Genomic DNA, 55,953 nt, shown 5'->3' on the forward strand with positions numbered 1-55,953 from the left:
GTCCGGGCCCTGGGCCCCGGACCGTCAGCTGCGGGCGCGGTCCAGCGCCGCCGCCACCACGGGGCCGATCCGGTCCAGGGACTCCTCCCGCATCATCCGGTAGTGGTGATCGGGGACGCCGTGCACCACCAGGGCGCCGTCCACGAAGGAGAGCCAGGCGTCCGCCACATGCAGTGGATCGCGCCGGTAGCCGGGGATCTCCTCCACGGCCCGGAAGAGCAGCATGTCGCCCTGGAACCGGTCGGGCGCGAACTTCCGCATCAGCTCCTGGTCGTTGAGCAGGATGTCGAGCAGCGGGAAGCTGGTCTCCCCCTCCAGCAGCCGGGCCGGCAGCCCGGTCTCCCGGCAGAGGTCGGCCACCAGGTCGGCGGTGCCGTCCGCCCCGTCGGGGTGCGCCTCCAGCCAGCCCGGGGCGAAGATGTCGCCGCCGCCGATGTCGTCGAGCAGCACCCCCAGCCACTGGCGCTTGCTGAGCTCGGGCGCCTCGGGCAGGGCCTGGGCGTTGTCGGGGTAGGCGTCCACCACGGCCAGCGTGGCGACCTCCTCGCCGCGCGCCTGGAGCCGGGTGGCCATGGCGTGGGCGATCAGCCCGCCGAAGGACCAGCCGAGCAGATGGTAGGGACCGGTCGGCTGGACGGTCCGGATCTGCTCCAGATAGTCGGCGGCCATCTCCTCGACGCTCGCCGGGAGGACGTCCGGTTCGGTGAGACCGCGCGCCTGGAGCGCGTACACCGGCTGGTCAGGGGCGAGATGGCGGAGCAGTCCGGTGTACGACCAGCCGAGACCGCCGCCGGGGTGGACGCAGAACAGCGGCGGGCGCGTCCCCTCGCCGCGCAGCGGCAGCAGGATGTCCAGCGGCTGCTGACGGTGCGGGTCGGCGGGGCCCGCGGCGTCCAGGCGGGCCACCAGCCGGGCGACGGTCGGCGCCTCGAAGAGGTCGCGCATCGACAGCTCGGTGGCCAGCGCGGCGCGGGCCTGGCTGGCCAGCTTGGAGGCGAGCAGCGAATGGCCGCCGAGCAGGAAGAAGTCGTCGTCGACGGTGACGCCGTCGACGCCCAGGACCTCGCCGAAGAGCGCGCACAGCGTCTCCTCGCGCGGGGTGCGGGGCGCCCGCCCGCCCGGGCCGGACTCGATGGAGGGCGCGGGCAGCGCGGCGCGGTTCAGCTTGCCGTTGGCGTCCAGGGGCAGGGCGTCGAGGACCACGAACGCGCTCGGCACCATGTGCTCGGGCAGCACCTCGCCCAGCGCCTCGCGGACCGCGGCGACCTCCGGCGGGGTGTCCCCGGCGGCCGTCACATAGCCCACCAGCCGCTGGTCGCCGGGCCGGTCGGCGCGGACCGCCGCGGCGGCCTCGGCCACCTCGGGGAGCGCCCGCAGCGCCGCCTCGACCTCGCCCAGCTCGACGCGGAAGCCGCGCAGCTGGACCTGGCCGTCGGTGCGGCCCACGTACTCGACATCGCCGTCCGGCCGCAGCCGGGCCAGGTCGCCGGTGCGGTACATCCGGGTGCCGGGCGGGCCGTAGGGGTCGGCGACGAAGCGTTCGGCGGTCAGGGCGGCCCGGCCCAGATAGCCGCGGGCCAGCTGCGCCCCGGACACGTACAGTTCGCCGGTGACCCCGGCCGGGCAGGGCTTCAGCGCGGTGTCCAGGACGTACATCCGGGTGTTCCACACCGGCCGGCCGATCGGCACCGGGCCCTCGCCGCCGGGCGCGGAGGGGTGGTGGGCGATCTGGATGGTGGTCTCGGTGGGCCCGTAGAGGTTGTTCAGCGGCACGCCGGGGAACCGCTCGTGGAACCGCTCGGCGGTCTCGCGCGGCAGCGCCTCACCGCCGCTGGAGGCCCGCCGCAGGATGCCCGCGCACGCCTCGGCGGCGCCCGGCTCGGCGAGGAACGCCTGGAGCATCGACGGCACGAACTGGAGCACGGTGATGCCCGCCTCGCGCACCGTGCGCGCCAGGTACGCCGGGTCCTTGTGGCCGCCGGGCCTGGCCACCACCAGCGTGGCGCCGCTGAGCAGCGGGAGGAAGAACTCGCAGACGGAGGCGTCGAACCCGGCCGGGGTCTTCTGGAGCATCCGGTCCCCCGGGGCGAGGCCGTACGCGCCCCGCATCCACTCCATGCTGTTGGCCACGGCCCGGTGGGGCACCAGGACGCCCTTGGGGCGGCCGGTGGAGCCCGAGGTGTAGATGATGTACGCGGGGTGCTCGGGGTCGATCGCCACCGCCGGGGCGGAGCCGCCCGCGGCGTCACCGGTGCCCGTGAGGTCGCCCGTGAGGTCGCCCGTGAGTTCGCCCGTGAGGTCGCCCGTGAGGTCCACGACGTCCAGCAGCAGCCGCCCCACGCCATGGCGCGCGGGCAGCGCACCGGCGCTGTCGGCGCGGGTGACCACGAGCGCGGGGCCCGCGTCGTCGAGCATGTACGCCAGCCGCTCGGCCGGGTAGTCCAGGTCCAGGGGCAGATACGCGGCCCCCGTCTTCAGCACCGCGATCAGCGCGATGACCAGCTCCGCGGAGCGGGGCAGGGCCACGCCGACGGTGCGCTCGGGCCCGGCGCCGCGCGCGATGAGCACCCGGGCCAGCCGGTTGGCCGCCCGGTCCAGCTCCGCGTAGCTGAGCACGGTGTCGTCGTCATCGCAGACCAGGGCCTGGGCGTCGGGGGTGCGGGCGGCCTGGGCGGCCAGCAGCTCCGGGAGGGTGGTGCCGGAGGTGGGGTGCGCCGTGTCGCCCGGCGCGCCCAGGACCCGCCGGCGCTCCTCGGCCGACAGCAGCTCCAGCGAGCCGACGGTGCGCTCCATGTCGGAGGTGTCGGAGAGGGTGCGCAGCAGGCCGAGATAGCGCTCCCGGTGGGCGATGAGGGCGTCTTCGGTGTAGAGGTTGGAGTTGGCGTTGAGGTCGATCCGGATACCGGTGCCGTCGGACCGGTCGTATCCCATGATCGAGAGGTCCTCGACGGTGCCGTTGGAGAGGTTGTGCCCCTTGACCCGGTGACCGGCGAAGTGGAAGTCGTAGTCGTACGTCATGATGTTGACGTGCGGGCCGAGCAAACCGTTTCCGCCGTCCGGGAGTCGCAGATCCCGGGCCAGGTCGATACGGCGGTAGCGCTGATGGCGAAGAGCCTGCCTGACTTCCCGTGAGATCTGCCGGACCAGGTCCCGTATTCGCATATCGGCGCGCACCTGGATGCGCAGCGGCACCACATTGGCGAACATCCCGGGAATGGCACGGGAAGTGGCATCGGTACGGCCGGATACGGGCAGCGTCAGAATGATGTCCGATTTACCGGTCAATCGGTGCAGATAGAGCGCGGTCGCCGCGATGATCATAGCGGACCAGTGGGTGGCGTATTTACGCGCGGCGGCCCGCAGCTCGACCGCTTCCGCCTCGGTCAGGTAGGCGGTCTGGCGGAGGACGGTGGAAAGTTCCCTGGTGGGATGGGTGGAAAGCCGCGCCGGGCGCGGGGAATCACCGAAGTGTTCCAGCCAGTACGCGCGGTCTTTGGCGAAATCCGGTGAGGCCCGGTATTCCGCGTCCTGGTCGAGCATCGCCCGCAGGGAGCCGAAGACCGTTTCCCCCTCGGCCGGGTCGGTCCCCTCCACCAGCGCGGTGTACACCTCGGCGGTCCGCCGTCCCAGCAGGGCGGCCGAACCGGCGTCCGAGACGATGTGGTGGGTGCCCTGGTACCAGAGGAACCGCTCGGCCTCCACCTTGATCAGGGCGAACGAGAACGCCGGGTGGTCGCCCAGCTTGAGTGCCCCGGTGGCCAGGTCGTTCTTCATCCACCGCTCGGCCGCGGCCCAGGGGTCGTCCTCGGCGGTGAGGTCCAGCTTCGGGAGCTCCCAGTCGGTCACCGGGTCGAGGGCCTGCCAGGGCTCCCCGTCGTCCTCGCCGACCCGGACGTTGTAGGGCTCGGCCTCCGCCACGGCCCTGCGCAGGGCCCGCTCGAATAGCTCGGTGTCTATCGGTCCTTGTATCTCCAGGTACTCACCGACCCGGAAGGTGGTGCTCTCCGGCGGCTCCAGCTGCTCTATGAACCAGATTTCACTCTGGCCGGTCGAGAGCGGCTGACGGGCGGCCGGTACGGCGGGCTGCACATTTCCCCCACTGAGAATGGGACCACGGTCGAAAATGTGCCCGCCGACCGGGAGTAGTTTTCCGCACGGTCGCAGGCACCACCCGTGACCCTATGAGACGGAATTGCACTCAGTGCGGGGGTCAAGAGACCGTTCGGTGGCGAGACTGTGAAAATCGCCGAGCCCTAGGTGTTTACCTGGAGTAGCCGCGACGGCTCAACGTCATGAGCGCGTGCATGAGCATGCGCCCTACGGTCGCAAGTGTCCAGAGGATGTCGGGAGTTCACCGAGAGGCAACCCAATGCGCGGACGCCGGGTGAGGCGCCCGCGCCGGGGTGTGGAGGCCGTGGCGGGAATCGAACCCACGTAACTCGATTTGCAGTCGAGCCCCTCAACCACTCGGGCACACGGCCGATGTCGTGCTGTGTTCTCGACGATAGGCACGGGGTGGGGTGGGCACAACGGAGCGGTGGGGGCTGCCATACGACTGACACACTGCGTTCATGGCCGGCGGGGCACGCCTCCGCCGGGCCCGTTCACCGCGACGTCCGCCGGGCCCGTTCACCGCGACGTCCGCCGCTCACCGCGTGGGCGGGCGGCCCGCCCTCACTGTGTGGGGCGCTGTGCCAGGAAGTCCTCGACCACCTGGCGGAAGAGGTCCGGCTCGTCGACCCACGGATAGTGGCCCACCCCGGGCAGCGACCGCGCCCGGCCGTCCGGGAAGGACTGGGCCACCAGCTCCCCCGCCCGCATCCCGGTCACCGCGTCCCGGTCGCCGGTGATCGCCAGCACCGGGGACGGCACCTCGCGCAGCCGGGCCAGCACCGCGCGCCGCCCCGCCTCGTCGACGCCCTGCCAGAAGCCCGCCCGGGCCACCCGCCCCAGCTGCTCGCCCTCGCTCTCGGCGTGCGCCCGCTGGGGCTCCTCCCAGCGGCCGTACGCCATGGGGGCGGCCTGGAGCAGCAGCCTGCGCATCTCGGGGAGGTCGGTGGTGTCGGGCAGCAGCTGCACCGCCGTGTACGCCTCCTCCCACCAGGGCTCGTCGGCGCGGGACTCGAAGATCTCCCGGGCGTCCTCGGGGAGTTCGCCCTGAAGCCGGGCGCCCGGGCTGACCACGATCAGCCGGCTGAGCCGCTCGGGGTGGGCGGCCGCGTACGCCTGGGCGGTGGCGGCGGCCGCGTCATGGGCGAGCAGCGGGAAGCGGACGAGGTCCAGATGGCGGCGGAGCGCCTCGAGGTCCTCGGCGAGCCCGGGGAAGGCGTAGCCGATGGGGTCGACGGCCGGCGGCGAGTCCCCGGTGCCGCGGCTGTCGGGGATGAGGAGGGTGTGGTGGGCGTCCAGCCCGCCGAGGTCGCCCAGATACGCGGCGTCCCGCCCCGGCCCGCCCGCCAGGCAGATCAGCGGTGGACCCGCCGAGCCGTCCCGGGCCTCCAGGACGCGGTAGGCCAGCTCGGTTCCGTCGTACGAGGTGTAGTGCGGCATGGGGTCAGCTTGCCCCAGCTTCGTCATCTTGACCGTGCTTGACCGGGTGTCCTCGCGCACCGGGTGTCCTGGCGCACCTGGGGTGGCGGCGGGCCGCGTGACGCAAAAGCGCCGGTAGGGGCGATCTTGTGCGTCCCCAAATCCCGCTTATGGTTCCGGTCCCGGGCTCCGTATGATGCGAGTGTGTTCGATTCCCGGCACATCAAGACGTTCCACGAGGTGGTCCGCTCCGGCTCCTACTCCGGGGCCGCCCGTGCCCTCGGCTACACCCAGCCGGCCATCACCCAGCAGATGAAGGCGCTCGAACGGGCCGTGGGCAGCCCGCTGTTCATCCGGGTCGGCCGGGGGATGCGGCTCACCGAGGCGGGGGAGACCCTCGCCCGGCACGCCGACACCATTCTGACCAGCATCTCCACCGCCCAGCAGCAGATGAGCGCCATCACCCGGCTGCGCTCGGGCCGGGTGCGGGTCTGCGCCTTCCCCAGCGCCAACGCGACCCTCATCCCCGAGACCATGGCCCGGCTCGCCGCCGCCCATCCGGGGGTGCGGGTGGAGCTGCTGGAGGGCGAGCCGCCGGACTCGCTGGGGCGGGTGGTGCGCGGGGAGTGCGACATCACCCTCGCCTTCACCTATCCGGGGCTGCGCGAGGAGACGCCCGCCGAGCTGGTGGAGATCCCGCTGCTGGAGGACCAGCTGACGGTGCTGTTGCCGACCGGCCATCCGCTGGCCCGGCGGCGGGCGGTCAAGCTGGCCGAGCTGAGCGAGGAGCGCTGGATCGCCGGATGTCTGCGGTGCCGCGCCAACTTCCTGCACGAATGCGCCGAGCAGGGCTTCGCCCCGGACATCGCCTACACCACCGACGACAATCTGGTGGTGCAGAGCATGGTCGCGGCCGGGCTCGGCGTGGCGATGATGCCGGGCCTGGTGCTGTCGTTCCTCTGCCACCAGAAGGTCACCGGGCGCGCCCTGGACCCCGCCTCGCGCCGCCATGTCTCGGCGTACGTCCTCCGCGAGCACCTGGGGATACCGGCCACCGCGCGGGTGCTGGAGGAGCTGAAGACGGTGGCCGGGAACCGGGTCGGCTGTTGACCCCTCATCTGACCCCCCACCCATAAGCGGAGCTTGGGGACGGCTCAACAACCTGTCGTTGGACGTGATGGTGCGGGCGGCAGGACGCTGCCGCCATGACCACCCCGACCGCGTATCCGTCCTCCCGTCTTCTCACGGCACGCCTCGGCGCGTTCGTCGGCGACGTCCGCGAGGCCGTCGGCCGGGGCCTGGCGCCCGATGTGACCGCCTATCTGGTGGGTGAGCGGCTCGCGCCCCACCTCGGCGCGGACGATCTGCTCACCCCCGAGCAGCGCGCGGGCGACCCCGACCGCTACCGCCAGCACATCCTGCACGCCGAGCCCGACGGCAGCTTCTCGATCGTCGCGCTGGTGTGGCTGCCCGGCCAGCGCACGGCGATCCATGACCATGTGTCCTGGTGTGTGACCGGCGTCCACGAGGGCGAGGAGCACGAGCGGCGCTACCGCCTCGTCCCGGACGGCCCGGGTTCGCGGCTGATCGCGGTGGAGGACGTGGTCAACCCGCGCGGCGCGGTGTGCGGATTCGCGCCGCCAGGAGATATCCACAGGGTGTGGAACGCCTGCGGGACGAAGGCGATCTCGATCCATGTCTACGGGGCGGACATCGCCCGCCTGGGCAGCAGCGTCCGGCGGGTCTACGACCTCCCTACGGCGGACGACCAGCTTCCGAAGGCGAACGGCCACCTCTCGACGGCGGAGGACCACCTCTCGACGGCGAACGGCCACCTCCCGACGGCGGACGGCCAGTGACGCTCACCGCCGCGCCCGGCCGGGCGCGGCAGGCTGCCGGATGGCGGCCGCCCGCCCCGGCGTACGGGCTCGGGCTGGCCGTGGCCGGGGTCGCGACCGCCTGGGGCGTCCACCGGCTGCTCCCGGCCGTCCCCCTGCTGACCGCCTCCGTGGTGCTGGGCATCGTCGCCGCGCATCTGCCGGGGGCGCGCGGCCTGGTCCGGGGCGTCTGCCGGGCCGGGCTCTCGCTCGCCGGGAAGCGGCTGATGCGCCTGGGCATCGTGCTGCTCGGCCTCAAGCTCAGCCTGAACGATGTGCTGGGCCTGGGCTGGGCCACCGTGGCGATGGTCCTGGGCGTGGTCGCGGCCACCTTCTGCGGCACCTGGTGGCTCGGCCGCCGGATGGGGCTGCGTGGTGACCAGCCACTGCTGATCGCCACCGGCTACTCGATCTGCGGGGCGTCCGCGATCGGCGCGGTGAGCGAGGTGTCGGACAGCGATGAGCGCGATGTGGCCACCTCCGTGGCGCTGGTGACGCTGTGCGGCACGCTCGCCATCGCCGTCCTGCCGCTGCTCCAGCACCCCCTGGGACTCGGCGACGAGGCGTTCGGCCGGTGGGTGGGGGCCAGCGTGCACGACGTGGGCCAGGTGGTGGCCACCGCGCAGACCGCGGGGCCGTCGGCGCTGGGCGACGCGGTGCTGGTCAAGCTGGTGCGGGTGGCGCTGCTCGCCCCGCTGGTCGCGGCGCTCGCGACATCCGTACGGGCGCGGGGGCGCGTGAAGAAGGCGGAGGGCCGGGCGGCGCGGGGCGAGGAGGCGGAGCGGCGGCGGCCGCCGCTGGTGCCGCTCTTCGTCCTCGGCTTCCTCGCCATGACGGCCCTCCGCAGTACGGACCTCCTGTCCACCACCGTGCTGGACAGCGCCGCCACGGCCCAGGAACTCCTCCTCGCCGCCGCGCTCTTCGGCCTGGGCAGCGCCGTCCACCTGCCCTCCCTCACCCGCACCGGCGCCCGGGTCGCCGCGCTGGGGCTGTGCGCGTGGGTGGTGATCGCGGGCGCGTCGTACGGGGGCGTCCTGCTCACCACGTAAGGCCCGGGGCGCGACCACGGGTGTCCTCGGCGCCTAGCTGACCGCACCAGGACGCCTCGGTACCGGGCAAACCTTGACTGACGCGGCACTAGGTCCAGCGGCCGAGCGCCACTCCGTCCCGCGACAGGTGTGACGTCCCGGAACGCCACTTACCCTGACGCCATGACCCCTCGTGACCCCCTCGATGTCGGTGCCGCCGACGCCGCCGTCACGGACGGCGCCCTGCCACCCCAGGCGGCCGCAGCCTCCGCCGCCCACTCCGAACCGGCAGCCGGTGACCTGGACCTGGCGGGCGACGGCGACGCCGGCGGCACCGTACTGGGGAGGCGCTACCGCGCCCTCACCCTCGGCATCGTCAGCGTCGTATCCCTCATCGCCTTCGAGGCGAGCGCGGTCAACACCGCGATGCCGGTCGCGGCCCGTGCGCTGGACGGGGTCGAGCTCTACGCGTACGCCTTCTCCGCCTACTTCACCGCGAGCCTGTTCGCGATGGCCCTGTCGGGGGAGTGGTGCGACCGCAAGGGGCCGCTGGCGCCGCTGTTCGCCGGGATCGCGGCGTTCGCCGCCGGGCTGCTGGTGGCCGGTTCGGCACAGCGGATGTGGATGTTCGTGGGCGGCCGGGCGGTGCAGGGCATAGGCGGCGGGCTGGTGATCGTCGCGCTGTACGTGGTGGTGGGCCGCGCCTATCCGCAGCGGCTCCAGCCCGCCGTGCTGGCGTCCTTCTCCGCCGCCTGGGTGCTGCCGGTCATCGTCGGCCCGCTCGCCGCCGGGACCGTCACCGAACACGTCGGGTGGCGCTGGGTGTTCCTCGCCATCCCGGTGCTGGTGCTGCCGCCGCTCGCGGTGATGCTCCCCGCGCTGCGCGCCCTGCCCCCGAGCGAGCTCTCCGCGGGCATGGACCGCCGCCGCATCCTGCTCGCGCTCGCCGTCGCGGTGGGCGCCGGGCTGCTCCAGTACGCGGGCCAGGACCTCAGCTGGCTCTCCCTCGTCCCGGCCGCCGCCGGGCTCGCCCTGCTCGTCCCGTGCGTACTGCGGCTGCTGCCCAAGGGCACCTTCCGCGCCGCCCGCGGCCTGCCCTCGGTGATCCTGCTGCGCGGGGTGGCGGCGGGGTCCTTCCTGGGCGCGGAGAGCTTCGTCCCGCTGATGCTGGTGACCCAGCGCGGCCTGTCCGCGACCGCCGCCGGGCTCTGCCTCACCGGCGGTGGCCTCACCTGGGCCCTGGGCTCCTACACCCAGAGCCGCCCCCGCCTGGAGCCGCACCGCGAACGGCTGATGGGCCTCGGCATGCTCCTCATGGCCGTCTCCATCGCCATGGTGCTCCTGGCCCTCACCGACTCCGTCCCCGCCTGGATCGTCGCCGTGGCCTGGGTGATCGGCGGCTACGGAATGGGGCTGACCATCTCCAGCGGGAGCGTGCTGCTGCTGAAGCTCTCCCGCCCGGAAGACGCGGGCAGCAACTCCGCCTCCCTCCAGGTCTCCGACGCGCTCGGCAACATCACGCTGGTCGGCCTCAGCGGTGTCCTCTTCGTCACCTTCGGCGGCGGCGAGATCGCCCCCACCTCCACCGCGGCCACCCACCAGCCGGCCGCCTTCGGGGCGGTCTATGTGGCGATGGCGGCGGTGGCGCTGGCGGGTGTCTGGGTGACGACGCGGTTGCGGCCGGTCACCGTGTAGTACCATTTTGGCCCCAGTGGTGGTACCGTTTTGGTATGGCTATGAATCTCCGACTGCGCGACGACCAGCAAGAGGCGCTCAAGCAGCGGGCCGAGGAGGAGGGCCGCAGTATGCACGCCATAGTGCTTCAGGCGATCGACCGGTATCTCGAGCAAGAGGCGGACCGGGAGTCGGTCCAGCGCCTGGGGGCGAAGTACGCCGCACGCCACGCGGACCTTCTGCGGAGGCTGGGGGAGTAAGTGAAGTACCTGACGGTCCAGGAAGTGCTGGACCTGGCGGAAATCGCCTGCGGGGGGCAGCAGATCGCGGTGCGCGATCTGGGGTTGCTGAGCTCGGCTGTGCATCGTCCGCAGTCGCAGATGTTCGGCATAGAGGCGTACACCGACCACTTCGAGAAGGCCGCCGCGCTGCTCCAGTCGCTCGCCGTCAACCACCCGCTGGTGGACGGCAACAAACGGATGGCGTGGATGTGCACGGTGGTCTTCCTCGATCTCAACGGCACCGACATGCTCGACGTCGACCAGGACGAGGCGTACAAGCTGGTGGTCGGCGTGGCCGCGGGCGCGCTTGAGGACGTCGTGGACATCGCGGCCAGGTTGCGGAGGCTGCACGAGGGAATGTGAGTCTGATCCCACCCCCGGGTGGGATCGGCCCGTACCCCGGAGTGTGAAGGACGGCACCGGTAGGCTGACGCGGTTCCCGATCGACCCCGCCGAGCCAGCCCGACGGAGACCGTGAGTACTACTGCCGCCTCCACCAGCCATCACCTCTCGCCCGCCTTCCCCGGCCGGGCGCCTTGGGGTACCGCGAGCAAGCTGCGCGCCTGGCAGCAGGGTGCGTTGGACAAGTACATCCAGGAGCAGCCGCGGGACTTCCTCGCGGTGGCGACCCCCGGGGCCGGGAAGACCACCTTCGCCCTGACCCTCGCCTCCTGGCTGCTGCACCACCATGTCGTCCAGCAGGTGACGGTCGTCGCGCCGACCGAGCATCTGAAGAAGCAGTGGGCGGAGGCCGCCGCGCGGATCGGCATCAAGCTGGACCCGGAGTACAGCGCGGGCCCGCTGAGCCGGGAGTACCACGGCATCGCCATCACCTACGCGGGCGTCGGCGTCCGGCCCATGCTGCACCGCAACCGGATCGAGCAGCGCAAGACGCTGGTCATCCTCGACGAGATCCACCACGCCGGTGACTCCCGCTCCTGGGGCGAGGCGTGTCTGGAGGCGTTCGAGCCGGCCACCCGGCGGCTCGCGCTCACCGGCACCCCGTTCCGGTCCGACACCAACCCCATCCCCTTCGTCACCTACGAAGAGGGCAACGACGGCATCCGGCGCTCCTCGGCCGACTACACCTACGGCTACGGCAACGCGCTGGGGGACGGCGTCGTGCGCCCCGTCATCTTCCTCTCCTACAGCGGCAACATGCGCTGGCGCACCAAGGCGGGCGACGAGATCGAGGCGCGGCTCGGCGAGCCGATGACCAAGGACGCCGTCTCCCAGGCGTGGCGCACCGCGCTCGACCCGCGCGGCGACTGGATGCCGAACGTGCTGCGCGCCGCCGACCAGCGGCTGTCCGAGGTCCGCAAGGGCATCCCGGACGCGGGGGCGCTCGTCATCGCCTCCGACCAGGACTCGGCCCGCGCCTACGCCAAGCTGATCCGCGAGATCACCGGCACCAAGGCGACGCTGGTGCTCTCCGACGAGGCGGCGGCGTCCCAGCGGATCGAGGACTTCAGCCACTCCGACGACCGCTGGATGGTCGCGGTCCGGATGGTGTCCGAGGGCGTGGACGTGCCCCGGCTGGCGGTCGGGGTGTACGCGACCACCATCTCGACGCCGCTCTTCTTCGCCCAGGCCGTCGGCCGTTTCGTACGGTCGCGGCGGCGCGGCGAGACCGCGTCCGTCTTCCTCCCCACCATTCCGAACCTGCTCGGCTTCGCCAATGAGATGGAGGTCGAGCGCGACCACGTCCTGGACAAGCCGAAGAAGGAGGGCGAGGAGGAGAACCCGTACGCGGAGGAGGAGAAGCTCCTCGAGGAGGCCGAGAAGCAGCAGGACGAGGACACCGGGGAACAGGACCAACTCCCCTTCGAGGCGCTGGAGTCGGACGCGGTCTTCGACCGGGTGCTGTACGACGGCGCCGAGTTCGGCATGCAGGCGCATCCGGGCAGCGAGGAGGAGCAGGACTACCTGGGCATCCCGGGGCTCCTCGAACCCGACCAGGTGCAGATGCTGCTCCAGAAGCGGCAGGCCAAGCAGATCGCGCACAGCCGCAAGAAGCCGGACACGGAGGCGGATCTGCTGGAGCTTCCGGCGGAGCGGCGGCCGGTGGTCACCCACAAGGAGCTGCTGGAGCTGCGCAAGGAGCTCAACTCGCTGGTGGGGGCGTATGTCCACCAGAGCGGGAAGCCGCATGGCGTGATCCACACAGAGCTGCGCCGGGTGTGCGGGGGGCCGCCGAGTGCGGAGGCTACGGCGGGGCAGATCCGGGAGCGGATCAAGAAGGTCCGGGAGTGGGCCACGCGCATGCGCTGACGCGCGGGTCTTTCCCCTCCCCGCAGCATCGGTACGCGGCTCCGCCGCGCGGGGGCCCCGCCTCTGGCCCCCGGGCGCGCCCTGGTGCGCTGGCGCGTCGGGGCACCGGCTCCGCCGCGCGGGGGCTCCGCCTCGGGCCCCCGGGCGCGCCCTGGTGCGCTGGCGCGTCGGGGCAGCGGGTCTTTCCCCTCCCTGCCCCTTCCCGCGGCGTCGATGTGCGGCTCCGCCGCATGGCCGGGGCTCTGCCCCTGGTCCCCGGGCTCGGGGGCGGAGCTCCGGACACCCCTGGCGCGCAGCGTCGATATGTGGCTCCGCCGCGTGGCTGGGGCTTCGCCCTGGGCCCCGGGGCTCCTCCGGGGCTGGGCGCCCTGGGCGTCCTGGGCACCCTGGGCACCCCGGCGCGCTGGCGCGCCAGGGCGGCGGGCCTCCCCGACCCTTCCCGGAGCATGGACATGCGGCTTCGCCCCTGGGCCTCGGGGCCCGGGGGCGAAGCCCCAGTTACGGGAAGGGGCGGGGTGGGGAACAGCCCGCCGCAGGCGTCCCCCTGCGCAACCCCCTTTCGAAAAATTTCATGAACCGGTCGCAGAGCCCCCTCATGAATCCGCGCAAAGCGGAAGGTTTTGGGGCGCCCTCGCGCCGCACACCTTGGCAGCTCCGCTCGGATTCTGGACAAACCCTTCCGCAAAGCGGACCGGCTCGCTAGCGTTCGGGCACGCACACGCCCCGTGGCAGCGCCGCCGCGGAGCGCAGCCGGTGCGTGACCACCGCGACCGGCGGCCTCTTCGCGCGCCGTCGTCGGGACCGGCGGGCCACCGCACGAAGAGCCGCCACTCATCACCGAGGAGGGGGCGTCGTGACCGCGGAGACCTCTCAGACGCTCGATCGGGGACTGCGCGTCCTCAAACTGCTCGCCGACACCGACCACGGGCTGACCGTGACCGAGCTGTCCAACAAGCTCGGCGTCAACCGCACCGTGGTCTACCGGCTGCTGGCCACCCTCGAGCAGCACTCCCTGGTCCGCCGGGACATCGGCGGGCGGGCGCGCGTCGGGCTCGGGGTGCTTCAGCTCGGCCGCCAGGTGCATCCGCTCGTACGGGAGGCGGCGCTGCCCGCGCTGCGCTCCCTCGCCGAGGACGTCGGCGCGACCGCCCACCTCACCCTGGTCGACGGCACCGATGCACTCGCCGTCGCGGTCGTCGAACCGACCTGGACCGACTACCACGTGGCCTACCGGGCCGGGTTCCGGCATCCGCTCGACCGGGGCGCCGCCGGGCGCGCGATCCTCGCCGCCCGCGCCGGACGCCCCGACGACCCCGGGTACGCCCTCACCCACGGCGAACTGGAGGCGGGCGCGAGCGGCGCGGCCGCCCCGCTCATCGGGGTGACGGGGATAGAGGGCAGCGTCGGGGTCGTGATGCTCTGCGACTCGGTCCCGGACCGGGTCGGTCCCCGGGTGGTCGACGCGGCCCGAGAGGTCTCGGACGCCTTGAGGTGAGGGCGGGCCGCCGTGCCGCGGCGGGTCCGGTGGTGGCGCTGGGCGCGCGCCCAGCGGGGCGGGCCGCGCCCGGCGCCGTGGGGGCAAGCCCCTGACCCCGTCCGCCCGCGCCGATCGCGACGGGGGCATGCCCCTGAACCCGTCCGCCCGCGTCGGGCGGCCGGAGCGTTACGGTCGGGTTCACGCCGCCCCGGGCGGCCCCATGGCGCCGGGGCGGCGGCTCATGCTCCCCGGCGGTCAACTAGATTCACACCATGCCTGCCGTCTCCCCCCGCGCCCGCACCCTCGCGCTCTGCTCCGCCCCCGTGCTCGCCCTGCTCGCGGTGGCCGCGTTCGCGCCGCTGCCGTTCACCGTGGCCCAGCCCGGTTCGACCGTGAACGTCCTGGGGTCCGACCGCGGCAAGCAGGTGATCAGCGTCTCGGGGAGCGGCACCCGCAAGACCGCCGGGCAGCTGCGGATGACGACGATCCTGGCGACCGGCCCGGAGGCCACCGTGCGGGTGAAGGACGTGGTCAGCGGCTGGTTCGCCACCGACCGCGCCGTCATGCCGCATGACTCGGTCTACGTCGGCGGCACCACCAAGGAGATCGAGCGGCACAACGCCGAGGAGATGGAGGAGTCCCAGTCCTCGGCCACCAGCGCCGCGCTCGGCTACCTCCACCGCTCCCCGCGCGACGTCAAGGTCACCCTGCGCCTCGCCGACGTCGGCGGTCCGAGCGCCGGGCTGCTCTTCTCCCTCGGCATCGTCGACAAGCTGGACGGCGACGGCCGCGGCGGCGACCTCACCGGCGGCCGGACGATCGCGGGCACCGGCACCATCGACGCCAAGGGCAAGGTCGGGGCCGTGGGCGGGGTCCCGCTGAAGACACAGGCCGCCAAGCGGGACGGCGCCACGGTCTTCCTGGTGCCGAAGGCCGAATGCGCCGACGCCACGGCCGAACTGCCCAAGGGGCTGCGGCTGATCCCCGTCACCACCCTCAAGGGTGCGGTGACGGCTCTGCGGGCGCTGGAGTCGGGCGGCGCGGTCCCCCACTGCTGAGTGGCGCCGGCACGCCCTCGTCCGCCGCCGCCTTGTCCGCCGCCCCCTTGTCCACAGCCACCGCCGGCCCCTCGTCCATCCCGCGCCAGGCCGGGAAGACCAGCGGGCTGAGCGTGGCCAGGAAGTAGACACCGCCCGTCACCAGGAAGGCGGCGGTCAGCCCCACCCCCTCCACCAGGCATCCGGCCGCGAGCCCGCCGAGCGGCATCACCACCCACACCCCCGCGGTGAGCGCCCCCGAGACCCGGCTGCGCAGTTCGTCGGGGACGGCCTCGTACGTCACCGTGGTCAGGATCGGGTTGAGCATCCCCGCCGCGACCCCGCTGATCGCCATCGTCACGGCGAGCGGGGACACCCCGGGCACGAACGCGGCGATCAGGAACCGCGGCAGCCCGCACACCAGGAAGCTCACCGCGAACACGGTCCGGCGCGGAAAGCGGTCGCCCACCGCCCCGTACAGCAGCGCCCCCACCAGCGCCCCGCCGCCGAACAGCGCCGTGAGCAGCCCCAGTTGCACCGAACCGCCCAGGTGCCGCTCGGCGTGGACCGGCAGCAGCACGGAGGACATGCCCTGGTCGAGGCCGTTGGTGACCATGACCATCAGCACGATGGCCAGCAGCAGTCGATGGCGCAGCAGGAAGCGGTACCCCTCGCCCAGCTCCGCGCGGTAGGCGCGGGCGGACACCGGCACCACGGGCCTGCGCGGCGCGGCGGCGGGCAGTCCGCGCAGCCCCGCCATGATCAGCACCGCGGACGCCGCGAACGTGGCCGCGTCCAGCAGCAGCACCGACGGCGGGCCGAGCAGCGCGATCAGCAGCCCGCCGAGCGCGGCGCCGAGCATCCTGGCCCCGCGCGAGGCCCCGTCGTAGAAGCTGGCCGCGCGGCTGAGGGTGGTGCCCGCCCGTTCGGCCAGCGCGGGGACGAGCACCTGGCGGGCGGTCTCGCCCGGCGCGTGGAGCAGTCCGCAGAACGCCATCAGCGCGCACAGCTGCCAGAACCGCAGCAGCCCGGCGAAGTGCAGCACCGGAATCGTGGCGACGGCCACCCCGCACAGCGAGTCGGAGGCCATGGAGACCCGTCGGCGGCCGATCCGGTCGATGACCGGCCCGCCGATGACGGCGGAGACGACCACCGGCAGGGTCGCGCAGAAGGAGACCAGCCCGGCCTTGGCGGCGCTGCCCGTGGTCTCCAGGACGAACCACGGGACGGCGATCAGGGTGAGGGAATTGCCCGCGATGGAGACGGTGTTGGCGGCGAGGACGAGTAAGAGTGGTCTTCGGTCGTCCCCGCTGTTCCCCCGGCGCGCTCTGTCTCCTGTGTCGTCGGCCATGTCAGTGGTCGAACCGGGCGGTCAGACCGGATTGCGGCAGCCGCGGCGTGGCCAGCCGCAGCCCGACCTCCACCAGCGTCCAGCCGACCCGGGCACGCAGCATCCGGGCGCGGGCGGGGCGGGAGCGGCGGTGCGGCCGGGACGCCGCGCGGGCCTCGTCACGCAGCCGCTCGGCCCGTATGTGGTGCAGCCACAGATGGATCTCGTCGCCGTACATATGTGGTTCCCCCCAGGGATCGGTCAGTCCTCGTCGCGCGGGAAGGCGTGCAGATGGACGCGGTACGGGGCGGAGCCCTCGGTGTCCCGGTCCACCTCCTTCTCGCGGTAGCTCTCGATCAGTTCGTGCACCTTGTCGCGCATTTCGCGGGCGAGTTCAGGGGTGAGGCGCATGTGGAAGTCGCTGAGGTCCGAGGCCGCCCGCCATTCCCCCGACCAACCGTGCAGGGAGCCCAGGAAGGTGGACATCTCCTGGGTGTGCTGGGTGGCCACTTCGTGGAGCGCGGTGTTCATCGCTCCCCGTACGGCCGGGTCGGGGTGAGCCAGGAACTTGTCGGCGTTCCAGCGCGTACCCCTGTGCACCGCCTTCCACCACCGCTCCCGCCCCTTGCCCCGCTCCGGGTCGTCCTCGACGAATCCATAGGTGGCCAGCTGACGCAGATGGTAGCTCGTGGCGCCGCTGGACTCCCCCAATCTGTCGGCCAGTTGGGACGCGGTGGCCGGTCCGTACTCGCGCAGCGCTCCGAGCAGGCGCATCCGCAGTGGGTGCGCGAGCCCGCGCAGGGTGCGTGGGTCGAGCACCCGGACTTCGTCGGACGCGGGCTGTTCGTTCTCTGCCATGCGCCGCAGCGTAAGCATGCAAAGACTTAGTTGCAATACTTCCTTTGCAACGGAGTCTTTGGTTCAGGGCACTCTGATCCCAGTGCTCAGTCCCGCGCCGCCTGCCGCACCAGCGGGATGATCCGCAGCGGCACCGGGTTCTCCATCACGATCGCCGTCGAGGCCCGGACGATCCCCCCGAACCCCACCACCAGGTCGATCACCCGCTGGAGATCGGCGTTGGAGCGGGCCACCAGTCGGCACAGCATGTCCCCGTGGCCCGTCGTGGTGTGCAGCTCCAGCACCTCGGGGACGGTCGCCAGGTGGGCCCGTACGTCCGGCCCCTGCCCCTGCTCGATCTCCAGCGTCGCGAACGCGGTGACCGGGTAGCCGAGCGCCGCCGGGTCCACCTCGGGGCCGAAGCCCCGGATCACCCCCTGTGCCCGCAGCCGGTCCAGCCGCGCCTGCGCCGTGCCGCGGGCGACGCCGAGGCGGCGCGACGCCTCCAGCACCCCTATCCGCGGCTCCTCGGCGAGCAGCTCGATCAGGCGGGCATCGAGCCCGTCGATTCCCATGCGGTCCCCCTCCAGGCCCCGGGCCTCTCTTGAGGTGTCCTCTGTGACGGTAGTCACCCTGTACAGGATGCGCTGCCGAATGTACTGCCAGCTATACATCCTGACCAGCGATTTCGCGAAGTGTTGCGCACCTTGAGCCGCCGGGGGACGCTTCGAAGTATGACTGAGACGACAGAGATGATGCAGCAGGGGGACGCACGGCACGCCGACCCGTTCCCCGTGAAGGGGATGGACGCGGTCGTCTTCGCCGTCGGCAACGCCAAGCAGGCCGCGCACTACTACGCCACCGCCTTCGGCATGAAGCTCGTCGCCTACTCGGGTCCGGAGAACGGCAGCCGGGAGACGGCCAGTTACGTACTCGTCTCGGGCAGCGCCCGCTTCGTGTTCACCTCCGTCATCAAGCCGGTGAGCGCCTGGGGCCGCTTCCTGTCCGGGCATGTCGCGGAGCACGGCGACGGTGTGATCGACCTCGCGGTCGAGGTGCCGGACGCGCGCGCCGCGTACGCGTACGCCCTGGAGCACGGCGCTACCGGGATCGAGGAGCCGCACGAGCTCAAGGACGAGCACGGCACGGTGGTCATGGCCTCGATCCGCACCTACGGCGACACCCGCCACACCCTCGTCGAGCGCACCGGCTACTTCGGACCGTACCTCCCCGGCTACGCCGAGGCCGAGCCCGTCGTCGCCCCGCCGGCGCGCCGCAACTTCCAGGCCATCGACCACTGCGTGGGCAATGTGGAGCTCGGCCGGATGGACGAGTGGGTCCGCTTCTACAACGACGTCATGGGCTTCACCAACATGAAGGAGTTCGTGGGCGACGACATCGCCACCGAGTACTCCGCGCTGATGTCGAAGGTCGTGGCGGACGGCACCCGCAAGGTGAAGTTCCCGCTCAACGAGCCCGCGGTCGGCAAGAAGAAGTCCCAGATCGACGAGTATCTGGAGTTTTACGGCGGACCGGGGGTCCAGCACATCGCGCTCGCCACCAACGACATCGTCGCCACCGTGCGGGCGATGCGCGCGGCCGGGGTGAGCTTCCTGGACACCCCCGACTCGTACTACGACACCCTGGGGGAGTGGGTCGGCGACACCCGCGTCCCGCTGGAGACCCTCCGGGAGCTGAAGATCCTCGCCGACCGGGACGAGGACGGCTATCTGCTCCAGATCTTCACCAAGCCGGTCCAGGACCGGCCGACTGTCTTCTTCGAGCTGATCGAGCGGCATGGGTCGATGGGCTTCGGCAAGGGGAACTTCAAGGCGCTCTTCGAGGCGATCGAGCGCGAGCAGGCCAAGCGCGGCAACCTCTGACCGCCCCGTGGGCAGGCGGGCCGCTGGGCCCGCCTGCCCACGCGTGCTGCCACCCCCCCCAATTCCGTGCACATGCGCCCACACTCCCGTGCCCATGCGCAGTCGGTGCCAGAAAATGCGAACACCTGAATGGGAGCGCTTTCCCACCGTCTACACTCACGGCGATCTGTTCACTCCAACGCGGCGTGATCACACGGGAGTTGTTGAGTATCAATGCACACGGAAAAGTACACTGCGGGCCGTTTGACCAGGCGTAGGTTCACCCTCGGCGGGGGAGTCGCCGCGGCCGGCGCGCTCGGTGCCTTCGCCGCCCGCGCGGGGGCCGCCACCGTGGCGGGCGGCCGGTTCGACCTGTCGGTGCCCTCCACCCAGCTGATCCGCGAGAAGACCCCGCACAACTCCACCGTGCTGCAATCCTTCGCGTTCGACGACGTCGGTGGGCACGTCTACACAATCCAGCTGATGGAGGGCGGGATCCGGCTCAGCGGGGAGTCCGCCCCCGTCTCCGGCGCCGACCGCGCCGCCCACGGCGATCTGTGCGTCACCAAGCTGTCCCTGGCCGGTGCCGAGCTGGGCTCGATGTACCTCAAGGGGTTCGGGCACGGCGTCGCCATCGGCTGTGAGCCGGTCGGCTCCACCGCCTATCTGTGGACCGAGTCGGACGCCAACCCCGACTCCGGCTACGGCCGCGCCATCAGCCGCTTCAAGTTCGCCGATGGCACCGTGCTGTCGTCCGGTTCGTCCGCGCTGGCCAAGCACCGCCCGGTGGCGGGCTCCACCAGCAACCAGCCCGCCGTCGACATGCTCAACCGCCGGCTGCTGCTGCGCTACCGCCTCGACGGCGAGGTCCGCTACCGGCTGATGAGCCTGTCCGGGGTCAGCGCGGGCGACTACACCCCGGTGTACGACGACATACCCCAGACCGGTGTCGAGGACGGCGAGGTCTTCCAGGGCTTCACGGTCCTCGGCGACTACGTGTACCAGCTGACCGGCACCGCCTACACCGGCGAGGACGGCGCCAACCCGCCCTCCGGCCACGGCAACGCCTACGTCTCCTGCGTCGATCTGCGCACCGGCGAGCTCGTCCAGCGCGCCCGTACCGAGGCCGCCTACTCGCTCGGCTACCGCGAGCCGGAGGGCATGGCCGTCCAGCTGTCCAGCCCGCGCCGGCTGTGCATGGGCTTCGCCTCGGGCGCCGCCGGGGACCGTAAGGTCAGCGTCTACTACAAGGCGCAGTAGCGTCGTACCACACGGCGGCCCTGCTCGCGGGCCTGTTCAAGGCCCTCCTCGCAGCCCTGCTCAACGGCCCTCCTCGTGGTCACCCATCCGTTGCAGCGATCTTCCCCGGGCGCCTCCCGGGTGCGAGTCTGGAGATATGACGGACCTCATCGAGCTGCTGCGGGAGGGCCTCCCCGAGGAGGCGGTGCTCACCGACCCCGATGTGACCGGGGCCTACGCCAATGACATGGCGAGCTTCTGCGAGGCGGGCGCGCCCGCCGTGGTCGTCCTCCCGCGCACGGTGGAACAGGTGCAGCACGTGTGCCGCACCGCCACCGCGCTGCGCGTGCCGATCGTGCCCCAGGGCGCGCGCACCGGGCTGTCGGGCGCGGCCAACGCGTCCGACGGCTGTGTCGTGCTGTCCCTGGTCAAGATGGACCGCATCCTGGAGATCAATCCGGTGGACCGGATCGCGGTCGTCGAACCGGGCGTGGTCAACGCGACCCTGTCCCGCGCGGTCATGGAGAAGGGCCTCTACTATCCGCCGGACCCCTCCAGCTGGGAGCAGTGCACGATCGGCGGGAACATCGGCACCGCGTCCGGCGGGCTGTGCTGTGTGAAGTACGGCGTCACCGCCGAATACGTCCTCGGGCTCGATGTCGTCCTCGCCGACGGCCGGCTGCTGAAGACCGGCCGCCGCACCGCCAAGGGCGTCGCGGGTTACGACCTGACCCGGCTCTTCGTCGGCTCCGAGGGCAGTCTCGGCATCGTCGTGCGCGCCGTCCTCGCCCTCAAGCCCGCCCCGCTCGAACAGCGCGTGCTCGCCGCCGAGTTCCCCTCCACCGCGTCCGCCTGTGACGCCATCTGCCGGATCATGGAGCGCGGCCACGCCCCCTCACTGCTGGAGCTGATGGACCGTACGAGCGTCCGCGCGGTCAACGCGATCGGGAACATGGGCCTTCCGGAGTCCACCGAGGCCCTGCTGATGGCGGCCTTCGACACCCCGGACCCGGGCCCCGACCTCGCGGCCGTGGCCGAGCTGTGCACGGCGGCCGGTGCCACGGAGGTGGTCCCGGCCGAGGACGCCACCGAGTCCGACATGCTGCTCCAGGCCCGCCGGATGACGCTTCCGGCGCTGGAGGCGGTCAAGGGCGTCACGATGATCGACGACGTCTGTGTGCCGCGCTCCCGGCTCGCCGAGATGATCGACGGCACGGCCGCCATCGCCACGAAGTACGGCCTGACCATCGGCGTCGTGGCCCACGCCGGGGACGGCAACACCCATCCCACGGTGTGCTTCGACCCCGCCGACCCCGATGAGTCCCGCCGCGCCCGGGAGTCCTTCGACGCCATCATGGCGCTGGGCCTCGAACTCGGCGGCACCATCACCGGGGAACACGGCGTCGGCGTCCTCAAGCGGGAGTGGCTGGCGCGTGAACTGGGTCCGGTGGGTGTGGAGATGCAGCGCGGTATCAAGCAGGTCTTCGATCCGCTGGGCCTGCTCAACCCCGGCAAGCTGTTCTGAGGGCCGGCTCATGGTGAGGCCGCCCGGACCCGGGGGTGGTCCGGACGGCCTCGGTCTCGGTGGCCGATCAGTCCTTAGCGGCTGATCAGGCCTCGGCGGCCGATCACGCCTTGAGCGAGGCGATGTCGATCACGAAGCGGTAGCGCACATCGCTGCTCACGACGCGGTCGTACGCCTCGTTGATCCGCTCGCCGTCGATCAGCTCGATCTCCGCGCCGAGCCCGTGCTCGGCGCAGAAGTCGAGCATCTCCTGGGTCTGCCGGATGCCGCCGATCTTCGATCCGGCCATCGACCTCCGGCCCATGATCAGCGAGAACTGGTTGAACGCGCTGGGGTTCTCCGGCGCGCCCACGTGCACCAGCGTGCCGTCCAGCTTCAGCAGCGACAGATAGCCGTCCAGCGGGAGGTTCGCCGAGGTCGTGTTGACGATCAGGTCGAAGGTGCCGGCCAGCTCGGTGAAGGTGGACTCGTCGCCGGTGGCGTAGAAGTGGTCGGCGCCCAGCCGCAGCCCGTCGTCCCGCTTGCGGAGCGTCTGGCTGAGCACGGTCACCTCGGCGCCCATCGCATGGGCGATCTTCACGCCCATGTGGCCGAGGCCGCCGAGGCCCACGATGGCGACCTTCTTGCCGGGACCGGCGTTCCAGTGGGCCAGCGGGGAGTAGAGGGTGATCCCGGCGCACAGCAGCGGGGCGGCGACGTCCAACGAGATCCCCTCGGGGATGCGCAGCACGTAGTTCTCGTCCACCACGATGTGGGTGCTGTAGCCGCCGTAGGTGGGGGCGCCGTCGTACTCGTTGCCGTTGTACGTGGGCACCTCGCCCTTGAGGCAGTACTGCTCCTCGCCCGCGAGGCAGTTCTCGCACTCGCGGCAGGAGTCGACGAAGCAGCCCACGCCAACCCGGTCGCCGACGGCGTACTTGGTGACGGCGGGGCCGACCTCGGCGACCACACCGGCGATCTCATGGCCGGGCACCATCGGGAAGAGGGCGGTGCCCCACTCCTCGCGGGCCTGGTGGATGTCGGAGTGGCAGATACCGGCGTAGGCGATCTCGATCAGCACGTCGTGCTCGCGCAGGGCGCGGCGCTCGACGGTGGTCCTTTCCAGCGGGGCCTTCGGAGCGGGGGCTGCGTAGGCGGTGACGCTGGTGGTCATAAACGTGTCTCCCTGTGACGAACTAGGAAAAAGAGGATGGGTGCAGGGAAGGGGGAGGTAAGGAGGGGGAAGGGGGGTGGGATCAGAAGGGGCGGATCAGGGGGAGACGTCGGACGACGGTCCCCCCGAAGGACGCGCTTCGGACGAGGGCGCGGAAGGATCGGCCGAGGGGGTCGCGGTCCAGCTCGCCAGCAGCCGCAGGGCCGCCTCGGAGGGGGAACCGGGCTCGACCGTGTAGATGCACAGAGCCTGGTCGGGATCGCCGGGCACGGTCACGTTCTCGTAGGCCAGCGTCATGTCCCCGACCACCGGATGGTGGTAGAGCTTGACGCCGTGGGTCTTCTCCCGCACGTTGTGGTCGGCCCACCAGGTGCGGAACTCGGGGCTCTTGATGGTGAGCTCGCCCACGAGCTCGGTCAGCCGGGGATCGTCGGGATGACGCCCGGCCTCCAGCCGGAGCGACGCCACCATCTCCGCCGCGACCGTCTCCCACTCCGGCCACAGCGAACGGGCCGCCTCGTCGAGGAACATGAAGCGGGCCATGTTCCGCTCGTGGTACGGGAGCGCCTCGAAGTCGATGATCAGCGCCCGGGCCAGCTGGTTGGAGGCCAGGACATCGCCCCTGCGCCCGAGGACGAAGGCCGGTGAGACCCCGTCCAGCATGCGCAGCAGCGCGTGCACCCCGGGCCGCACCCGCTGGGGGCGGGGCGGCCGGCGGCGCACCGTGCGCCGGGGGCGCGGCCGGGTCAGCTCGAAGAGGTACGCACGTTCGGTCTCATTGAGCTGAAGAGCGCGGGCCACGGCGTCCAGCACCGTCTCCGACACATTGAGGTGACGGCCCTGCTCCAGACGCGTGTAGTAGTCCGTGCTCACGCCGGCCAGCTGCGCCAGCTCTTCGCGGCGCAGCCCCGGCACCCGACGGGGGCTGTCGTTGCTCACGCTCACGCCCGCGTCGCCGGGACTCAGACGTGCCCTGCGGCTCCGCAGGAATTCACTGAGCTCGGTATTGCGGTCCATGGGTTCCAGTATTGGCAACGGAAACGGCATCTGAGCGTGCCAAAGTAGGTCTGCTGAACCTAGGCCGGGCGGGACCATGCGGGCCGTCGCCGCTCGTATGGCTTCGTGGCGCTCGCACGGGAGAGTGGTGGCGGGAGCGGTGGGCTGGTGCCGGTGGGCCGGTCTGATAGACCTTGACCGCGCGCTCCGGGTTGCACTGCGGCTCCTGTACGGCAAACTGCTTACGCCCCACCCTCACCGCGAGGCACCGCAAAGGCGCAGCGCAGTACAGCACGGCCGAGCAGATATGGGACATCGGAGATCATGAGCGCCCCTACCTCAGGATCCGCGGACGGCAGCTCCATTCCGGGTTTTTATCCCGATCCGTCCATCCCTGGCTACATCCGTTACTGGAACGGCGCCGCCTGGGTGCCCGGCACCAGCCGTCCCGCCCCGGCCGAGGGCGAGGCCATGCCCGCCCCGCCGCCCGGGGTCACCCACACCCAGGTGATCAGCCCGCCGCCGGACGAGACGGGCCCGATGTTCCTGGACGAGGACCCGGCGCCGCGGGCCGCGGAGGAGACCGGCAGCGCACTGCCCGAGCTGCGCCGGAGCGCCGAGATGGACGTCCGGGGCGCGGGCGGGCCGCCCGAGGGGGCGGCCGGTGGCATGGGGACCCAGCCGGTGCCGCCCGGCGGGGTCCCGGCGTCCGCGTCCGTGGACTGGAACGATCCCCAGCGGCTGCACGGCACCCGCCCCGACGCCGGGTCGGCCTGGCACGCGGACGCCGCCCAGCAGGGCGGATTCGGTGGTGAGCAGGACCGCCGGATCTCCTGGGGCGCGGAGCCGGACGCCCCCGGCGACCCCCGGGGTGGCGACCCCCGGGGCGGTGGCGCCCAGGCCGGTGCCGGGCAGCCCGGTGGTGGGCAGTGGCCCGGGGTGCCCGACCCGCGGCGCGCGGGCCCGGGCGAGGATGCCGGGCGCGATGACGGCACGCTGACCATGCGCGCGGGCGGGAGCGGGCGCACCGGGGACCGCTCGACGCAGGCCCTGCCGCCCGTCCGCCGGGCCCCGGAGCTGCCCCCGGCGGACGGGGGCGAGACCCCCGCTCCGGCGGGCGACGGGACGATGACGTTCCGCACGGTGGGGCGCGGCGGCGGAGCGGCGCCTACGACCGGGCAGGACCAGGGCCAGGACCAGGGCCGGGGCCAGGACCAGGGCCAGGCGGCCGGCCGGGACGACGGGACGATGGCGATCCGGGCGATCGGGCGCGGCGGCGCGCGGCGCAAGGGCGCCGAGGCCGCGCCCCCGGCCCAGTCCCCGCACCAGCCCCAACAGCCTCCGCAGACACATCAGCCTCAGCAGTCCCCGCAGTCGCACCAGTCCCCGCAGTCGCACCAGCCTCAGCAGCCCTTCGGTGGCATCCCCGCCCAGGGCGGCGGCCCGGCCTGGCAGCCACAGGGGCAGTTCGCCCAGCGGCCCGGCCCGCCGCAGAGCCCGCCGCAGGCCGCCCCGCACGCTCCTCAGACGGCCCCGCACGGCGCGGGACCGGGCGGCGCGGCCGAGGGCGTCATCCCCTGGAAGCCGCCCGTCGACAACCCCTTCCTCCTGGCCGCCCAGGCCGAGGGTCGGCCCGCCTCGCTCGGCCGCCGCCTCGCCGCCCGGCTGATCGACTCGGTCGTGCTGCTCGGCGTCGTCGGCGCCGTCGCGTTCCCGCTGTGGAGCAAGGCGAGCGACCACATCGACGAGAAGGTCGAGTCGGCCAAGCAGAGCGGCGAGACCGTCACGGTCTACTTCCTGGACGGCACCACCAGCGGCTATCTGGGCATCGTCCTCGGTCTGCTACTCGTCCTCGGCGTCGTGCTGGAGACGCTGCCGACTGCCAAGTGGGGCCGCACGCTCGGCAAGAGGCTGTGCGGGGTGCGGGTGCTGGACATCGAGGAGCACGACACCCCGTCCTTCGGCACCGCGCTGCGCCGCTGGCTGGTCTACTCGGTGCTGGGGGTGCTCGTCATCGGCGTGCTGAACGTGGTGTGGTGCCTGTTCGACCGCCCGTGGCGGCAGTGCTGGCACGACAAGGCGGCCCACACCTTCGTCGCGTCGGCCGACTGAGCGGCGGGTCGGCCGAGCCGCCCTCCCCGGAACCGAACATCCGCCCAGGCTGCGGCGGATGGACGATCCCGGTCGCCCGAACGGGGCGCGCCGGATGCGGCGGTCCCGGCTCCGGGGTCGACTCGGGCCATGAGCACCGACCAGCCGCCGCCCGGGCCCGATGAGCCGCGGGACCGGGACAGCAGCGATCCGTTCGCGAAACAACCGCGGGCGAACGGCTCCCCGTACGGGGACCACGGGGACCACTGGGACCACGGGGACCACGCCGCCGGGTCCGAGCCGTACGCCGGGATGCCCCCGCTCGCGCACCTCGGCCGCCGTCTGATCGCCCGGATCATCGACGCGCTGCTCATCGGCATCCCGGTCGGGCTCGTCGTGACCGCGATCGCCGGGGGCTATGACCCGATCGAGGGCAGCGCGCGGTCGACCACCGTCACGCTGGTCTACGTCCTGGTCTACTTCCTCTACGAGGGGCTGATGCTGACCCGGGACGGCCAGACCGTCGGGAAGAAGGCGATGCGGATCCGGGTGGCCATGCTGGAGAACGGCCGGACGCCGGCCGGGCAGGCGGGCTGGCTGCGCGCCGGGGTGTACGCCCTGCCCGAGATCGTGCCCTGCTGCGGCTTCCTCTTCTGGCTGATCAATGTGTTGTGGTGCACTTGGGACCGGCCCTACCGGCAGTGCCTGCACGACAAGGCGGCCAAGACCCTGGTGGTCTCGGCCGTACGCTGAGCGCTCCGCCGGACGTGCCCCGCCTGGCGTCCGCCGATCCACTCAGCCCCCGAGGAGTTACCCGGAGACCCCCGAGGAGCCACCCGGAGACCCTGGAGGAGCCACCCTGAGCTTCCGGTCCTCCGGGACCGCTGATGTAATCGGGGGCATGGCCCCCGATCCGCTGTCCTCGCCCCCGCCTGTGATCCCCCCAGGGATGCCCCCGCTGGCCACCCCCGGTCAGCGCTTCACCGCCCGGCTCATCGACATCGTCATTCTCGGCGCGATCTGGACGGTGGCGCTCACGGCGACCGGTGCGCTCCAGTACACGATGGACCACCCGGGCGAGCAGGACATGGGCAAGGTGACCCTCGCGCTCATCATCACGATGGCGCTCTACTTCGGCTACGAGGGCGTCATGCTGGCCCGCAGCGGACAGACGCTCGGCAAGAAGGCGCTGCGCATCCGGGTGGCGATGCTGTCCGACGGGAATGTGCCGGCCGGTCAGGGCTGGGTCCGCGCGGCGGTCTATGTGCTGCCGGGGATGCTCATCCCGCTGCTGGTCGGCACGGTCTTCTGGCTGGTCAACTCGGCCTCACTGCTGTGGGACAAGCCGTTCCAGCGCTGTCTGCACGACAAGGCCGCGCGGACCGTCGTGGTGTCGGCCGTGCAGTGAGTGGACCGGCCGCGCGGTGCGTGGACCGGCCGTGCAGTGAGTGGACCGGCCGCGCGGTGCGTGGGTCAGCCGCGCAGTGAGTCGGCGTGCGCCCGGGTGCGCGCCCTCGCCGGGTCGGCCGGTCCGGACCCCGCCACGGGGCGGCTGGTGCGGACGGTGCGGCCGGTGCGGGACACCCGGGCCACCGGCACGGTGACGGCGACGAGGAGCCCGAGAACCAGTCCGACCACGGTCACCACCGCCACCCCGAGCCCCGATCGGGTCTGGGAGAGCAGCAGCATGGCGAAGGTCGAGAGAACGACGGTGGCCGAACCATAGGCAAGCTGTGCAGGAGTCGGACGCGGCATGGCGGGATCCGTCCTCGGGGGCGATATGCAGGGGGCATGAACCAGGCTGAAGTGCACCGTCAGTCCTGACTCTACGGTCCTGCATGCCCGTGGGGAACGGAAGTAAGCGTGACCTCACCCACGGCGCCGTTGCACAGGGGGCGCACGGAGTCATCGGGTGTGCCAACCGGCGTGCATGGCGCGCCCGTTGCTGTCCGTTAAACGGAACGTTGGGATCGCAGAACGTACTTGTCTCACCAGTCCAAGTCAAGGTCTGTCTTTTCTCCTGCCACTCCGGTCAAATGTCCGGCACTGGTGTGGAAAGGGGAGGACTGAGCGAGTGAACAGCCAACGGAGAACGGCCAGATCGGCCGCCATAGCCACAGTGGTGGCCGCGCTCGGAGCGGCGGCACTCTCGACCGGCATGGCCCAGGCGGACGCGCCGTCTACGCGTGTCGAGCGCCATGATCCGGCGCCCGCGAAGACGGATGTCCAGCACGACCTCGAAGGTCCCTACAGCAAGCAGCGGGAAGCGCAGCGCCAGGAGGCGCTGCGTCAGGTCATCTCCGGCGACGCCAAGGCGACCACGCGCGGGGCGTCCAAGGTCGTGAAGCTCGGCAAGGGCAAGTACGTCGAGCTGGCCCGGGAGAAGACCGACAAGATCTTCACCATCCTGGTCGACTTCGGCGACAAGGTGGACGACACCACCATGTACGACCCGGACGGGGACGGCCCCAAGCCGCCGGTGAAGAAGTACGGCGGCGACCCGGGCCCGGCGCACAACACCATCGCCGAGCCGGACCGCGCCGACGACAACAGCACGGCCTGGCAGAAGGACTACAACCGCCAGCACTTCCAGGACCTCTACTTCTCCACGGACAAGAAGAAGGAGTCCCTGAAGAAGTACTACGAGAAGCAGTCCTCGGGCCGCTACTCGGTGGACGGCGAGGTCTCCGACTGGGTCAAGGTCGACTGGAACGAGGCCCGCTACGGCTCCAACTACTGCGGCGACACCAACTGCGCCAACGCCTGGGACCTGATCCGCGACGGCGTCAACCAGTGGGCCAAGGACCAGAAGGCGGCCGGCCGCACCGACGCGCAGATCAAGGCGGACCTGGTCAAGTACGACCAGTGGGACCGCTACGACTACGACGGCGACGGCAACTTCAACGAGCCCGACGGCTACATCGACCACTTCCAGATCGTCCACGCCGGTGAGGACGAGTCCGCGGGCGGCGGGGTCCAGGGCGAGAACGCCATCTGGGCGCACCGCTGGTACGCGTACGGCACCGACGCGGGCAAGACCGGCCCGGGCGAGAACAAGTCGGGCGGTACCCAGATCGGCGACACCGGCATCTGGGTCGGCGACTACACGATGCAGCCGGAGAACGGCGGCCTCGGCGTCTTCGCCCATGAGTACGGCCATGACCTGGGCCTGCCGGACGAGTACGACACCACCGGTAAGGGGGAGTCGTCCGTCGCCTACTGGTCGCTGATGTCCGCGGGATCCTGGCTCGGCACCGGTAAGGACGCCATCGGCGATCTGCCCGGCGATATGAACGCCTGGGACAAGCTCCAGCTGGGCTGGCTGAACTACGCCTCGGCCAAGGCCGGTAAGAAGTCCACCCACACCCTCGGGGTGGCCGAGTACAACACCAAGAACAAGCAGGCGCTGGTGGTCGAGCTGCCCGCCAAGGCCGTCACCACCGAGGTGGTCGCCCCCGCCGAGGGCTCCAAGCAGTGGTGGAGCGGGATGGGTGACGACCTCAAGAACACCCTGACCCGGTCCGTGGACCTCACGGGCAAGTCCAAGGCCAGCCTGGACCTCCAGGGCTGGTGGGACATCGAGGAGAACTACGACTACCTCTACGCCGAGGTCTCCACGGACGGCGGCGCCAACTGGACGCCGATCGACGGCACCGCGGACGGCAAGGCCATCCCGCGCGACGCCGGTGACAAGCCCGCGCTGACCGGCACCTCGGGCGCGTACAAGAAGCTCTCCTTCCCGCTGGACGCCTACGCGGGCAAGAAGATCGAGCTCCGCTTCCGCTACCAGACCGACGGCGGTGTGGCGCAGAAGGGCTTCGCGGCCGACGCGATCACCCTGACCGCCGACGGCGCCCCGGTCTTCAGCGACGGCGCCGAGGGCGATGACAACGGCTGGACCGCTAACGGCTTCTCGCGCATCGGCGCGTCCTTCAGCAAGGACTACCCGCAGTACTACCTCGCCGAGAACCGCCAGTACGTGTCGTACGACAAGACCCTGAAGACCGGTCCGTACAACTTCGGCTGGGCCTCCACCCGGCCCGACTGGGTCGAGCACTTCCCGTATCAGAACGGGCTGCTGATCTGGCAGTGGGACACCTCGCAGCCGGACAACAACGTCGGCGTCCACCCGGGCAGCGGTCTGATCCTGCCGGTCGACGCGCACCCCGCCGCCGAGAAGTGGGCGGACGGCAAGCTGATGCGCAACCGGATCCAGGCGTACGACTCGCCCTTCAGCCGACTCCCGTCGGACGGCTTCACGCTGCACAACGACGGCAAGGCCGCCAAGGTGAAGCCGAAGCCGGGCATCCCGGTCTTCGACGACCACAAGGGCACGTACTGGGACAAGAGCAACCCGACCGGCAGTGCCCAGATTGCTGACACCAACACCCGGATCAAGATCCTCAAGGAGCTCCCGGGCGGCTCGACGATGACCGTCCAGGTCGGACCGTCCGCCTCCTAGATCCACACCAGTCTGAGTTTTCGCAGGTCAGAGCGGTAGCGGCCGTCGCCCACTAGCGGGCGGCGGCCGTTCGCGTTTAGATGCCCCTTAGACCTTCTTGTTGACACGACGTCTCACGGGGGACATGACCCGCAATGGCCGACGGAGGATTCACCAAGCTGCCCGGCGGCAGTGTGGTGGTCGCACTGACGCTGCCGCGCCCGCTGGGCGAGGGCGGCGTCCGCGTACTGGTACACGCCGCGAACCGCCAGCGAGCCCTGACCAGGCTCCGCAATCTCGGGCTTCGCGCTGTCTATCTGCGCGGCAATACCGCGCCGCCGACACCCGACGAGGTGACGGCGGTGCTCCACCATCCCGACGGGGTGGTCTGGCGCACCGCGCCGGACCGCGGAGGGGAGCTCTGGCATCCCATGGCCGCCCTCCTCAGACCAGCGGCCCCGGCCTCGTAGGGGGCGTCCGGCGGTACGCGTACGCCTGCGGCGGGCTGCTCCCCTCCCCGCCCCTCCCCGAAACCGGGGCTCCGCCCCAGACCCCGCTCCTCAATCGCCGGAGGGGCTGGGGGCGCGGCTCTGTCCCGGGCGCCGCTCATCGAGCGCCGGACGGGGCTGGAAGGCGGGGGCTCCGTCCCAGGCGTCGGGGATACCAGGGGTGGGGCCCCTGGTACGGGAAAGGGCGGGGAGGGGGGGGAGCGGCCCGCCGCAGGCGTGCGCGTGCCACCGGACACCGTAGCGCCGGGGCCCGGGAGGGCGGCCGGTCGAGCCCGGCCGATCAAGCGGCCGGGAAGGCGGCTGGGAGGCGCTCTGGGCGCCTCCGGCGGCCTCAGACGACCGGCTTGCCGCTGAGCTCGACCCCGGCCGCCCGCAGCTCCTCCAGGGCGCGCTCGGTCGTGCCCGGCGAGACGCCCGCGGTCAGGTCCAGCAGGACATGCGCCGCGAACCCCTCGCGGCGCGCGTCCAGCGCCGTGGCCCGCACACAGTGGTCGGTGGCGATGCCCACCACGTCCACCTCGGTCACCTCGCGCTCGCGCAGCCACTGGGCGAGCGGCGTGCCGTGCTCGTCGGTGCCCTCGAAGCCGCTGTACGCCCCCGTGTACGCGCCCTTGTCGAAGACCGCGTCGATCGCCCCGGAGGCGACGGCGGGCGCGAAGTTCGGGTGGAACCCGACGCCCTCGGTGCCCGCGACGCAGTGCACCGGCCAGGTGTGCTCATAGTCCGGGTTGTCCGAGAAGTGATCGCCCGGATCGATGTGGTGGTCACGGGTGGCGACGACATGCCGGTAACCGGGCGTGGCCTCCCCGATCAGATCGGTGATCGCGGCGGCGACATCCGCGCCCCCCGTCACCGCGAGGCTTCCGCCCTCGCAGAAGTCGTTCTGGACGTCGACGACGATCAGTGCCCGGTGCATGTCACCGAGGGTAGACACTCCGCGTCGATTGCGGCAGTGGGCGTGCCCCGCGTTCCCGCTCATGACCCGTCCGCCTCAGGCCCGCGCGTACTCGGTGGGCAGGACCGGCTCCCCGCGCGAGAGCTGGGTCGCCGACAGCGGCAGCCCGGCCCGGGCCGCGATGTGCCGGTCCCGCGCCGCGTCCAGCGGCTCGCGGGCCACGATCTCGCCCCCGCGCACCAGCTCCACCAGCAGTTGATGGTCCGCCAGCTCCGCGGGGACCGCCCCGGTGCCGATCACCTCGGCCTCGGCCACACCGTGCTCGTCCACCCGCCGCGCGGCCCATTTGCGGCCGCCCACCGAGGTCTTGGCGCCCATGGACTTCTTGGCCACCGGCAGCAGCGGCGCGTCCGCGTCGTCCGAAACCGCCCGTGCCACCAGCTTGTAGACCATGGAGCTGGTCGGGTGGCCGCTGCCGGTGACCAGCTGGGTGCCGACCCCGTACGCGTCCACGGGGGCGGCGGCCAGCGAGGCGATCGCGTACTCATCGAGGTCGCTGGTCACCACGATCTTGGTGTTCTTGGCGCCCAGCTCGTCCAGTTGCTGGCGCACCCGGTGGGCGAGCAGCAGCAGATCGCCGGAGTCGATCCGCACGGCGCCCAGGTCCTTGCCGGCCACCTCCACGGCGGCGCGCACCGCCTCGGCGACGTCATAGGTGTCCACGAGCAGGGTGGTGTCGCTGCCGTGCGCCTGGACCTGTGCCGTGAAGGCGTCCCGCTCACTGTCGTGCAGCAGGGTGAAGGCGTGGGCGCTGGTGCCCACGGTGGGGATGTTGTAGCGGAATCCGGCCGCGAGGTCGGAGGTGGTGGTGAAGCCGCCGACGTAGGCGGCGCGGGCGGCGGCCACGGCGGCCAGCTCATGGGTGCGGCGGGCGCCCATCTCGATGAGCGGCCGGTCGCCCGCGGCGGTGGACATCCGGGACGCGGCGGCGGCCACCGCGGAGTCGTGGTTGAGGATGGAGAGGATGACCGTCTCCAGCAGCACCGCCTCGGCGAAGGTGCCCTCCACCCGGATGATCGGTGAGCCGGGGAAGTAGACCTCGCCCTCGGGGTAGCCCCAGATGTCGCCGCGGAAGCGGTAGTCGGCGAGCCAGGAGAGCGTGGGCTCGTCCACGATCCGCTGCTGGGCGAGGAAGTCCAGCACGCCCGCGTCGAAGCGGAAGTTCTCGACGGCGTCCAGCACCCGTCCGGTGCCCGCCACGACGCCGTAGCGCCGGCCCTCGGGGAGGCGCCTGGTGAAGGCTTCGAAGACCGAGCGGCGGTCGGCGGTGCCCGCCCGCAGCGCGGCCTGAAGCATGGTGAGTTCGTACCGGTCGGTGAAGAGTGCGGTCGACGGCACGTCCACCGGCAGTCCCAAGTCCGCAGTGTCCATGGTTGACGATGCTACCTCCCGTACTCGTCAGAGTGACGAGATCTGGGTGCCGGTTTAGGCGACGGCCCGTGCCGGGTGGCAGCATGGGACGTGTGAGTGTCGCGCCCGTGGAGATCGAACGTCCTGAATCCCGTGAAGCACCCTCGTCGGTGCCGGAGCCCGACGTTCCCTGGGTGACGGTGGTCCATAACGACCCCGTCAATCTCATGAGCTATGTGACCTACGTCTTTCAGAGCTACTTCGGCTACTCCAAGGACAAGGCCAACCGTTTGATGCTCGACGTCCACCACAAGGGCCGCGCGATCGTCTCGAGCGGCACCCGCGAGGAGATGGAGCGCGACGTGCAGGCGATGCACGGCTACGGCCTGTGGGCGACCCTCCAGCAGGAGCGCTGATGTCGGGACGTTTCGAGCCGTTGCCGGGCGGCGGCGCCGCCATCGCCCTGGACGAGGTGGAGATCTCCATCCTGCGCAGCCTGGCCATGCAGCTCGCCGAGCTGATCGGCCCGGGCGACCAGCCCGCCGGGGACGATGACGACCCCCTGGCCGCGCTCTTCGCGGAGGGCCCCAGCAAGCCGCCGGAGGACCCGGCGCTCGCCCGGCTCTTCCCGGACGCCTACTCCCCGCCGGACCGGGAGCTCGGGGCGCGGGAGGAGAAGGAGGCGCGGGAGGCGTCCGCGGAGTTCCGCCGCTTCACCGAGAACGACCTGCGGGCGCGCAAGCGCGACGACGCCCTGACGGTGGTGCGCGACCTGGACGCGCTGGGCTCCGGTTCCTCGGGCGGGGCGCCGGGGGTGCTGGAGCTGGCGCCGGAGAAGTCCGGACGGTGGCTGGGTGCGCTCAATGACCTGCGGCTGGCCATCGGCACCCGGCTGGAGGTCACCGACGAGGACGACGGCGGTGAGCTGCTGCGGCTGCCGGACTCCGATCCGCGCAAGCCGATGGTGATGGCGTACTTCTGGCTCGGCGGGCTCCAGGAGACCCTGATCGAGACGCTCATGCCGGAGTGACTCCCTCCGGCAATCACTGAGTGTTCGTTTAGAGGATGCTCAACTCCGGATAACGATCGCATCACTGCGATCGCTGCCTTTGTTGCGCAGCACAACTTTTGTCCGCTTCTTCCTGTGGTGTGTGCCACACGCGGCGCAGTCGATCAGCGTGGCGGTCGTGGTAAATCTTCACGATCGCAGCCAGCCGCCACAGGGAGAAAGGCGCAGCAATATGACCTCAGCGGCTCCTGAAGAGGACTATGAGCGCGGCCTAGGCAGTCGCCAGGTCCAGATGATCGCTATCGGCGGCGCCATCGGCGTCGGCCTGTTCATGGGTGCCGGGGCGAACATCGCCAAGGCGGGCCCGAGCATCATCCTGATGTACGCCCTCGCGGGCGTGGTCATCTTCTTCATCATGAGAGCGCTCGGTGAGCTGCTCCTGTACCGGCGGTCCACGGGCTCCTTCGCGGAGTACATCCGCGAGTTCCTGGGCCCCTTCTTCGGCTATGCCACCGGTTGGACCTACTGGCTGCTGTGGGTGGTGACCGGCATGGCCGAGCTGACGGCCGCCGCCATCTACATCAACTACTGGTTCCCCTCGATCCCGCAGTGGGTCAGCGCCCTGGTCTTCCTGGTGGTGCTCTTCGGGGTCAACCTGATCTCGGTCAAGATCTTCGGTGAGGTCGAGTTCTGGTTCTCGATGGTCAAGGTCACCGCGATCATCGGCATGATCGTGATCGGTCTCGGCGTGCTCACCCTCGGCTTCTCCGACGCCGGTGACACCGCGGCCGCCTCCAACCTCTGGTCGCACGGCGGGTTCTTCCCCAACGGCATCGGCGACAGCCTGATGACCCTCCAGGGCGTGATGTTCGCCTACATCGCCGTCGAGTTGGTCGGTGTCACCGCGAGCGAGTCCGAAGACCCCGAGAAGACCCTGCCCAAGGCGATCAACACCCTGCCGTGGCGCATCATCATCTTCTACGTCGGCGCCCTGGTGGTGCTGCTCGCCGTCGTCAAGTGGACCGAGTTCTCGGCCGGTGAGAGCCCCTTCGTGCACGGCTTCTCCAAGATCGGCATCCCCTTCGCCGCCGGTATCGTCAACTTCGTCGTCCTGACCGCGGCCCTGTCCTCCTGCAACTCCGGCATGTACTCCACCGGCCGGATGCTGCGTGACCTGGCGACCAGCGGTGAGGCCCCGGGGGTCTTCGCCCGGCTCAACGCCCGCAAGTCCCCGGCCATCGGCATCACCTTCTCCGTCCTCCTCATGGGGATCGGCGTGGTCCTCAACTACGTCGTCCCCGAGAAGGCGTTCACCTACGTCACCTCGGTGGCCACGGCCGCGGGCATCTGGTCCTGGCTGATGATCCTCTTCGCGCATATCCAGTACCGCCGCGCGGTCCGCGCGGGCCGGCTGCCCGCCTCGTCCTTCCCGGCTCCCGGCGGCTCGGTCTTCAGCTGGGTGGCGGTGGTCTTCCTGCTGATCGTGACCGGCATGGTCGCGTACGACAAGGACGCCCGGGTCTCCCTGTACGTCGGCGCCGGATGGGCCGTGTGCCTGGTGATCGGCTGGTACGTCCTCAAGGCCCGCGGCGGTGCCCAGCCGCTCGGTCAGTCGGCCGCCGAGGCGGAGCCGGAGTACGCGCGCAAGTAAGGCGTATCGCCTTTCGGGCGCCGCATCTCAGTAGGCGGGCTCCGGACCTCTGTCCGGAGCCCGCCTCCTATTCTTCTGCCATGCTGACCATCACCCAGGCGCTCCACGACAAGATCGTCGCGCACGCCCGCGCCGACCACCCCGACGAGGCATGCGGCGTGATCGCGGGCCCGGCCGGGAGCGGCCGCCCCGAGCGGTTCATCCCGATGCTGAACGCGGCGCGTTCCCCCACCTTCTACGAGTTCGACTCGGGTGACCTGCTCAAGCTCTACCGAGAGATGGACGACCGGGACGAGGAGCCGGTGGTCATCTACCACTCGCACACCGCCACCGAGGCGTACCCCTCCCGTACCGATATCTCCTACGCCAATGAGCCCGGTGCCCACTACGTCCTGGTCTCCACGGCCGAATGCGGCAATGACGAGGGGCCCTTCCAGTTCCGGTCCTTCCGGATCGTGGACGGCGAGGTCACCGAGGAAGAGGTGGAGATCGTCCCGGGTGGCTGAATCGCGGTGCCGTCTCGCATCGCGGTCACTACCCGTCCGTATCGCGGGATTGCCTACCGGGGCCCGGTTCGGGAATCGATACGATGAGTCCATGGTTTTCGATGACGTGAGCGAGAAGACGCCGGGCATGCTGCTCGTGGCGCGGCTCCACGTCGACCTGTGCCGGCTCGCCAGCGCGATGTGTCCGCGCCGCGCCGTGGCCGCCTGAGCGCGCGCCCGAGACGCCCCGACGCCCTTCGACGACGCCCTCCCGGCCGCTCCCGGTCCGGGAGTCCACCCCGCCCTCCGACAGGAGCTTAAGAATGGCCATCGAGGTCCGCATCCCGACCATCCTCCGCACCTACACCGACGGCCAGAAGGCGGTCGAGGGCAGCGGGGCCACGCTCGCCGAGCTCTTCACCGACCTGGAGAGCCGGTACACCGGGATCCAGGAGCGCCTGGTCGACGGCGGCGAGCTGCGCCGCTTCGTCAACGTCTATCTGAACGACGAGGACGTCCGCTTCCTCGACGGCATCTCCACCAAGGTCTCGGACGGCGACAATGTGACGATCCTCCCGGCCGTCGCCGGCGGAAGGCTCTGATGCGGTACGACAGCCCCCTGGCCGCGGTCGGCAATACGCCGCTCGTAGGGCTGCCGCGGCTCTCGCCCTCGTCCGACGTACGGATCTGGGCCAAGCTGGAGGACCGCAACCCCACCGGCTCGGTCAAGGACCGCCCCGCGCTCCATATGATCGAACAGGCCGAGAAGGACGGCCGGTTGACCCCCGGCTGCACCATCCTCGAGCCCACCTCCGGCAACACCGGCATCTCGCTCGCGATGGCGGCCAAGCTCAAGGGCTACCGCATCGTCTGCGTGATGCCGGAGAACACCAGCGAGGAGCGGCGCCAGCTGCTCGCCATGTGGGGCGCGGAGATCATCTCCTCGCCCGCCGCCGGCGGCTCCAACACCGCCGTCCGGGTGGCCAAGGAGCTGGCGGAGCAGCACCCGGACTGGGTGATGCTGTACCAGTACGGCAACCCGGACAACGCCGGTGCCCACTACGCCACCACCGGCCCCGAGATCCTGGCCGACCTGCCCTCCATCACCCACTTCGTCGCCGGTCTGGGCACCACCGGCACCCTGATGGGCGTCGGCCGCTTCCTGCGTGAGAACAAGCCGGACGTCCAGATCGTCGCCGCCGAACCGCGCTACGACGACGTGGTCTACGGACTCCGCAACCTCGACGAGGGCTTCGTCCCCGAGCTGTACGACGAGTCCGTCCTGACCACCCGCTTCTCCGTCGGCTCCGAGGACGCGGTGTCCCGTACCCGGGAACTCCTCGCCCAGGAGGGCATCTTCGCGGGCGTCTCGACCGGGGCCGCGCTGCACGCGGCCCTCGGTGTCGCCCGTAAGGCGGTCACGGCCGGTCAGAGCGCCGATGTGGTCTTCATCGTCGCCGACGGCGGCTGGAAGTACCTCTCCACCGGTGTCTACACGGCGGCCACCACCGAGGAGGCGATCGAGACGCTGCACGGCCAGCTCTGGGCGTAGCGGCCGGATCGGCCGGCGGGGGGCATGGCCGGGCGCCGCCCGGCTCCGTCCTGGTGATTCCGCCCACAACGCGGCCCCGTGGAGGAGCTGCCTGGGCTTTTGCGCCTTACGCTCGTGGGCACCGCATGACCCCCCGCACCCGCCCATGGCCCTCGGCATGGGGACCCCTCAAGGAGGTTCCTGCTTCATGAAGCTCACCGTCGTCGGATGCTCAGGGTCGTTCCCGTCCGCGGAATCGGCCTGCTCGAGCTACCTCATCGAGGCCGACGGCTTCCGGCTGCTCCTCGACATGGGCAATGGCGCCCTTGGCGAGTTGCAGCGCCACTGCGGTCTTTACGACCTCGACGCCGTGCTGCTGTCCCATCTCCACCCCGATCACTTCATCGACATGTGCGGATACTTCGTCGCGCGCTACTACCGGCACGACGGCGGCCGCGCCGAGGCGATCCCCGTCTACGGCCCCGAGGACACCGAGCGGCGGCTGGTCCAGGCGTACGACGACGTGCCCGACGAGAAGTCGATGCGCGAGGTCTTCGACTTCCGCACGCTCACGCCCGGCAGCTTCGAGATCGGCCCCTTCACCATCCGCGCCGAGCGCGTCTGCCATCCGGTGGAGGCGTACGGCTTCCGGATCGAGTACGGCGGCCGCTCGCTGGTCTACTCGGGTGACACGGGCCCCTGTGCGGCCCTGGTGGACCTGGCCAGGGGCGGCGACCTCTTCCTGTGCGAGGCGGCCTTCACGCACGGCAAGGAGGACATCCCGGGGCTGCACCTCAACGGCCGCGAGGCGGGCGAGCACGCGCTGCGGGCGGGGGTGGGGGCCCTGGTGCTCACCCATGTGCCGCCGTGGACGGACCCCCAGATCAACCAGCGCGACGCCCAGGCGGTCTTCGGCGGCCCGGTGGAGCTGGCCAAGGCGGGCGCGGTCTACGAGGTCTGAGTAGCGGCGCGGAGACGGCGAAGCGCCGGGCTGGAGGACCAGCCCGGCGCTTCGCCGTCTCGCCGTGGGGCTACTTCTTGGCGTCGGCCGTCTGCCCGGCTTCCGCCGTCCTCTTGGCCTCCGCAGTCCTCTTGGCCTCCGCCGTCCTCTTGGCCTCCGCAGTCCTCTTGGCGTCCGTCGGCTTCTTGGCGTCCGCCGCCGCGTCGTCCAGGGTGTCCTCGGGCTCCCGTCCCGGCGTCGGGATGTTGAACTTCGTGATCACGAAGCGGAAGACCACGTAGTAGACGACGCCGAACGCCAGCCCGATCGGGATGAGCATCCAGGCCTTCTCGCTGTGCGACCACCCCAGCAGGTAGTCGAAGAGCCCGCCGGAGAAGGTGAAGCCGCTGCGGATGCCGAGTGCCCAGGTCAGGGCCATGGACACACCCGTAAGGACCGCGTGGATGCCGTACAGCAGGGGCGCGATGAACATGAACGAGAACTCGATCGGTTCGGTCACACCACAGACGAAGGCCGTCAGCGAGACCGAGATCATCATCCCCATCACGGCTTTGCGCCGCTCGGGACGGGCGCAGTGCGCGATCGCCAGACCGGCGGCGGGCAGCGCGAACATCATGATCGGGAAGAAGCCGGTCATGAACATTCCGGCCGACGGGTCGTCGTGGAAGTAGCGCGCGATGTCGCCGTGCCAGGTCTGGCCGCCGGAGTTGTAGTCACCGAACTGGAACCAGGCGAACGAGTTCAGCAGCATGTGCATGCCGACCGGGATCAGCAGCCGGTTGACCACGCCGAAGATCCCGGAGCCGGCCGCGCCATTGGACGACAGCCACTCGGAGAAGTTGTTGAGGCCGTCGCCGATCGGGCCCCAGAGGTAGCCGAAGAGCACGCCGTAGATGACGCCCGCGAAGGACATCAGGATCGGGATGAAGCGGCGGCCGCTGAAGAAGCCCAGCCAGTCCGGCAGCCGGGTGCGGTGGTACCTCTCCCACAGCACCGCGGCGGTCAGGCCGACCACGATGCCGCCGAGGACGCCCGGGTCCTCCGGCTTGCCGGTCACATCGCTGACGAAGCCGGTCAGCACGTTCTTGTAGACCAGGAAGCCGACCAGGCCCGCGAACGCCGTGGAGCCGTCCGACTTCTTCGCGAAGCCGATGGCCACGCCGATGCAGAACAGCAGGGCCAGGTTGTCGAAGAGCGCGCCGCCCGCGTGGGCGAAGATCTCCGCGAGCTTGTTCCAGCCGAGTCCCGTCTTGCCGAAGACATCGTCCTGGCCGAGCCGGCTCAGGATGCCCGCGGCGGGCAGGGCGGCGACGGGCAGCTGGAGGCTGCGGCCGATCTTCTGCATACCCTTGATCAGACCGGCACCCCGCTTCTGCGCGGGCCCGGCCTGGGCGGTGGCCGTACTCATCGGATTCCTCCTGGTGAGGCGGGCTCTCGGGGGAAGGGGCGGCCCGCTCTATGGTCTAAACCACATGTGGTGTAGACCTGTTGTAGCACGTAGGGATCCGATAAAGGAATCTATTCTTCCATGTGACGAGTGACCTCCTCACCCGCATAATGGTGTAGACCACTTGGTCGCAACGCGGACAGCAGGACGACAGGAGCGAACATGGCCACCAAGGCTGAGAAGATCGTCGAGGGGCTCGGCGGCATCGACAACATCATCGAGGTCGAGGGCTGCATCACCCGCCTCCGTACCGAGGTCAAGGACGCCGCCCTGGTCGACGAGGCCCTCCTGAAGGCCGCGGGCGCCCATGGCGTGGTCAAGATGGGCACGGCGATCCAGGTGGTCATCGGCGCCGACGCGGACCCCGTCGCCGCCGAGATCGAAGACCTGATGTGACCTCCTGAGCCCACCGCGCCGTCCCCGGGGCGGGGCCCGCGCCGGACGCGCACCAGGGGCCCGTGCGATGCCGATAGGCTCATCCCATGTCTCGTATCGACGGCCGCACCCCCGACCAGCTCCGCCCCGTGACCATCGAGCGCGGTTGGAGCAAGCATGCCGAGGGCTCGGTCCTCGTCTCCTTCGGCGATACGCGGGTCCTGTGCACCGCGAGCGTCACCGAGGGCGTGCCGCGCTGGCGCAAGGGCAGCGGCGAGGGCTGGGTCACCGCGGAGTACGCGATGCTGCCGCGCTCCACCAACACCCGGGGCGACCGCGAGTCCGTCCGCGGCAAGATCGGCGGCCGTACGCATGAGATCTCGCGGCTCATCGGCCGCTCGCTGCGCGCCGTCATCGACTACAAGGCGCTCGGCGAGAACACCGTCGTCCTGGACTGCGATGTCCTCCAGGCCGACGGCGGCACCCGCACCGCCGCCATCACCGGCGCCTATGTGGCCCTGGCCGACGCCATCGGCTGGGCCCGCGGGAAGAAGCTGATCAAGGCCACCCGGCAGCCGCTGACCGGCACCGTCTCCGCCGTCAGCGTCGGCATCGTCGGCGGCGTCCCGCTGCTCGACCTCTGCTACGAGGAGGACGTGCGCGCCGAGACCGACATGAACGTGGTCTGTACCGGTGACGGACGCTTCGTCGAGGTGCAGGGCACCGCCGAGGGCGAGCCCTTCGCCCGCGAGGAGCTGAACGGCCTGCTGGACCTCGCCGTGGCGGGCTGTGACGCCCTGTCCGGAATCCAGCGCGCGGCGCTGGGCGGGGAGAACTGACGGCGGCATCGGGCAACCACCGCGCGGCGCCTGACGTTTAGTCAGGTACCAGCACCTTTCCCGGGGAAGGACCCACTCCATGGCGCCGCGCCACCGTCACCGCCGTACCACCGCCATCACCGCCCTCGCCGCCGTCGCGCTCGCCGTGCCGGTCACGGTGGGTTGCAGCGCGGTGGAGAAGGCCCTGGACTGCGCCCAGCTCGCGGTCGAGATATCCAACGACGTGGACAACCTCCAGGACGCCCTGACCGGCGCCGCGGTCGACCCGCAGCAGGCCGACAAGATCCTGGACTCCCTCGACAAGGACATCGACAAGGTGGGCGACCGCACCGACAACGCGGACGTCGGCAAGGCCATCGACGACCTCCAGCAGGCCGTGGACAACGTCCAGAAGTCCGTGGACAGCGGCAAGGACCCGGATCTGACCCCGGTCAAGGACGCGGCGGGCGAACTGACCAACGTCTGCTCGCCCTGACCGCCCCCCGACCGGCGCGAGCCATCCACCCTCGATAATCGAGAGCTATGCAGCAACGCACTGAGGGACACCCTCCGCACCCCCGCCGTCTGATCCTCGCCACCCGCAACGCCTACAAGATCACCGAGCTGCGCTCGATCCTGGGCGAGACCGGCCTCGACGTCGAACTCGTCGGTGCCGACGCCTATCCGGAGGTCCCGGACGTCAAGGAGACCGGCGTGACCTTCGCGGAGAACGCCCTCCTCAAGGCCCACGCCCTGGCACAGGCCACCGGCCACCCCGCCATCGCCGACGACTCCGGCCTCTGCGTGGACGTCCTCGGCGGCGCCCCCGGGATCTTCTCGGCCCGCTGGTCGGGCCGGCACGGCGACGACCGCGCCAACCTCGATCTGCTGCTGGCCCAGCTCGCCGACGTCCCCGACGAACACCGCGGCGCCCACTTCGAATGCGCCGCCGCCCTCGCCCTCCCCGACGGCACCGAGCGCGTGGTCTCCGGCCGGCTCACCGGCACTCTCCGCCACGAGCCCGTGGGCGGCGGGGGGTTCGGCTACGACCCGATCCTCCAGCCCCACGGCGAGACCCGCACCTGCGCCGAACTGACCCCCGACGAGAAGAACGCCATCAGCCACCGCGGCAAGGCGTTCCGCGCCATCGCCCCGGTCGTCCGCGAACTCCTGGGGTGATCGGCCCCGGAAAGCGCCGCGGGCCCGGTCCGCGCTGAGACGGACCGGGCCCGCGTATGCGTGGCGTGCGGCCGGAGGGACTCGAACCCTCACGGGTGTTACCCCACTGGGACCTAAACCCAGCATGACTGCCAATTCCATCACGGCCGCTCGGCACGCTCATGGTATCGCCTGGTGAACGGGGGCCGGGGCGGGAGCCCCGGGTCCGTCACAGCCCCAGGTCTTTGATGATCTTGGCGACGTGGCCGGTGGCCTTCACGTTGTACAGGGCGCGCTCGACCTTGCCCTGCTCGTCCACGATGACGGTGGAGCGGATCACGCCCGTCACCGTCTTGCCGTAGAGCTTCTTCTCGCCGAAGGCGCCGTACGCCTCCAGGGTCTCCTTGGCGGGGTCGGCGAGCAGGGTGACCTTCAGGTCCTCCTGGTCGCGGAACTTGGCCAGCTTCTCCGGCTTGTCGGGAGAGATGCCGATGACGTCGTAGCCGTGGCCGGAGAGGTACTCGAGGTTGTCGGTGAAGTCGCACGCCTGCTTGGTGCAGCCGGGGGTGAGGGCCGCGGGGTAGAAGTAGACGATCACCTTGCGGCCCGCGTGGTCGGCGAGCGAGACCTGCTTGCCGTCCGCGTCGGGGAGGGTGAAGGCGGGGGCGGTGTCGCCGGGCTGGAGTCGCTCGCTCATGGTCTGGTGCTCCTCGTGGCATCGGGGGTACACACCCGACATTAGCCAGCTTCTCGTCCGGGGGTGCCGTGGGGCGGTGCGGAGGGCGAGCTGACAGACTGTCCACCACGAATCATCGAGACTGACGGAGGCAGCGCGGTGTCGGATGCCAGGACCCCTGCGCAGATCGAGGCGGACATCGCCCGCAGGCGGCAGGAGCTCGCCGTGACGCTCGACGAGATCGGGGTGCGGGTGCACCCGAAGACGATCATCGGGGACGCGAAGGCGAAGGCGGCGTCGGCCGTGGACCGGACCGCCGGGCGGGCCTATGTGTCCGTCAACCGGATGGTGACGGGCGTGCGCGGCCAGCTGGTGTCGGAGGAGGGCGGGCCCCGCATGGAGCGGATCGTGCCGGCCGCGCTCCTCGTGGCCGGGCTGGTTGGTGTGCTCGCGCTGTCGGCCAGGTCGTCCCGGTCCGCCAAGGCGTCCCGCTCCTCGCGGTGCGGCAAGCGGCGGCGGTGAGGGGGTAGGGCGTCGGTCTTGGCGGCGAGGTCCGCGGCGGGCTCCGGCCCTGAGGCGTGGCCCTGAGGCGTCATTCGGCTCTTCGGCCAGGTACGGTCATGGCGTGAGTGCGAACACGACCCATGACAAGCTGCCCATCCGGATGCTGCACGACCGCGTGCTGGTCCGTACCGACATTCCGGAGGGCGAGCGCCGGTCGTCCGGCGGAATCGTCATCCCCGCCACCGCGGCGGTCGGCCGGCGGCTGGCCTGGGCCGAGGTGGTCGCGGTCGGGCAGAACGTACGGACCGTGGAGCCCGGTGACCGGGTGCTCTACGACCCGGAGGACCGGGCCGAGGTCGAGGTCCGCGGGGTCGCCTACGTACTGATGCGGGAGCGCGATCTGCACGCGGTTGCCGCGGAGCGGCTGGAGGGCGCGGACGACTCCACGGGCCTTTACCTGTAGGACGCCCGCGGGTGTGCCCCGACCTGCCGTCGATCGTCCGCGGCGCCGTCGTGGCTGGTCGCGCCCACGCGGCGGAGCCGCACATCGACACAGCCCCCGCGCCCCTTCGGGGCGCCCGCCGGGTCTTGGCGCCTTCGGCGGGTTGTTTCCCCTACCCGCCCCTTCCCGATACCAAGGGCTCCGCCCCTGGACCCCGGGGTCTGGGGCGGAGCCCCAGTTTCGGGAAGGGGCGGGTAGGGGAAAGCCTCGACCGGACACCCCGTAAGCGCTCCGCAGGATGTGCCCCGACCCGCCGTCGATCGTCTGTCGCGCCGTCGTGGCTGGTCGCGCAGTTCCCCGCGCCCCTTCGGGGCGCTCGCTGGCTGCGGGGGTCCGCCCCCAGGCCCCCGGGTCCAGAGGCGGAGCCCCGTCGCGGCGGAGCCGCACATCGACACAGCACCGCGCCCCTTCGGGGCGCTCCTCAGCCGCCCACTGGGCCTCCGGGGTCGCCGCCCGGGCCGCCGGGGCCGCCCGGGCCTGGCTCGGTCGTCGGGCCGCCGGTGGGGAAGTCCGTGGGCGGGGTGGGGATCGTCGGCTCGTCCGTCGGCAGCGTCGGCGGGGTGTACGTCGGCGCCGTCGGGACCGACGTGTCCGGCGGCGTATCGGTCGGGGGAGTGGTGACCACCGGCGGCGGGGAGTTCGGCGGCTGCTGGGTCTCGGAGCCGTCGGGGGCGTCCGCGCCGTCCTCCAGCCGCAGATCGAACTCCGCCGGTTCCTTGCCGTCCAGCGCCCCCGATGTGTACTGCGCCCAGATCTCGGCGGGGTAGCCGCCGCCGTTGATCCGCTCCAGGCCCGTCGCCCCGTACAGCGACTTCTGCACGCCGGTGTTGGAGTCCTGGCCCATCACCGCGACGACGGTCGCCAGATCCGGGGTGTAGCCCGCGAACCAGGCGGCCTTGTCCTCCTCCGCGGTGCCGGTCTTGCCCGCCGCCGGGCGCTCGGCGGCCTGGGCGGCGGTGCCGGTGCCGCCGTCGACCACGCTTTGCAGTATCGAGGTGGTGGTGTCGGCGGCGCTGCGCGGGATGGCCTGGCGGCTCTCCCGCGCCGGAAGCTTGATCCGCGCCCCGTCCTTGGTGACCTCCTCGACCAGGCTGTACCGGCCGTGCTCACCGTGGTTGGCGAGGGTCGCGTAGGCCTCGGTCATGTCCAGCACGCTCGCGGTGGCCGGGCCGAGCGCGATCGAGGGGGAGGCGTGCAGATCGGGGGTGTTCTTGGGTACGCCCAGGTCGATGGCGGTCTGCTTGACCTTGGAGGGGCCGACGTCCTCGGCCATCTGCGCGTACACCGAGTTCACCGAGTTGTCGGTGGCCGTGGTGACGTCGATGTCGCCGTAGTCCACGTCGTCCTCGTTGGCCGGGGAGTAGCCGGTGGGCCCGTCGGAGCCGATGACCTCGCGCTTGTTGTCGCCGTTGTAGAGGGTGTCCGGGGTGATCGTCTGACCGTCCTGGGTGGTGGCCCCGTAGCGCACCGCCGAGGTGAACACGAATGGCTTGAACGTGGATCCCACCTGGTAGTCACGGCGGGTCGCGTTGTTGACGAACTGCTTGGTGTAGTCGATCCCGCCGTAGAGGGCGACCACCTTCCCGGTCTTGGGATCGATCGAGGCGCCGCCCGCGCGGACGTAAGCGTCGACCTTGCGGTCCTTGCTGAGCTTGCTCATCAGCCGGTCGCGCACGGCCTCCGTGAAGGCGTCCTGCTTGTCCTTGTCGATCGTGGTGGTGATGCGGTAGCCGCCGCGCGCCAGGGTCTGCTCGTCGATGATCCCGTTGCTGGTGAGGTAGTCCTCGACGGCCTCGACGAGATAGCCGCGCTGGCCGGACATGCCGGAGGGGGCCTTGGCCTCCGAGGGCCCGGGGAAGGTCATCTTCTGCCGCTCGGCCCTGGTCAGCCAGTGCTTCTTCACCATGCCGTCCAGGACGTAGTTCCAGCGGGCGACGGCCCGGCCCTTGTTCTGCGGATGGGCGACGATGTCGTACGAGCTGGGGGCGTTCAGCAGGGTGGCGAGATACGCGCCCTGGGCGGTGTTGAGCTTGCCGATGTCCTTGCCGTAGTACGCCTGGGCGGCGGCCTGGAGGCCGTAGGCGTTGCGCCCGAAGTAGCTGGTGTTGAGGTAGCCCTCCAGGATCTTGTCCTTGCTCACCTCGCGGTCCAGCTTGATCGCGATGAAGAACTCCTTGGCCTTGCGGGAGACCGTCTGCTCCTGGTCCAGGTAGTAGTTCTTCACGTACTGCTGGGTGATGGTGGAGCCGGACTGCTTGCCCTTGCCGGTGGCGGTGTTCCAGGCGGCCCGGATCATCGCCTGGGGGTCGATGGCCGACTCCGCGTAGAAGTCCCGGTCCTCGGCCGCCAGCACCGCGTGCTGGATCCGCTTGGGCACCTGGCTCAGCTGGACGTTCTCCCGGTTGACCGTGCCCTCCCGGGCCAGCTGGGAGCCGTCGGAGTAGAGGAAGACATTGCTCTGGGCGATGGCGGCCTTGTTGGCCGGGGGGATCTCGACGAGCAGATAGCCGGTGACGAGCCCGCCCGCGATCAGCAGGACGATCAGCAGGAAGCCCCCGAGGACCATGCGCCAGGTGGGCAGCAGACGGCGCCATCCGGTGCGTTGGGGACGCCCCTTTCTGCCCTTGGCCGGTTTGCCCGCCGTCACGGTCAGGCCGTCCGCGCGGTGCGGCGTGTCGTGGTTGCCATCGTCGGTGCCGGGCCGGTCACCCGTTCCGGCCGCGCCACCATCGATCAACTGGGGCTCGTCGCTCATGTCTCCTGAGACTCCTCGGCCGCCGTCGAAGGTTGCGCGGCGGCGGGATCGTGCACGGTCGGGCGATTCGCGTCGTACGCCCGATAAAACACTGTCGCATCATCCGTTCCGGGCCGAGGACGAGGCGCGCACCTGTGACTGGTCTGTGACCGGTCGAATGGATGATTCCGCTCACACCATCCGGTGAATAATGCCTGGCCGTCTCTCCCGTCACCCCACTAGGCTCCGGATTTTGGCGCCGTTCGGGGCGGTGCGGTCGGGGAGGGAGGCAGGGGCGGATGCGGCTGTACGCGGCCGTCGCGGTCAGCGGCTTCAAACGCTACGCGACGTATCGGGTCGCCACGGTGGCCGGGGTCTTCACCAACACGGTTTTCGGCTTCATCCTCGCCTACACCTACACCGCGCTGTGGGACGAGCGGCCGCACCTCGGCGGCTACGACCTCGCCCAGGCGCTGACCTTCGTCTGGCTCGGCCAGGCGCTGCTGGCGGCCGTGGCGCTGATGGGCGGCGGCTTCCAGGAGGAGCTCCAGGAGCGCATCCGCTCCGGGGACATCGCCGTGGACCTCTACCGCCCGGTCGACCTCCAGCTGTGGTGGCTGGCCACCGAGCTCGGCCGGGCGCTGTTCCAGCTGCTGGGGCGCGGTGTGGTGCCGATGGCCGTAGGGGCGCTGGTGTTCGAACTCCGGCTGCCCGCCTCGCCCTTGACCTGGCTGTGGTTCCTGCTCGCCGTGGCGCTCGCGGTGTGCGTCGGCTTCGCGGTGCGCTATCTGGTGTCGCTCGCCTCCTTCTGGCTGCTCGACGGGACGGGGCTGTCCCTGCTGAGCGGGCTGCTGTGCCTGTTCTTCTCCGGGATGATCCTGCCGCTCAACGTCTTCCCCGGGCAGCTGGGCGAGATCGCCCGCGCGCTGCCCTGGGCGGCGATGCTCCAGGTGCCCGCGGACGTCTTCCTGGAGGAGCGCCGGGGCTCGGGGCTGCTGGCGGCGTTCGCCTTCCAGGCGGGGTGGGCGGTGGCGCTGCTGGCGGCCGGGCGGGCGGTTCAATCGGCGGCGACCCGGAAGGTGGTGGTCCAGGGTGGCTGAGTCCGCCGTGTCCAGCGGGCTGCGGGCGTACGGCCTGATCGTCGGGATGTGGGTGCGCTCCACGATGGCGTACCGCACCTCGTTCCTGATCATGACGCTGGGGAACTTCCTCGCGACCGGGCTCGACTTCGTCGCGATCGCGCTGATGTTCACCCACATTGGGGAACTGGGTGGCTTCACCCTGGACGAGGTCGCCTTCCTCTACGGCACCACCAGCGTCGCCTTCGGCCTCGCCGACCTGGCGCTGGGCACCATGGGCCGGCTGGGCCAGCGGGTGCGCGACGGCACGATGGACACCCTGCTGGTGCGGCCGGTGCCGATACTCGCCCAGGTGGCCGCCGACCGCTTCGCGCTGCGCCGGCTGGGCCGGATCACCCAGGGGGCGGTGCTGCTCGGCTGGTCGCTGGCCCGGCTGGACATCGACTGGACGCTGGACCGGGCGCTGCTGATGCCGGTGATGCTGCTGAGCGGGGGCGTCATCTTCGGGGCGCTGTTCGTGCTCGGCGGCGCCTTCCAGTTCTGGGCCAAGGACGCCTCCGAGGTGCAGAACGCCTTCACCTTCGGGGGGACCACACTGCTGGAGTACCCGCCGACCGTCTTCGGCAAGGAGCTGCTGCGGGGCGTCACCTTCGTCATCCCGCTGGCCTTCGTCAACTGGCTCCCGGCGCTGCACATCCTGGGCCGCCCCGATCCGCTGGGGCTCCCGGCCTGGATCGGCTTCGCGGCGCCGCTGGTCGCGGGCGGCTGCTGTGCGGTGGCGGGGCTGGCCTGGCGGGCGGGGCTGCGGGCGTATCAGAGCACGGGGAGCTGAGGGGATGGCCGTGGGGAATGGTGTCGGGGATGCCGAGGGGAACGGCATGGGGAATGCCGAGGGGAACGGCATGGGGAACGGCATGGGGAACGGCATGGGGAACGGCATGGGGAACGGCATGGGGAACGGCATGGGGAACGGCATGGGGAACGGCATGGGGAGTGCCGTGGACGTTCTGATCGAGCTCGACGGCGTCGAGAAGGTCTTCCAGGTGCGGCGCAAGGCCGGGCTGATGCGCCGTGAGCGCCGCGAGGTGCGCGCCGTGGACGGCATCAGCTTCCGGGTGCCGCGCGGCGAGATGGTGGGCTACATCGGCCCGAACGGCGCCGGGAAGTCCACCACCATCAAGATGCTGACCGGGATCCTGGTGCCCAGCGGCGGACGGCTCAGGGTCGCCGGAATCGACCCCTCCAGGGAGCGGACGAGACTCGCGCGCCGGATCGGGGTGGTCTTCGGGCAGCGCACCACCCTGTGGTGGGACCTGCCGCTGCGCGATTCGTACGCGCTGGTGCGGCGGATGTACCGGATCCCCGACGACCGCTACCGGCACAACCTGGACCGCTGTGTGGAACTGCTCAACCTCGGCGCGCTCTTGGACGTGCCGGTGCGTCAGCTCTCGCTCGGCCAGCGGATGCGCGGCGATATCGCGGCCGCCCTGCTGCACGACCCCGAGGTGCTCTATCTCGACGAGCCGACCATCGGGCTCGATGTGGTCAGCAAGGCGAAGGTGCGGGAGTTCCTGCGCGATGTGAACGCGGAGCAGGGCACGACGGTGCTGCTCACCACCCACGATCTGACCGATATCGAGCTGCTGTGCAAGCGGGTGATGGTCATCGACCACGGGCGGCTGGTCTACGACGGCGGGCTGGACGGGCTGCACGCGGTGGGCGAGAGCGAGCGCACCCTCGTGGTCGACCTGGAGCGGGAACTGCCGCCCATCGACGTCCCCGGCGCCCGGACGGTGCGGGTCGAGGGCCCCCGGCAGTGGCTGGCCTTCCCGGCGACCAGCAGCGCGGCGCCGATCGTCGCGGCCGTGGCCGACGGCTATCCGCTGGTGGACCTCTCGGTGCGCGAGCCGGAGATCGAGGACGTCATCGCGAGGATGCTGCACGGGGCGGAGGACTGGGCGGGGCGGGGAGCGTAGCCGGGGGCGGGCCGGGTGAGAGGAGGCAAGGCCCCGGTGTGTGGGAGGGGTCAGGGCCGGTGCCCGCCATTAGTCTGTCCGTATGACGAGCGCTGGTTCTTCCCAGGGGGCGAGCCCCGACCTCCCGGACCCGGCCGGGATGCGGGCATCGGACGCCGAGCGTGAGCGGATCGCCGAGGTCCTCCGCGAGGCGGTCGCCGAAGGCCGCCTGGACATGGAGGAGTTCGAGGAGCGGCTGGGCGCGGCCTACGCGGCGCGCACCCATGGTGAGCTGGAGCCGCTGGTACGGGACCTCCCGGTGCCCGGCAGCGCCGCTCCGGCCCCGTCGGCGTCGCCGGCCCCCGCCGACCGCATCGGCTGGGCCGAGCGGATCGGCGGCACCCCGACCTCGAAGTGGGCCGTGGCGATCATGGGCGGCTTCCAGCGCAAGGGGACCTGGACCGTCCCGCGTGCCTTCACCGCCTTCGCCGTCATGGGCGGCGGTGAGATCGATCTGCGGGAGGCCCGGTTCGAGGGCCGCGATGTGGTGATCCGCTGCTTCGCGCTCATGGGCGGGGTGCAGATCACCGTCCCGCCGGACCTGGAGACGCATGTCAGCGGCATCGGGCTCATGGGTGGTTTCGACCACACCGGGTCCGCCGACGGGGACCCCACCGGTCCTCGGGTGACCGTCACCGGCCTCGCGCTCTTCGGCGGGGTCAGCGTCGAGCGCAAGCTCCGCAAGGAGGAGCACAAGCGCATGAAGGAGGAACGCCGCCGGCTGAAGGCCGAGCGCCGGGAGGAGCTGCGCGCCGAGCGGCGGGAGTTGCGGGGTGCGCGGCGTGATGAGCGGCGCGATGAGCGTGCGGAGCGGCGGCTGTCCCTGGAGAAGGAACGCCGCGAGGACTAGCCGACGACGGAGCTTGGCGCCTGCGGCGGGCTGTTCCCCGCCCCGCCCCTTCCCGAAACCGGGGCTCCGCCCCAGGCCCCGGGCCCGGGGCGGGCCCTGAGGACGACGGGCTGAGCGTCGATACGCGGCTCCGCCGCGTAGTGGAGGGGTCCGGGGGCGGGCCCTGGGGGCGGGCTGGGCATCGGTATGCGGCTCTGCCCAGTGGTGTGGGGGTTCCGCCTCAGCCCCCGGGGTCTGGGGGCGGGCCCCCGGGTCTGGGGCGGGCCCCGGGGAGGGCGGGCTGGGCATCGATACGGGGCTCCGCACCAGGCGCCGGGCCCCCGGGGGCGGGCCCCTCGATACGGGGCTCCGCGCCAGGCGCCGGGCCCCCGGGGGCGGGCCCGGGGACGGCGGGCTGGGCATCGGTATGCGGCTCCGCCGCGTGGTGGGGCTCCGCCCCAGGCCCCGGGGTCCAGGGGGAGCCCTTGGTAACGCGAAGGGGCGGGGTGGGGGAAGTATCGGTATGCGGCTCCGCCCAGCCCCCAGCCCCCAGCCCCCGGGATCCGGGAGCGGGGACGGCGGGCTGGGCATCGATGCGCGGCACCGGCCCCAGGCGGCGGGGTCCTGGGGCGTAAGCCCCGGTTCTGGGAAGGGGCGGGGTGGGGAACGACCCGGGCCGCGGCCCTCTAGAGTTCGGCCGCCGTGCGGCCTCGCAGGTGGTCCAGGTTCAGCGCCCGCGCCATCGCGCGGTAGCCGTCGTCGCTCGGGTGCAGATGGTCGCCCGAGTCGAACATCGGGCGCAGCCGCAGCGGGCTGATCGGGTCGCGCAGCGCCTTGTCGAAGTCCACGACCTCGTCGAAGACCCGCCCGGCGCGGATCTGCGCGTTGATCTGCTCCCGCACGGCGTCCAGCCGTGGGGTGTAGCCGCGGTGCCCGTAGAAGGGCGTCAGGGTGGCTCCGATGACCCGCAGGCCCCGGGCGTGGGCCTGCTCGGTCAGCCGCTTCAGGCCCCACACGATCCGGTTGGGGTCGGTCTGGTGGGGGATGCGGAGTATGTCGTTGACGCCCAGCTCGATGATCACGGCCTTGACGCCCGTACGGGACAGCACGTCGCGGTCGAAGCGGGACAGCCCGCTGGGGTTGTTGGGCGGGAACTGCGTGCCGTCGCTCAGCACGCGGTTCCCGCTGATGCCCTGGTTGAGTACGCCGAAGCGGGGCGCCCCGGGCTCGCTGCGCAGCCGCTCGGAGAGGAAGTCGGTCCACCGGTGGTTGGCCCCGGCGGTGGAGGTGATGCCGTCGGTGATCGAGTCGCCCAGCACCGCGACCGCGCCCTCGGCCTGCTTGGACCACACGTCCACGCCGGTCAGATAGCGCCAGTACGGGCTCTGCTGGGTGTAGGCGGCGCCGGCCGTGTCCTCCGTACGGTCGCCACGCGCCATGTACGACGTCTGGCGGGCGTGCGGGTGGTAGGTCACGGAGCCGGACGCCTGCGGGGTGTAGGTGGTGACCAGCAGATCGGCCGCGTCCGGGACGGCGAGCCGCACCGGGTCGCTGGTGACGGCCTTGCCGGGCGGGATCGTCACCCAGGTGCGGTTGTTGAAGCCGAGGCGGCGCATGGTGCCGGCGGCCGCGGTGGGGTTGCTGGGCGCGGCGGCGAGCGCCACCGAGGCATGCGTGATCGTCAGCGGACGGTTGCTGTAGAAGTTCGAGAGCTGGATCCGGGCGCTGGTGCCGCCGATGCTGGTGTGCACCACGTTCCGTATCGACATGCCCGAGAGGCCGCCGCGCAGCGTCCTGGGCTCGGCGGCCGCGGCCGAGGTGGACCAGGTGCCCACCCAGGCACCTGCCGAGGCCGGGGCGGCCGAGCCGCGGGCTCCCTGCGCACGGGGGTCCGAACCGCCCTTGTCACCACCGAGCCCGATGAATATCGCGGTGGAGACGAGGATCACCACAGCCGCCAGCGCAGCGAGCACGGCATACCCCGTGCGTCTGGGCATTGGGGGCACGCTCATGGGCGGGTTGTCTCCTCGGGCAGACGGAGCCCGAGGCTCCGGAAGTGGACGGGAACGGCGGGTGGTATCCGGCAATGCCGATGCGGTCCGGTCGGTCTCCCATGATCCCATGGTGGGACCCGGCTCCGCCCGTCGGCCTGCCCCCAATGTGCTGGGTCGCTCCCCCAGACAGACGACGGGAACTCACCGTTCGTTCCACACAGGGGCGACTGAGACCGGAAAGAGACAATGCACGGGGAGACGGGCCGACCAGGTGGAGCGTATGGAGCGAAGAACGACTGGTGAGACGGCGGCGCCGCCGTCGCGGGGCGCGGCTGTGCCCTTCGTCGCGGACAGCCCCCTCGACGTGGAGCGGCGGCGCGGGGTGCGCCGGATGAAGGCGTTCGCCACCGGGCTGCTGCTCGGCGTCGCACTGGTGTACGTGCTCGCCACCTGGGCGCGGTCCTCCGGTATCGGCGGCTGGCCCGGCTACGTGGCCGCGGCCGCGGAGGCGGGCATGGTGGGTGCCCTGGCCGACTGGTTCGCGGTCACCGCGCTCTTCCGGCGGCCCATGGGGCTGCCCATCCCCCATACGGCGATCATCCCCACCAAGAAGGACCAGCTCGGGGCCAGCCTCGGGGAGTTCGTCGGGGAGAACTTCCTCTCCGGCGGCGTCGTACGGATGCGGCTGCGCGCGGTCGACATCGGCAGTCGGCTCGGCACCTGGCTCGCCGAGCCCGAGCACGCGGACCGGGTGACCGCCGAACTGGCCACCGCGCTGCGCGGCGCGCTCACGGTGCTGCGCGACTCCGATGTGCAGGCGGTGGTGGGCGAGGCGATCACCCGCCGGGCCGACAGCCAGGAGGTCGCGCCGGGCCTCGGCAAGCTGCTGGAGCGGGTGGTCGCGGACGGTGGCCACCGCCGCGCCGTGGACCTGGTGTGTCTGCGCGCCCACGACTGGCTGGTGGAGCACAACGACTCGGTGATGCACGCGGTGACCGGCGGCGCCCCCGGCTGGACGCCGCGGTTCGTGGACCGCAAGGTCGGCGAGCGCGTCTACAAGGAACTGCTGCGCTTCGTGACCGAGATGCGGGACATGCCCGGCCATCCGGCGCGCGGCGCTCTGGACCGCTTCCTCACCGACTTCGCCGGGGACCTCCAGTCCGACACCGACACCCGGCTGCGGGTGGAGCGGGTGAAGAGCGAGGTGCTGGGGCGCGGCGACGTCCAGGACCTCATCGCCTCGGCCTGGGCCTCAGTGCGGGCGATGATCGTCGCGGCGGCGGAGGACGAGCGCAGCCAGCTGCGGCAGCGGGCGCGGGCGGCGATTCTCTCGCTGGGCCGACGGATGATGACGGACCGACGGCTGCGGGACAAGATCGACGGCTGGCTGGAGGACGCCGCCGTCTATGTGGTGACGACGTATCGGGACGAGATCACCTCGCTGATCACCGAGACGGTCGCGAGCTGGGACGCGGACCACACCTCGCGGAAGATCGAGGCGCACATCGGCCGGGATCTACAGTTCATCCGGATCAACGGCACGGTGGTGGGTGCCCTGGCCGGGCTGGTGATCTACACGGTCTCGCGGGCGCTGGGCGGATAGTTCGCGGGTGACGGGCAGTTGGCCCGTGGCGCCGGGCGGATTGCCGCGCCGCGGCTCTGGAAGGTGTACGCGGCCTGGCCTATGGTGCGCGCGTGCGACGTCGTGGAGGGCGTGCCGTGTTCGCCCGGGGGCTGTGGACGGCCGGTGAGCTCGCCGTCACCCTCGGGGTCGTGGTGCTGCTGTTCGTCGTCCACCAGCTGTGGTGGACCAACCGGCAGGCGAGAGCGGACGCACGGCACGAGGTGTCGGTGTTGGAGCGGCGGTGGCAGGACGGGGCCGAGGAGTCCGCGCCGCCGACGCCGGGGGCGACGCGGGCCTCCGATCCCGCTCAGGGCGACGGCCGTGACCGTGGCGGTGACCGGTCGACCGGGGGCGGCGCCGGGGGCCAACGGCCGCGCCGGGACCAGGCGTACGCGGTGCTCCGGATCCCGCGTATCGGCCTTACGGTGCCCATCGCCGAGGGCGTCAGCCGCGCCGCGGTGCTCAACAAGGGCTATGTGGGCCACTATCCGCACACCGCCCAGCCGGGCCAGGCGGGCAACGTCGCCCTCGCGGGCCACCGCAACACCCACGGCGAGCCCTTCCGGCAGCTGGACGAGGTGCGCCCGGGCGACACGGTGCGCATCGACACCGCCGACGCCCGCTATACGTACGTGATCGAGCGCACCCTGCCGCGTACCTCACCCGCCGACGGCACGGTGATCGCGCGGGTGCCGTACAGCTCCGCCCACCCCCGCTACCGCTATACCGAGCCGGGCTACTACCTCACGCTGACGACCTGCACCCCCGAATTCACGTCCCGCTACCGCTTGGTGGTTTGGGCCCGCCTGAGGGTCGCCGTCCCCCGGGATGTCGGTGGGGGCCATTAGACTGGCGGAGCCAGGAGGGGATACCGGTCGGGAGAGGGGGGACGTGACGGTGTCGCGACGGCTTGAAGCGCTGCGGACGCATCTGGGCGTCTGCCTGTTCCTGCTGACCGGGGTTCTGCTGGCGCAGAGCGGAGTGGTCAGCGCCGTCGCCCTCGCCGCCACCGTCGCGGCCACGACCGCCGTCGCCGCCGCGCTGACCCTGTGCGCGGTCCTCGCCTCCCGCGGCCGAATACCCGTGCCCGCCGGGCGGA

At 71.3% G+C, this 55,953-nt stretch carries 51 protein-coding genes, 2 tRNA genes and 2 pseudogenes (1 of these 55 cut by a window edge); 38 read left to right on the top strand and 17 right to left on the bottom strand.

The features are described from left to right. Window positions 1–24 precede the first annotated feature (24 nt). From ABD329_RS16180 to ABD329_RS16190, 3 genes are all read right to left on the bottom strand, one after another. Window positions 25–4,089: a non-ribosomal peptide synthetase gene (locus tag ABD329_RS16180; protein ID WP_198279865.1), complete on the bottom strand. Its 4,065-nt coding sequence runs from the start codon at window positions 4,087–4,089 to the stop codon at window positions 25–27. Between the two features lie 317 nt (window positions 4,090–4,406). Continuing rightward, a tRNA-Cys gene (locus ABD329_RS16185) sits at window positions 4,407–4,481 on the bottom strand. Between the two features lie 193 nt (window positions 4,482–4,674). Further along, window positions 4,675–5,550 carry an alpha/beta fold hydrolase gene (locus tag ABD329_RS16190; protein ID WP_344316530.1) on the bottom strand — a complete coding sequence of 292 codons (876 nt, stop codon included), beginning with the start codon at window positions 5,548–5,550 and terminating at the stop codon, window positions 4,675–4,677. Between the two features lie 183 nt (window positions 5,551–5,733). Between ABD329_RS16190 and ABD329_RS16195 the strand changes: the two genes are divergently transcribed. The 9 genes and pseudogenes from ABD329_RS16195 (at window position 5,734) to ABD329_RS16235 (ending at window position 15,195) form a co-directional block, all read left to right on the top strand. Further along, window positions 5,734–6,639: a LysR family transcriptional regulator gene (locus ABD329_RS16195; RefSeq protein WP_164430250.1), complete on the top strand. Its 906-nt coding sequence runs from the start codon at window positions 5,734–5,736 to the stop codon at window positions 6,637–6,639. 95 nt (window positions 6,640–6,734) lie between these two features. After that, a pseudogene (locus ABD329_RS16200) lies at window positions 6,735–7,289 on the top strand (cysteine dioxygenase family protein); the annotation flags it as partial. A gap of 95 nt (window positions 7,290–7,384) precedes the next feature. Then, entirely contained in the window at window positions 7,385–8,455 is a 1,071-nt protein-coding gene (locus ABD329_RS16205) for a YeiH family protein (RefSeq protein ID WP_198280420.1), read from the top strand. Window positions 8,456–8,617: 162 nt separating this feature from the next. Continuing rightward, window positions 8,618–10,129: an MFS transporter gene (locus ABD329_RS16210; RefSeq protein WP_198280419.1), complete on the top strand. Its 1,512-nt coding sequence runs from the start codon at window positions 8,618–8,620 to the stop codon at window positions 10,127–10,129. 41 nt (window positions 10,130–10,170) lie between these two features. Then, window positions 10,171–10,368 (top strand): ribbon-helix-helix protein, CopG family, encoded by a 198-nt coding sequence (locus ABD329_RS16215; protein ID WP_014061073.1) that lies wholly within the window; start codon window positions 10,171–10,173, stop codon window positions 10,366–10,368. Then, window positions 10,369–10,752, top strand: coding sequence for a type II toxin-antitoxin system death-on-curing family toxin (locus ABD329_RS16220; RefSeq protein ID WP_198280418.1), 384 nt, complete (start codon window positions 10,369–10,371; stop codon window positions 10,750–10,752). Between the two features lie 111 nt (window positions 10,753–10,863). After that, window positions 10,864–12,660, top strand: a complete 1,797-nt coding sequence (locus ABD329_RS16225) for a DEAD/DEAH box helicase (RefSeq protein WP_198280417.1) — start codon at window positions 10,864–10,866, stop codon at window positions 12,658–12,660. Between the two features lie 853 nt (window positions 12,661–13,513). Continuing rightward, on the top strand, window positions 13,514–14,155 hold the full coding sequence (locus ABD329_RS16230; RefSeq protein WP_198282231.1) for an IclR family transcriptional regulator: 642 nt from the start codon (window positions 13,514–13,516) through the stop codon (window positions 14,153–14,155). Window positions 14,156–14,409: 254 nt separating this feature from the next. Further along, window positions 14,410–15,195 carry a S16 family serine protease gene (locus ABD329_RS16235; protein ID WP_198282232.1) on the top strand — a complete coding sequence of 262 codons (786 nt, stop codon included), beginning with the start codon at window positions 14,410–14,412 and terminating at the stop codon, window positions 15,193–15,195. Here ABD329_RS16235 and ABD329_RS16240 read toward each other — a convergent pair. The 4 genes from ABD329_RS16240 to ABD329_RS16255 form a co-directional block, all read right to left on the bottom strand. Next, window positions 15,134–16,525: an MFS transporter gene (locus ABD329_RS16240; protein ID WP_344316533.1), complete on the bottom strand. Its 1,392-nt coding sequence runs from the start codon at window positions 16,523–16,525 to the stop codon at window positions 15,134–15,136. The two genes, ABD329_RS16235 and ABD329_RS16240, sit on opposite strands and share 62 nt — an antisense overlap. A gap of 1 nt (window position 16,526) precedes the next feature. Beyond that, on the bottom strand, window positions 16,527–16,742 hold the full coding sequence (locus ABD329_RS16245) for a hypothetical protein (RefSeq protein ID WP_198280405.1): 216 nt from the start codon (window positions 16,740–16,742) through the stop codon (window positions 16,527–16,529). 23 nt (window positions 16,743–16,765) lie between these two features. Continuing rightward, window positions 16,766–17,362 (bottom strand): ArsR/SmtB family transcription factor, encoded by a 597-nt coding sequence (locus tag ABD329_RS16250; RefSeq protein ID WP_246618934.1) that lies wholly within the window; start codon window positions 17,360–17,362, stop codon window positions 16,766–16,768. Between the two features lie 86 nt (window positions 17,363–17,448). Beyond that, window positions 17,449–17,916: an Lrp/AsnC family transcriptional regulator gene (locus tag ABD329_RS16255; RefSeq protein ID WP_020870947.1), complete on the bottom strand. Its 468-nt coding sequence runs from the start codon at window positions 17,914–17,916 to the stop codon at window positions 17,449–17,451. Window positions 17,917–18,075: 159 nt separating this feature from the next. On the opposite strand from ABD329_RS16255, the gene hppD reads away from it, so the two are divergent. From hppD to ABD329_RS16270, 3 genes are all read left to right on the top strand, one after another. After that, entirely contained in the window at window positions 18,076–19,224 is a 1,149-nt protein-coding gene (gene hppD, locus ABD329_RS16260) for a 4-hydroxyphenylpyruvate dioxygenase (protein ID WP_198280407.1), read from the top strand. Window positions 19,225–19,467: 243 nt separating this feature from the next. Next, window positions 19,468–20,463, top strand: a complete 996-nt coding sequence (locus tag ABD329_RS16265; protein ID WP_246618935.1) for a phage baseplate protein — start codon at window positions 19,468–19,470, stop codon at window positions 20,461–20,463. Window positions 20,464–20,599: 136 nt separating this feature from the next. Then, window positions 20,600–21,967: an FAD-binding oxidoreductase gene (locus ABD329_RS16270; RefSeq protein ID WP_198280409.1), complete on the top strand. Its 1,368-nt coding sequence runs from the start codon at window positions 20,600–20,602 to the stop codon at window positions 21,965–21,967. Window positions 21,968–22,070: 103 nt separating this feature from the next. Here the strand turns inward: ABD329_RS16270 and ABD329_RS16275 are convergent, their stop codons facing one another. Next, a complete protein-coding gene (locus tag ABD329_RS16275; protein ID WP_198280410.1) occupies window positions 22,071–23,120 on the bottom strand; it encodes an NAD(P)-dependent alcohol dehydrogenase in 1,050 nt (349 codons plus the stop codon). A 96-nt stretch (window positions 23,121–23,216) separates the two neighbouring features. Next, window positions 23,217–24,137 (bottom strand): helix-turn-helix transcriptional regulator, encoded by a 921-nt coding sequence (locus tag ABD329_RS16280; RefSeq protein WP_138915411.1) that lies wholly within the window; start codon window positions 24,135–24,137, stop codon window positions 23,217–23,219. A gap of 303 nt (window positions 24,138–24,440) precedes the next feature. On the opposite strand from ABD329_RS16280, the gene ABD329_RS16285 reads away from it, so the two are divergent. The 3 genes from ABD329_RS16285 to ABD329_RS16295 all read left to right on the top strand — a co-directional run bounded on the left by ABD329_RS16285 (window position 24,441) and on the right by ABD329_RS16295 (window position 27,615). Next, window positions 24,441–26,228, top strand: coding sequence for an RDD family protein (locus tag ABD329_RS16285; protein ID WP_344316536.1), 1,788 nt, complete (start codon window positions 24,441–24,443; stop codon window positions 26,226–26,228). Between the two features lie 129 nt (window positions 26,229–26,357). Next, entirely contained in the window at window positions 26,358–26,960 is a 603-nt protein-coding gene (locus ABD329_RS16290; protein ID WP_344316537.1) for an RDD family protein, read from the top strand. 148 nt (window positions 26,961–27,108) lie between these two features. Then, window positions 27,109–27,615 carry an RDD family protein gene (locus ABD329_RS16295; protein WP_344316538.1) on the top strand — a complete coding sequence of 169 codons (507 nt, stop codon included), beginning with the start codon at window positions 27,109–27,111 and terminating at the stop codon, window positions 27,613–27,615. Window positions 27,616–27,680: 65 nt separating this feature from the next. On the opposite strand, the gene ABD329_RS16300 is transcribed toward ABD329_RS16295, so the two are convergent. Continuing rightward, window positions 27,681–27,962 (bottom strand): hypothetical protein, encoded by a 282-nt coding sequence (locus ABD329_RS16300; RefSeq protein ID WP_198281706.1) that lies wholly within the window; start codon window positions 27,960–27,962, stop codon window positions 27,681–27,683. 319 nt (window positions 27,963–28,281) lie between these two features. Here ABD329_RS16300 and ABD329_RS16305 point away from each other — a divergent pair, with 319 nt between their 5' ends. Further along, complete coding sequence (locus ABD329_RS16305; protein ID WP_198281705.1) at window positions 28,282–30,669, top strand: immune inhibitor A domain-containing protein; 2,388 nt, start codon at window positions 28,282–28,284, stop codon at window positions 30,667–30,669. 134 nt (window positions 30,670–30,803) lie between these two features. Next, window positions 30,804–31,118 (top strand): hypothetical protein, encoded by a 315-nt coding sequence (locus ABD329_RS16310; RefSeq protein WP_198281704.1) that lies wholly within the window; start codon window positions 30,804–30,806, stop codon window positions 31,116–31,118. Window positions 31,119–31,488: 370 nt separating this feature from the next. On the opposite strand, the gene ABD329_RS16315 is transcribed toward ABD329_RS16310, so the two are convergent. Both ABD329_RS16315 and ABD329_RS16320 read right to left on the bottom strand, forming a co-directional pair. Then, window positions 31,489–32,073, bottom strand: coding sequence for a nicotinamidase (locus tag ABD329_RS16315; protein WP_044574589.1), 585 nt, complete (start codon window positions 32,071–32,073; stop codon window positions 31,489–31,491). Between the two features lie 75 nt (window positions 32,074–32,148). After that, the gene (locus tag ABD329_RS16320) at window positions 32,149–33,483 is read right to left on the bottom strand and encodes a nicotinate phosphoribosyltransferase (RefSeq protein ID WP_198278752.1); all 1,335 of its coding nucleotides are present in this window, start codon (window positions 33,481–33,483) and stop codon (window positions 32,149–32,151) included. 83 nt (window positions 33,484–33,566) lie between these two features. Here ABD329_RS16320 and clpS point away from each other — a divergent pair, with 83 nt between their 5' ends. From clpS to ABD329_RS16360, 8 genes are all read left to right on the top strand, one after another. Further along, window positions 33,567–33,878, top strand: a complete 312-nt coding sequence (gene clpS, locus ABD329_RS16325; protein WP_037962133.1) for an ATP-dependent Clp protease adapter ClpS — start codon at window positions 33,567–33,569, stop codon at window positions 33,876–33,878. Next, the gene (locus tag ABD329_RS16330) at window positions 33,878–34,492 is read left to right on the top strand and encodes a DUF2017 domain-containing protein (protein WP_198278751.1); all 615 of its coding nucleotides are present in this window, start codon (window positions 33,878–33,880) and stop codon (window positions 34,490–34,492) included. The genes clpS and ABD329_RS16330 overlap by 1 nt, the downstream gene beginning before the upstream one ends. A 211-nt stretch (window positions 34,493–34,703) precedes the next feature. Then, the gene (locus tag ABD329_RS16335; RefSeq protein WP_198278750.1) at window positions 34,704–36,122 is read left to right on the top strand and encodes an amino acid permease; all 1,419 of its coding nucleotides are present in this window, start codon (window positions 34,704–34,706) and stop codon (window positions 36,120–36,122) included. 80 nt (window positions 36,123–36,202) lie between these two features. After that, the gene (locus ABD329_RS16340) at window positions 36,203–36,628 is read left to right on the top strand and encodes a M67 family metallopeptidase (RefSeq protein WP_182471280.1); all 426 of its coding nucleotides are present in this window, start codon (window positions 36,203–36,205) and stop codon (window positions 36,626–36,628) included. A 91-nt stretch (window positions 36,629–36,719) separates the two neighbouring features. Then, a complete protein-coding gene (locus tag ABD329_RS16345) occupies window positions 36,720–36,836 on the top strand; it encodes a putative leader peptide (protein WP_014061047.1) in 117 nt (38 codons plus the stop codon). Between the two features lie 94 nt (window positions 36,837–36,930). Beyond that, window positions 36,931–37,209 (top strand): MoaD/ThiS family protein, encoded by a 279-nt coding sequence (locus tag ABD329_RS16350; RefSeq protein ID WP_198278749.1) that lies wholly within the window; start codon window positions 36,931–36,933, stop codon window positions 37,207–37,209. After that, window positions 37,209–38,159, top strand: a complete 951-nt coding sequence (locus ABD329_RS16355) for a PLP-dependent cysteine synthase family protein (RefSeq protein WP_138915421.1) — start codon at window positions 37,209–37,211, stop codon at window positions 38,157–38,159. Before ABD329_RS16350 ends, ABD329_RS16355 begins: the two co-directional genes overlap by 1 nt. Window positions 38,160–38,346: 187 nt before the next feature. Further along, window positions 38,347–39,099: an MBL fold metallo-hydrolase gene (locus tag ABD329_RS16360; RefSeq protein WP_198278748.1), complete on the top strand. Its 753-nt coding sequence runs from the start codon at window positions 38,347–38,349 to the stop codon at window positions 39,097–39,099. Window positions 39,100–39,169: 70 nt separating this feature from the next. Here the strand turns inward: ABD329_RS16360 and ABD329_RS16365 are convergent, their stop codons facing one another. Then, window positions 39,170–40,507 carry a PTS transporter subunit EIIC gene (locus ABD329_RS16365; protein WP_246618675.1) on the bottom strand — a complete coding sequence of 446 codons (1,338 nt, stop codon included), beginning with the start codon at window positions 40,505–40,507 and terminating at the stop codon, window positions 39,170–39,172. 192 nt (window positions 40,508–40,699) lie between these two features. On the opposite strand from ABD329_RS16365, the pseudogene ABD329_RS16370 reads away from it, so the two are divergent. From ABD329_RS16370 to rdgB, 4 genes and pseudogenes are all read left to right on the top strand, one after another. Further along, window positions 40,700–40,942, top strand: a pseudogene (locus ABD329_RS16370) (PTS sugar transporter subunit IIB); the annotation flags it as partial. Between the two features lie 86 nt (window positions 40,943–41,028). Next, entirely contained in the window at window positions 41,029–41,760 is a 732-nt protein-coding gene (rph, locus tag ABD329_RS16375; protein WP_198278747.1) for a ribonuclease PH, read from the top strand. A 79-nt stretch (window positions 41,761–41,839) separates the two neighbouring features. Then, window positions 41,840–42,235 carry a hypothetical protein gene (locus ABD329_RS16380; RefSeq protein ID WP_198278746.1) on the top strand — a complete coding sequence of 132 codons (396 nt, stop codon included), beginning with the start codon at window positions 41,840–41,842 and terminating at the stop codon, window positions 42,233–42,235. A gap of 47 nt (window positions 42,236–42,282) precedes the next feature. Next, entirely contained in the window at window positions 42,283–42,918 is a 636-nt protein-coding gene (rdgB, locus tag ABD329_RS16385; RefSeq protein ID WP_198278745.1) for an RdgB/HAM1 family non-canonical purine NTP pyrophosphatase, read from the top strand. A gap of 66 nt (window positions 42,919–42,984) precedes the next feature. Here the strand turns inward: rdgB and ABD329_RS16390 are convergent. Continuing rightward, window positions 42,985–43,068 (bottom strand) — tRNA-Leu (locus ABD329_RS16390). A 58-nt stretch (window positions 43,069–43,126) separates the two neighbouring features. Further along, window positions 43,127–43,594 (bottom strand): thioredoxin-dependent thiol peroxidase, encoded by a 468-nt coding sequence (gene bcp / locus ABD329_RS16395; protein WP_198278744.1) that lies wholly within the window; start codon window positions 43,592–43,594, stop codon window positions 43,127–43,129. Between the two features lie 138 nt (window positions 43,595–43,732). Between bcp and ABD329_RS16400 the strand changes: the two genes are divergently transcribed. Beyond that, the gene (locus tag ABD329_RS16400) at window positions 43,733–44,095 is read left to right on the top strand and encodes a DUF3618 domain-containing protein (RefSeq protein ID WP_198278743.1); all 363 of its coding nucleotides are present in this window, start codon (window positions 43,733–43,735) and stop codon (window positions 44,093–44,095) included. A 142-nt stretch (window positions 44,096–44,237) separates the two neighbouring features. After that, complete coding sequence (locus tag ABD329_RS16405; protein WP_044581870.1) at window positions 44,238–44,540, top strand: GroES family chaperonin; 303 nt, start codon at window positions 44,238–44,240, stop codon at window positions 44,538–44,540. A gap of 460 nt (window positions 44,541–45,000) precedes the next feature. On the opposite strand, the gene ABD329_RS16410 is transcribed toward ABD329_RS16405, so the two are convergent. Next, window positions 45,001–47,334: a transglycosylase domain-containing protein gene (locus ABD329_RS16410; RefSeq protein WP_344316540.1), complete on the bottom strand. Its 2,334-nt coding sequence runs from the start codon at window positions 47,332–47,334 to the stop codon at window positions 45,001–45,003. A 278-nt stretch (window positions 47,335–47,612) separates the two neighbouring features. Between ABD329_RS16410 and ABD329_RS16415 the strand changes: the two genes are divergently transcribed. The 4 genes from ABD329_RS16415 to ABD329_RS16430 all read left to right on the top strand — a co-directional run bounded on the left by ABD329_RS16415 (window position 47,613) and on the right by ABD329_RS16430 (window position 51,257). Further along, on the top strand, window positions 47,613–48,413 hold the full coding sequence (locus ABD329_RS16415) for an ABC transporter permease (RefSeq protein WP_198281674.1): 801 nt from the start codon (window positions 47,613–47,615) through the stop codon (window positions 48,411–48,413). Window positions 48,414–48,459: 46 nt separating this feature from the next. Beyond that, window positions 48,460–49,224: an ABC transporter permease gene (locus tag ABD329_RS16420; protein ID WP_246619112.1), complete on the top strand. Its 765-nt coding sequence runs from the start codon at window positions 48,460–48,462 to the stop codon at window positions 49,222–49,224. Window positions 49,225–49,366: 142 nt separating this feature from the next. Then, the gene (locus tag ABD329_RS16425; RefSeq protein ID WP_344316551.1) at window positions 49,367–50,368 is read left to right on the top strand and encodes an ABC transporter ATP-binding protein; all 1,002 of its coding nucleotides are present in this window, start codon (window positions 49,367–49,369) and stop codon (window positions 50,366–50,368) included. An 82-nt stretch (window positions 50,369–50,450) separates the two neighbouring features. Next, entirely contained in the window at window positions 50,451–51,257 is an 807-nt protein-coding gene (locus tag ABD329_RS16430) for a DUF1707 SHOCT-like domain-containing protein (RefSeq protein WP_246619269.1), read from the top strand. 665 nt (window positions 51,258–51,922) lie between these two features. Here the strand turns inward: ABD329_RS16430 and ABD329_RS16435 are convergent. Then, window positions 51,923–53,233 carry a GDSL-type esterase/lipase family protein gene (locus ABD329_RS16435; RefSeq protein ID WP_198278908.1) on the bottom strand — a complete coding sequence of 437 codons (1,311 nt, stop codon included), beginning with the start codon at window positions 53,231–53,233 and terminating at the stop codon, window positions 51,923–51,925. A gap of 277 nt (window positions 53,234–53,510) precedes the next feature. On the opposite strand from ABD329_RS16435, the gene ABD329_RS16440 reads away from it, so the two are divergent. The 3 genes from ABD329_RS16440 to ABD329_RS16450 all read left to right on the top strand — a co-directional run. After that, complete coding sequence (locus ABD329_RS16440; RefSeq protein WP_198278906.1) at window positions 53,511–54,833, top strand: DUF445 domain-containing protein; 1,323 nt, start codon at window positions 53,511–53,513, stop codon at window positions 54,831–54,833. Window positions 54,834–54,925: 92 nt separating this feature from the next. Further along, window positions 54,926–55,702 (top strand): class E sortase, encoded by a 777-nt coding sequence (locus tag ABD329_RS16445; protein ID WP_198278905.1) that lies wholly within the window; start codon window positions 54,926–54,928, stop codon window positions 55,700–55,702. 49 nt (window positions 55,703–55,751) lie between these two features. Continuing rightward, window positions 55,752–55,953, top strand: the 5' portion of a protein-coding gene (locus ABD329_RS16450) for a DUF6412 domain-containing protein (protein WP_198278904.1). Its footprint extends 119 nt past the window's final position; 202 of the gene's 321 nt are visible here — the first part of the coding sequence; its start codon is at window positions 55,752–55,754; the stop codon falls past the right edge of the window.

Origin of the sequence: Streptomyces javensis (assembly GCF_039525925.1) — a bacterium.
GTDB classification, from domain to species: Bacteria; Actinomycetota; Actinomycetes; order Streptomycetales; family Streptomycetaceae; genus Streptomyces; species Streptomyces asiaticus.

What these genes read in the sequence shown, in the direction of transcription:
- ABD329_RS16190 (WP_344316530.1), bottom strand. Translation starts at nt 5,550, where the DNA reads ATGCCGCACTACACCTCGTACGACGGAACCGAGCTGGCCTACCGCGTC.
- ABD329_RS16210 (WP_198280419.1), top strand. Translation starts at nt 8,618, where the DNA reads ATGACCCCTCGTGACCCCCTCGATGTCGGTGCCGCCGACGCCGCCGTC.
- ABD329_RS16215 (WP_014061073.1), top strand. Translation starts at nt 10,171, where the DNA reads ATGAATCTCCGACTGCGCGACGACCAGCAAGAGGCGCTCAAGCAGCGG.
- ABD329_RS16235 (WP_198282232.1), top strand. Translation starts at nt 14,410, where the DNA reads ATGCCTGCCGTCTCCCCCCGCGCCCGCACCCTCGCGCTCTGCTCCGCC.
- ABD329_RS16240 (WP_344316533.1), bottom strand. Translation starts at nt 16,525, where the DNA reads ATGGCCGACGACACAGGAGACAGAGCGCGCCGGGGGAACAGCGGGGAC.
- ABD329_RS16245 (WP_198280405.1), bottom strand. Translation starts at nt 16,742, where the DNA reads ATGTACGGCGACGAGATCCATCTGTGGCTGCACCACATACGGGCCGAG.
- ABD329_RS16250 (WP_246618934.1), bottom strand. Translation starts at nt 17,362, where the DNA reads ATGGCAGAGAACGAACAGCCCGCGTCCGACGAAGTCCGGGTGCTCGAC.
- ABD329_RS16255 (WP_020870947.1), bottom strand. Translation starts at nt 17,916, where the DNA reads ATGGGAATCGACGGGCTCGATGCCCGCCTGATCGAGCTGCTCGCCGAG.
- hppD (WP_198280407.1), top strand. Translation starts at nt 18,076, where the DNA reads ATGACTGAGACGACAGAGATGATGCAGCAGGGGGACGCACGGCACGCC.
- ABD329_RS16270 (WP_198280409.1), top strand. Translation starts at nt 20,600, where the DNA reads ATGACGGACCTCATCGAGCTGCTGCGGGAGGGCCTCCCCGAGGAGGCG.
- ABD329_RS16275 (WP_198280410.1), bottom strand. Translation starts at nt 23,120, where the DNA reads ATGACCACCAGCGTCACCGCCTACGCAGCCCCCGCTCCGAAGGCCCCG.
- ABD329_RS16280 (WP_138915411.1), bottom strand. Translation starts at nt 24,137, where the DNA reads ATGGACCGCAATACCGAGCTCAGTGAATTCCTGCGGAGCCGCAGGGCA.
- ABD329_RS16285 (WP_344316536.1), top strand. Translation starts at nt 24,441, where the DNA reads ATGAGCGCCCCTACCTCAGGATCCGCGGACGGCAGCTCCATTCCGGGT.
- ABD329_RS16290 (WP_344316537.1), top strand. Translation starts at nt 26,358, where the DNA reads ATGAGCACCGACCAGCCGCCGCCCGGGCCCGATGAGCCGCGGGACCGG.
- ABD329_RS16295 (WP_344316538.1), top strand. Translation starts at nt 27,109, where the DNA reads ATGGCCCCCGATCCGCTGTCCTCGCCCCCGCCTGTGATCCCCCCAGGG.
- ABD329_RS16300 (WP_198281706.1), bottom strand. Translation starts at nt 27,962, where the DNA reads ATGCCGCGTCCGACTCCTGCACAGCTTGCCTATGGTTCGGCCACCGTC.
- ABD329_RS16310 (WP_198281704.1), top strand. Translation starts at nt 30,804, where the DNA reads ATGGCCGACGGAGGATTCACCAAGCTGCCCGGCGGCAGTGTGGTGGTC.
- ABD329_RS16315 (WP_044574589.1), bottom strand. Translation starts at nt 32,073, where the DNA reads ATGCACCGGGCACTGATCGTCGTCGACGTCCAGAACGACTTCTGCGAG.
- ABD329_RS16320 (WP_198278752.1), bottom strand. Translation starts at nt 33,483, where the DNA reads ATGGACACTGCGGACTTGGGACTGCCGGTGGACGTGCCGTCGACCGCA.
- clpS (WP_037962133.1), top strand. Translation starts at nt 33,567, where the DNA reads ATGGGACGTGTGAGTGTCGCGCCCGTGGAGATCGAACGTCCTGAATCC.
- ABD329_RS16330 (WP_198278751.1), top strand. Translation starts at nt 33,878, where the DNA reads ATGTCGGGACGTTTCGAGCCGTTGCCGGGCGGCGGCGCCGCCATCGCC.
- ABD329_RS16335 (WP_198278750.1), top strand. Translation starts at nt 34,704, where the DNA reads ATGACCTCAGCGGCTCCTGAAGAGGACTATGAGCGCGGCCTAGGCAGT.
- ABD329_RS16340 (WP_182471280.1), top strand. Translation starts at nt 36,203, where the DNA reads ATGCTGACCATCACCCAGGCGCTCCACGACAAGATCGTCGCGCACGCC.
- ABD329_RS16345 (WP_014061047.1), top strand. Translation starts at nt 36,720, where the DNA reads ATGGTTTTCGATGACGTGAGCGAGAAGACGCCGGGCATGCTGCTCGTG.
- ABD329_RS16350 (WP_198278749.1), top strand. Translation starts at nt 36,931, where the DNA reads ATGGCCATCGAGGTCCGCATCCCGACCATCCTCCGCACCTACACCGAC.
- ABD329_RS16355 (WP_138915421.1), top strand. Translation starts at nt 37,209, where the DNA reads ATGCGGTACGACAGCCCCCTGGCCGCGGTCGGCAATACGCCGCTCGTA.
- ABD329_RS16360 (WP_198278748.1), top strand. Translation starts at nt 38,347, where the DNA reads ATGAAGCTCACCGTCGTCGGATGCTCAGGGTCGTTCCCGTCCGCGGAA.
- ABD329_RS16365 (WP_246618675.1), bottom strand. Translation starts at nt 40,507, where the DNA reads ATGAGTACGGCCACCGCCCAGGCCGGGCCCGCGCAGAAGCGGGGTGCC.
- rph (WP_198278747.1), top strand. Translation starts at nt 41,029, where the DNA reads ATGTCTCGTATCGACGGCCGCACCCCCGACCAGCTCCGCCCCGTGACC.
- ABD329_RS16380 (WP_198278746.1), top strand. Translation starts at nt 41,840, where the DNA reads ATGGCGCCGCGCCACCGTCACCGCCGTACCACCGCCATCACCGCCCTC.
- rdgB (WP_198278745.1), top strand. Translation starts at nt 42,283, where the DNA reads ATGCAGCAACGCACTGAGGGACACCCTCCGCACCCCCGCCGTCTGATC.
- bcp (WP_198278744.1), bottom strand. Translation starts at nt 43,594, where the DNA reads ATGAGCGAGCGACTCCAGCCCGGCGACACCGCCCCCGCCTTCACCCTC.
- ABD329_RS16405 (WP_044581870.1), top strand. Translation starts at nt 44,238, where the DNA reads ATGCTGCACGACCGCGTGCTGGTCCGTACCGACATTCCGGAGGGCGAG.
- ABD329_RS16410 (WP_344316540.1), bottom strand. Translation starts at nt 47,334, where the DNA reads ATGAGCGACGAGCCCCAGTTGATCGATGGTGGCGCGGCCGGAACGGGT.
- ABD329_RS16415 (WP_198281674.1), top strand. Translation starts at nt 47,613, where the DNA reads ATGCGGCTGTACGCGGCCGTCGCGGTCAGCGGCTTCAAACGCTACGCG.
- ABD329_RS16420 (WP_246619112.1), top strand. Translation starts at nt 48,460, where the DNA reads ATGTGGGTGCGCTCCACGATGGCGTACCGCACCTCGTTCCTGATCATG.
- ABD329_RS16425 (WP_344316551.1), top strand. Translation starts at nt 49,367, where the DNA reads ATGGGGAACGGCATGGGGAGTGCCGTGGACGTTCTGATCGAGCTCGAC.
- ABD329_RS16430 (WP_246619269.1), top strand. Translation starts at nt 50,451, where the DNA reads ATGACGAGCGCTGGTTCTTCCCAGGGGGCGAGCCCCGACCTCCCGGAC.
- ABD329_RS16435 (WP_198278908.1), bottom strand. Translation starts at nt 53,233, where the DNA reads ATGCCCAGACGCACGGGGTATGCCGTGCTCGCTGCGCTGGCGGCTGTG.
- ABD329_RS16440 (WP_198278906.1), top strand. Translation starts at nt 53,511, where the DNA reads ATGGAGCGAAGAACGACTGGTGAGACGGCGGCGCCGCCGTCGCGGGGC.